The organism is Psychrobacter sp. JB385 (assembly GCF_900163785.1).
Lineage (GTDB): Bacteria > Pseudomonadota > Gammaproteobacteria > Pseudomonadales > Moraxellaceae > Psychrobacter.
Genome location: NZ_FUKN01000011.1, coordinates 57,672 through 113,991 on the forward strand (window position 1 = coordinate 57,672; position 56,320 = coordinate 113,991).

67 protein-coding genes and 1 tRNA gene (2 of these 68 only partly in view) are annotated in these 56,320 nt (G+C 43.4%); 55 read left to right on the forward strand and 13 right to left on the reverse strand.

The window, feature by feature from the left end; genetic code table 11:
* From CZ794_RS05805 to CZ794_RS05825, 5 genes are all read left to right on the forward strand, one after another.
* Positions 1–851, forward strand: partial view of an ABC transporter ATP-binding protein gene (locus CZ794_RS05805; RefSeq protein ID WP_087040734.1) — the 3' portion only. The gene continues 112 nt to the left of window position 1, outside the view; the window shows 851 of its 963 coding nt (coding positions 113–963); the start codon falls outside the window, past its left edge; it ends in the stop codon at positions 849–851.
* Positions 852–880: 29 nt separating this feature from the next.
* On the forward strand, positions 881–1,654 hold the full coding sequence (locus CZ794_RS05810) for an ABC transporter permease (protein WP_087040805.1): 774 nt from the start codon (positions 881–883) through the stop codon (positions 1,652–1,654).
* 332 nt (positions 1,655–1,986) lie between these two features.
* Complete coding sequence (locus CZ794_RS05815; protein WP_087040735.1) at positions 1,987–3,024, forward strand: iron ABC transporter permease; 1,038 nt, start codon at positions 1,987–1,989, stop codon at positions 3,022–3,024.
* Entirely contained in the window at positions 3,021–4,277 is a 1,257-nt protein-coding gene (locus CZ794_RS05820) for an ABC transporter substrate-binding protein (RefSeq protein WP_087040736.1), read from the forward strand. Before CZ794_RS05815 ends, CZ794_RS05820 begins: the two co-directional genes overlap by 4 nt.
* Before the next feature lie 32 nt (positions 4,278–4,309).
* Positions 4,310–5,086, forward strand: coding sequence for an ABC transporter ATP-binding protein (locus CZ794_RS05825; RefSeq protein WP_087040737.1), 777 nt, complete (start codon positions 4,310–4,312; stop codon positions 5,084–5,086).
* On the opposite strand, the gene CZ794_RS05830 is transcribed toward CZ794_RS05825, so the two are convergent.
* Positions 5,076–5,948, reverse strand: a complete 873-nt coding sequence (locus tag CZ794_RS05830) for a DMT family transporter (RefSeq protein WP_087040738.1) — start codon at positions 5,946–5,948, stop codon at positions 5,076–5,078. The two genes, CZ794_RS05825 and CZ794_RS05830, sit on opposite strands and share 11 nt — an antisense overlap.
* Before the next feature lie 255 nt (positions 5,949–6,203).
* On the opposite strand from CZ794_RS05830, the gene queF reads away from it, so the two are divergent.
* Positions 6,204–7,079 carry an NADPH-dependent 7-cyano-7-deazaguanine reductase QueF gene (gene queF, locus CZ794_RS05835; RefSeq protein ID WP_087040739.1) on the forward strand — a complete coding sequence of 292 codons (876 nt, stop codon included), beginning with the start codon at positions 6,204–6,206 and terminating at the stop codon, positions 7,077–7,079.
* A gap of 76 nt (positions 7,080–7,155) precedes the next feature.
* Positions 7,156–7,557: a lysozyme inhibitor LprI family protein gene (locus tag CZ794_RS05840; protein ID WP_087040740.1), complete on the forward strand. Its 402-nt coding sequence runs from the start codon at positions 7,156–7,158 to the stop codon at positions 7,555–7,557.
* A 78-nt stretch (positions 7,558–7,635) separates the two neighbouring features.
* Here CZ794_RS05840 and CZ794_RS05845 read toward each other — a convergent pair whose 3' ends face one another.
* Entirely contained in the window at positions 7,636–9,354 is a 1,719-nt protein-coding gene (locus CZ794_RS05845; RefSeq protein ID WP_087040741.1) for a proline--tRNA ligase, read from the reverse strand.
* 559 nt (positions 9,355–9,913) lie between these two features.
* Between CZ794_RS05845 and CZ794_RS05850 the strand changes: the two genes are divergently transcribed.
* Entirely contained in the window at positions 9,914–10,672 is a 759-nt protein-coding gene (locus CZ794_RS05850; RefSeq protein ID WP_087040742.1) for a DUF4230 domain-containing protein, read from the forward strand.
* A gap of 42 nt (positions 10,673–10,714) precedes the next feature.
* Here CZ794_RS05850 and CZ794_RS05855 read toward each other — a convergent pair whose 3' ends face one another.
* Complete coding sequence (locus tag CZ794_RS05855; RefSeq protein ID WP_087040743.1) at positions 10,715–12,328, reverse strand: deoxyribodipyrimidine photo-lyase; 1,614 nt, start codon at positions 12,326–12,328, stop codon at positions 10,715–10,717.
* A gap of 189 nt (positions 12,329–12,517) precedes the next feature.
* Here CZ794_RS05855 and CZ794_RS05860 point away from each other — a divergent pair, with 189 nt between their 5' ends.
* From CZ794_RS05860 to CZ794_RS05890, 7 genes are all read left to right on the forward strand, one after another.
* Positions 12,518–13,201 (forward strand): phosphoribosylanthranilate isomerase, encoded by a 684-nt coding sequence (locus CZ794_RS05860; RefSeq protein WP_179207256.1) that lies wholly within the window; start codon positions 12,518–12,520, stop codon positions 13,199–13,201.
* Positions 13,202–13,357: 156 nt separating this feature from the next.
* Entirely contained in the window at positions 13,358–14,560 is a 1,203-nt protein-coding gene (gene trpB, locus CZ794_RS05865) for a tryptophan synthase subunit beta (RefSeq protein ID WP_256958892.1), read from the forward strand.
* A gap of 113 nt (positions 14,561–14,673) precedes the next feature.
* Positions 14,674–15,498: a tryptophan synthase subunit alpha gene (gene trpA, locus CZ794_RS05870; RefSeq protein ID WP_087040745.1), complete on the forward strand. Its 825-nt coding sequence runs from the start codon at positions 14,674–14,676 to the stop codon at positions 15,496–15,498.
* Between the two features lie 365 nt (positions 15,499–15,863).
* Positions 15,864–16,817: an acetyl-CoA carboxylase, carboxyltransferase subunit beta gene (gene accD / locus CZ794_RS05875; protein WP_179207259.1), complete on the forward strand. Its 954-nt coding sequence runs from the start codon at positions 15,864–15,866 to the stop codon at positions 16,815–16,817.
* A gap of 186 nt (positions 16,818–17,003) precedes the next feature.
* Complete coding sequence (gene folC, locus CZ794_RS05880; protein WP_087040746.1) at positions 17,004–18,362, forward strand: bifunctional tetrahydrofolate synthase/dihydrofolate synthase; 1,359 nt, start codon at positions 17,004–17,006, stop codon at positions 18,360–18,362.
* A 245-nt stretch (positions 18,363–18,607) separates the two neighbouring features.
* Complete coding sequence (locus CZ794_RS05885) at positions 18,608–19,756, forward strand: LysM peptidoglycan-binding domain-containing protein (protein ID WP_087040747.1); 1,149 nt, start codon at positions 18,608–18,610, stop codon at positions 19,754–19,756.
* Between the two features lie 291 nt (positions 19,757–20,047).
* A complete protein-coding gene (locus CZ794_RS05890) occupies positions 20,048–20,578 on the forward strand; it encodes a DUF2726 domain-containing protein (RefSeq protein ID WP_087040748.1) in 531 nt (176 codons plus the stop codon).
* A gap of 67 nt (positions 20,579–20,645) precedes the next feature.
* Here the strand turns inward: CZ794_RS05890 and CZ794_RS05895 are convergent, their stop codons facing one another.
* The 7 genes from CZ794_RS05895 to gatC form a co-directional block, all read right to left on the reverse strand.
* Positions 20,646–21,608 (reverse strand): DUF1853 family protein, encoded by a 963-nt coding sequence (locus CZ794_RS05895; protein WP_087040749.1) that lies wholly within the window; start codon positions 21,606–21,608, stop codon positions 20,646–20,648.
* Positions 21,609–21,706: 98 nt separating this feature from the next.
* On the reverse strand, positions 21,707–21,880 hold the full coding sequence (locus tag CZ794_RS14070) for a hypothetical protein (protein WP_179207257.1): 174 nt from the start codon (positions 21,878–21,880) through the stop codon (positions 21,707–21,709).
* A 199-nt stretch (positions 21,881–22,079) separates the two neighbouring features.
* Complete coding sequence (locus CZ794_RS05900) at positions 22,080–23,099, reverse strand: hypothetical protein (protein WP_087040750.1); 1,020 nt, start codon at positions 23,097–23,099, stop codon at positions 22,080–22,082.
* Positions 23,100–23,311: 212 nt separating this feature from the next.
* Positions 23,312–23,388 (reverse strand) — tRNA-Pro (locus CZ794_RS05905).
* 114 nt (positions 23,389–23,502) lie between these two features.
* Entirely contained in the window at positions 23,503–25,014 is a 1,512-nt protein-coding gene (gene gatB / locus CZ794_RS05910; protein ID WP_087040751.1) for an Asp-tRNA(Asn)/Glu-tRNA(Gln) amidotransferase subunit GatB, read from the reverse strand.
* Positions 25,014–26,510 (reverse strand): Asp-tRNA(Asn)/Glu-tRNA(Gln) amidotransferase subunit GatA, encoded by a 1,497-nt coding sequence (gene gatA / locus CZ794_RS05915; RefSeq protein ID WP_087040752.1) that lies wholly within the window; start codon positions 26,508–26,510, stop codon positions 25,014–25,016. Before gatA ends, gatB begins: the two co-directional genes overlap by 1 nt.
* Positions 26,511–26,578: 68 nt before the next feature.
* Entirely contained in the window at positions 26,579–26,908 is a 330-nt protein-coding gene (gene gatC / locus CZ794_RS05920) for an Asp-tRNA(Asn)/Glu-tRNA(Gln) amidotransferase subunit GatC (protein ID WP_087040753.1), read from the reverse strand.
* A gap of 649 nt (positions 26,909–27,557) precedes the next feature.
* Between gatC and CZ794_RS05925 the strand changes: the two genes are divergently transcribed.
* From CZ794_RS05925 to rplQ, 33 genes are all read left to right on the forward strand, one after another.
* Positions 27,558–28,586, forward strand: coding sequence for a rod shape-determining protein (locus tag CZ794_RS05925; protein ID WP_084387236.1), 1,029 nt, complete (start codon positions 27,558–27,560; stop codon positions 28,584–28,586).
* 209 nt (positions 28,587–28,795) lie between these two features.
* A complete protein-coding gene (mreC, locus tag CZ794_RS05930) occupies positions 28,796–29,623 on the forward strand; it encodes a rod shape-determining protein MreC (RefSeq protein ID WP_087040754.1) in 828 nt (275 codons plus the stop codon).
* A gap of 141 nt (positions 29,624–29,764) precedes the next feature.
* Positions 29,765–30,250 (forward strand): rod shape-determining protein MreD, encoded by a 486-nt coding sequence (mreD, locus tag CZ794_RS05935; RefSeq protein WP_087040755.1) that lies wholly within the window; start codon positions 29,765–29,767, stop codon positions 30,248–30,250.
* Between the two features lie 115 nt (positions 30,251–30,365).
* Positions 30,366–31,016, forward strand: coding sequence for a nucleoside triphosphate pyrophosphatase (locus CZ794_RS05940; RefSeq protein ID WP_087040756.1), 651 nt, complete (start codon positions 30,366–30,368; stop codon positions 31,014–31,016).
* A gap of 153 nt (positions 31,017–31,169) precedes the next feature.
* Positions 31,170–32,798: an Rne/Rng family ribonuclease gene (locus CZ794_RS05945; RefSeq protein ID WP_087040757.1), complete on the forward strand. Its 1,629-nt coding sequence runs from the start codon at positions 31,170–31,172 to the stop codon at positions 32,796–32,798.
* Between the two features lie 407 nt (positions 32,799–33,205).
* Positions 33,206–33,517 (forward strand): 30S ribosomal protein S10, encoded by a 312-nt coding sequence (rpsJ, locus tag CZ794_RS05950; protein WP_010196670.1) that lies wholly within the window; start codon positions 33,206–33,208, stop codon positions 33,515–33,517.
* Between the two features lie 49 nt (positions 33,518–33,566).
* Positions 33,567–34,205, forward strand: coding sequence for a 50S ribosomal protein L3 (gene rplC, locus CZ794_RS05955; RefSeq protein WP_087040758.1), 639 nt, complete (start codon positions 33,567–33,569; stop codon positions 34,203–34,205).
* 14 nt (positions 34,206–34,219) lie between these two features.
* On the forward strand, positions 34,220–34,822 hold the full coding sequence (gene rplD / locus CZ794_RS05960) for a 50S ribosomal protein L4 (RefSeq protein WP_057758698.1): 603 nt from the start codon (positions 34,220–34,222) through the stop codon (positions 34,820–34,822).
* Positions 34,819–35,169 (forward strand): 50S ribosomal protein L23, encoded by a 351-nt coding sequence (gene rplW / locus CZ794_RS05965; RefSeq protein ID WP_057758700.1) that lies wholly within the window; start codon positions 34,819–34,821, stop codon positions 35,167–35,169. The genes rplD and rplW overlap by 4 nt, the downstream gene beginning before the upstream one ends.
* 11 nt (positions 35,170–35,180) lie before the next feature.
* On the forward strand, positions 35,181–36,008 hold the full coding sequence (gene rplB, locus CZ794_RS05970) for a 50S ribosomal protein L2 (protein WP_087040759.1): 828 nt from the start codon (positions 35,181–35,183) through the stop codon (positions 36,006–36,008).
* A 12-nt stretch (positions 36,009–36,020) separates the two neighbouring features.
* Complete coding sequence (gene rpsS / locus CZ794_RS05975) at positions 36,021–36,296, forward strand: 30S ribosomal protein S19 (protein ID WP_062843938.1); 276 nt, start codon at positions 36,021–36,023, stop codon at positions 36,294–36,296.
* Positions 36,297–36,306: 10 nt separating this feature from the next.
* Entirely contained in the window at positions 36,307–36,636 is a 330-nt protein-coding gene (gene rplV / locus CZ794_RS05980) for a 50S ribosomal protein L22 (protein ID WP_021813373.1), read from the forward strand.
* Between the two features lie 3 nt (positions 36,637–36,639).
* Positions 36,640–37,368 carry a 30S ribosomal protein S3 gene (gene rpsC, locus CZ794_RS05985; RefSeq protein WP_062843939.1) on the forward strand — a complete coding sequence of 243 codons (729 nt, stop codon included), beginning with the start codon at positions 36,640–36,642 and terminating at the stop codon, positions 37,366–37,368.
* A gap of 3 nt (positions 37,369–37,371) precedes the next feature.
* A complete protein-coding gene (gene rplP / locus CZ794_RS05990) occupies positions 37,372–37,785 on the forward strand; it encodes a 50S ribosomal protein L16 (protein WP_010196693.1) in 414 nt (137 codons plus the stop codon).
* The gene (rpmC, locus tag CZ794_RS05995) at positions 37,785–37,982 is read left to right on the forward strand and encodes a 50S ribosomal protein L29 (RefSeq protein WP_010196696.1); all 198 of its coding nucleotides are present in this window, start codon (positions 37,785–37,787) and stop codon (positions 37,980–37,982) included. The genes rplP and rpmC overlap by 1 nt, the downstream gene beginning before the upstream one ends.
* Positions 37,979–38,254 (forward strand): 30S ribosomal protein S17, encoded by a 276-nt coding sequence (gene rpsQ / locus CZ794_RS06000; protein ID WP_021813375.1) that lies wholly within the window; start codon positions 37,979–37,981, stop codon positions 38,252–38,254. The genes rpmC and rpsQ overlap by 4 nt, the downstream gene beginning before the upstream one ends.
* A gap of 183 nt (positions 38,255–38,437) precedes the next feature.
* Positions 38,438–38,806, forward strand: coding sequence for a 50S ribosomal protein L14 (rplN, locus tag CZ794_RS06005; RefSeq protein ID WP_010196702.1), 369 nt, complete (start codon positions 38,438–38,440; stop codon positions 38,804–38,806).
* 8 nt (positions 38,807–38,814) lie between these two features.
* On the forward strand, positions 38,815–39,132 hold the full coding sequence (gene rplX, locus CZ794_RS06010; RefSeq protein ID WP_011279796.1) for a 50S ribosomal protein L24: 318 nt from the start codon (positions 38,815–38,817) through the stop codon (positions 39,130–39,132).
* A gap of 21 nt (positions 39,133–39,153) precedes the next feature.
* Entirely contained in the window at positions 39,154–39,690 is a 537-nt protein-coding gene (gene rplE / locus CZ794_RS06015) for a 50S ribosomal protein L5 (protein ID WP_062843940.1), read from the forward strand.
* A 12-nt stretch (positions 39,691–39,702) separates the two neighbouring features.
* Positions 39,703–40,008, forward strand: a complete 306-nt coding sequence (rpsN, locus tag CZ794_RS06020; protein WP_062843941.1) for a 30S ribosomal protein S14 — start codon at positions 39,703–39,705, stop codon at positions 40,006–40,008.
* Positions 40,009–40,019: 11 nt separating this feature from the next.
* On the forward strand, positions 40,020–40,418 hold the full coding sequence (gene rpsH / locus CZ794_RS06025; protein WP_087040760.1) for a 30S ribosomal protein S8: 399 nt from the start codon (positions 40,020–40,022) through the stop codon (positions 40,416–40,418).
* A 176-nt stretch (positions 40,419–40,594) separates the two neighbouring features.
* Positions 40,595–41,128, forward strand: coding sequence for a 50S ribosomal protein L6 (gene rplF / locus CZ794_RS06030; RefSeq protein WP_062843943.1), 534 nt, complete (start codon positions 40,595–40,597; stop codon positions 41,126–41,128).
* Positions 41,129–41,139: 11 nt separating this feature from the next.
* Complete coding sequence (gene rplR / locus CZ794_RS06035; protein ID WP_087040761.1) at positions 41,140–41,490, forward strand: 50S ribosomal protein L18; 351 nt, start codon at positions 41,140–41,142, stop codon at positions 41,488–41,490.
* 2 nt (positions 41,491–41,492) lie between these two features.
* Entirely contained in the window at positions 41,493–42,008 is a 516-nt protein-coding gene (gene rpsE / locus CZ794_RS06040; RefSeq protein WP_062843945.1) for a 30S ribosomal protein S5, read from the forward strand.
* Positions 42,009–42,028: 20 nt separating this feature from the next.
* Entirely contained in the window at positions 42,029–42,208 is a 180-nt protein-coding gene (rpmD, locus tag CZ794_RS06045) for a 50S ribosomal protein L30 (protein WP_010196714.1), read from the forward strand.
* Complete coding sequence (rplO, locus tag CZ794_RS06050; protein WP_062843946.1) at positions 42,208–42,648, forward strand: 50S ribosomal protein L15; 441 nt, start codon at positions 42,208–42,210, stop codon at positions 42,646–42,648. The genes rpmD and rplO overlap by 1 nt, the downstream gene beginning before the upstream one ends.
* Before the next feature lie 19 nt (positions 42,649–42,667).
* Positions 42,668–43,999: a preprotein translocase subunit SecY gene (gene secY / locus CZ794_RS06055; protein WP_179207260.1), complete on the forward strand. Its 1,332-nt coding sequence runs from the start codon at positions 42,668–42,670 to the stop codon at positions 43,997–43,999.
* A gap of 30 nt (positions 44,000–44,029) precedes the next feature.
* Entirely contained in the window at positions 44,030–44,146 is a 117-nt protein-coding gene (gene rpmJ, locus CZ794_RS06060) for a 50S ribosomal protein L36 (protein WP_010196721.1), read from the forward strand.
* A gap of 252 nt (positions 44,147–44,398) precedes the next feature.
* A complete protein-coding gene (gene rpsM, locus CZ794_RS06065) occupies positions 44,399–44,755 on the forward strand; it encodes a 30S ribosomal protein S13 (RefSeq protein WP_021813384.1) in 357 nt (118 codons plus the stop codon).
* Positions 44,756–44,775: 20 nt separating this feature from the next.
* A complete protein-coding gene (gene rpsK / locus CZ794_RS06070; protein ID WP_045454458.1) occupies positions 44,776–45,165 on the forward strand; it encodes a 30S ribosomal protein S11 in 390 nt (129 codons plus the stop codon).
* Between the two features lie 48 nt (positions 45,166–45,213).
* Positions 45,214–45,855, forward strand: a complete 642-nt coding sequence (rpsD, locus tag CZ794_RS06075) for a 30S ribosomal protein S4 (protein ID WP_058025563.1) — start codon at positions 45,214–45,216, stop codon at positions 45,853–45,855.
* 80 nt (positions 45,856–45,935) lie between these two features.
* The gene (locus tag CZ794_RS06080) at positions 45,936–46,943 is read left to right on the forward strand and encodes a DNA-directed RNA polymerase subunit alpha (RefSeq protein WP_087040762.1); all 1,008 of its coding nucleotides are present in this window, start codon (positions 45,936–45,938) and stop codon (positions 46,941–46,943) included.
* Between the two features lie 19 nt (positions 46,944–46,962).
* Complete coding sequence (rplQ, locus tag CZ794_RS06085) at positions 46,963–47,322, forward strand: 50S ribosomal protein L17 (RefSeq protein WP_021813387.1); 360 nt, start codon at positions 46,963–46,965, stop codon at positions 47,320–47,322.
* Positions 47,323–47,408: 86 nt separating this feature from the next.
* On the opposite strand, the gene CZ794_RS06090 is transcribed toward rplQ, so the two are convergent.
* The gene (locus CZ794_RS06090) at positions 47,409–48,029 is read right to left on the reverse strand and encodes an L-threonylcarbamoyladenylate synthase (RefSeq protein ID WP_087040763.1); all 621 of its coding nucleotides are present in this window, start codon (positions 48,027–48,029) and stop codon (positions 47,409–47,411) included.
* Positions 48,030–48,290: 261 nt separating this feature from the next.
* Positions 48,291–48,980, reverse strand: a complete 690-nt coding sequence (locus CZ794_RS06095) for an elongation factor P hydroxylase (protein WP_087040764.1) — start codon at positions 48,978–48,980, stop codon at positions 48,291–48,293.
* Positions 48,981–49,135: 155 nt separating this feature from the next.
* Here CZ794_RS06095 and CZ794_RS06100 point away from each other — a divergent pair, with 155 nt between their 5' ends.
* From CZ794_RS06100 to lysM, 6 genes are all read left to right on the forward strand, one after another.
* The gene (locus CZ794_RS06100; RefSeq protein ID WP_087040765.1) at positions 49,136–49,729 is read left to right on the forward strand and encodes a DUF177 domain-containing protein; all 594 of its coding nucleotides are present in this window, start codon (positions 49,136–49,138) and stop codon (positions 49,727–49,729) included.
* Positions 49,730–50,046: 317 nt separating this feature from the next.
* Positions 50,047–50,229 (forward strand): 50S ribosomal protein L32, encoded by a 183-nt coding sequence (rpmF, locus tag CZ794_RS06105; RefSeq protein ID WP_010196743.1) that lies wholly within the window; start codon positions 50,047–50,049, stop codon positions 50,227–50,229.
* 435 nt (positions 50,230–50,664) lie between these two features.
* On the forward strand, positions 50,665–51,633 hold the full coding sequence (gene fabD, locus CZ794_RS06110) for an ACP S-malonyltransferase (RefSeq protein ID WP_087040766.1): 969 nt from the start codon (positions 50,665–50,667) through the stop codon (positions 51,631–51,633).
* A complete protein-coding gene (fabG, locus tag CZ794_RS06115; RefSeq protein ID WP_256958894.1) occupies positions 51,624–52,358 on the forward strand; it encodes a 3-oxoacyl-ACP reductase FabG in 735 nt (244 codons plus the stop codon). Before fabD ends, fabG begins: the two co-directional genes overlap by 10 nt.
* 270 nt (positions 52,359–52,628) lie before the next feature.
* Positions 52,629–52,865, forward strand: coding sequence for an acyl carrier protein (gene acpP, locus CZ794_RS06120; RefSeq protein WP_021813394.1), 237 nt, complete (start codon positions 52,629–52,631; stop codon positions 52,863–52,865).
* Between the two features lie 312 nt (positions 52,866–53,177).
* Positions 53,178–53,708 carry a peptidoglycan-binding protein LysM gene (lysM, locus tag CZ794_RS06125; protein WP_087040768.1) on the forward strand — a complete coding sequence of 177 codons (531 nt, stop codon included), beginning with the start codon at positions 53,178–53,180 and terminating at the stop codon, positions 53,706–53,708.
* Positions 53,709–53,850: 142 nt separating this feature from the next.
* Here the strand turns inward: lysM and queG are convergent, their stop codons facing one another.
* Positions 53,851–55,068 carry a tRNA epoxyqueuosine(34) reductase QueG gene (gene queG, locus CZ794_RS06130; protein ID WP_087040769.1) on the reverse strand — a complete coding sequence of 406 codons (1,218 nt, stop codon included), beginning with the start codon at positions 55,066–55,068 and terminating at the stop codon, positions 53,851–53,853.
* Positions 55,069–55,262: 194 nt separating this feature from the next.
* Between queG and CZ794_RS06135 the strand changes: the two genes are divergently transcribed.
* Positions 55,263–56,320, forward strand: partial view of an NAD(P)H-hydrate dehydratase gene (locus CZ794_RS06135; protein WP_087040770.1) — the 5' portion only. The gene runs 727 nt beyond the window's last position; the window shows 1,058 of its 1,785 coding nt (coding positions 1–1,058); it begins with the start codon at positions 55,263–55,265; its stop codon lies beyond the right edge, outside the window.

The following is a 56,320-nucleotide window of genomic DNA, read 5'->3' on the forward strand; positions in this document are numbered from 1 at the left end:
TACTTGGCCCTAATGGGGCCGGTAAATCTACCATGATTGGTATTATCAGTTCACTATTTAAACCCACAACGGGTAGCGTCCATATTTTTGGAACAGATTTATTAGAGAATCCTTCGGTTGCCAAGCAATATCTGGGCATTGTACCGCAAGAATTCAATTTTAATATGTTTGAAAAAGTCGAAGATATCCTGATCACGCAGGCAGGTTACTTTGGTATTTCTGCAAAAGAAGCCAGACCACGAGCCAAAAGATTGCTAACCGCTCTTGGGTTATGGGATAAGCGCAATAGCAAATCACGTGAGTTATCTGGTGGTATGAAACGCCGTTTGATGATTGCGCGCGCCCTTATTCATAAACCCAAACTGTTGATTCTAGATGAACCAACGGCTGGGGTCGATATTGAGCTGCGCCGCTCTATGTGGGAGTTCATGCAGCAGATTAATATTGAAGAAAACACCACAATCATTCTGACCACGCATTATCTCGAAGAAGCCGAGCAGCTTTGTAAACGCATTGCCATTCTAGATCACGGTGAGATTCGCATCAATACAGAGATGAAAGACTTATTGGCACAGCTATCAGTTGAGACATTTGTCTTTGATTTGGATACGCCACTTGTACAGAAATTGGCTTTGTCAGGTGTGACGGATTTCTCTCAACCTGACAGTCAGACGCTGGAAGTGACTTTGACAGAAGGGGAGTCACTGAATGGTGTTTTTGATCAGCTGTCTGAACACGGCATCAGGGTAGCCAGTATGCGTAACAAGGCCAATCGATTAGAAGAGTTGTTCATGCGTTTAGTAGATAAAAATATTCAAAGTACAGACAGTATGAAGGAGGCGGGGTTATGAGTCAGGAAATGGTAGATCATAATAAATCGATGTCGTGGCACAAAAAAGGCGTCGCTTTTCGTACGATTTGTCTAAAAGAAATTCGCAGGATTTTGCGCATTTGGCCACAGACGTTATTACCGCCCGTTATCACCATGAGTCTTTATTTTGTTATCTTCGGTAAGATGATTGGTTCACGTGTGGGCGAGATGGGCGGTGTGCCCTACATGCAGTTTATTGTGCCTGGTTTAATCATGATGTCGATTATTACCAACAGTTATTCTAATGTCGTTTCAAGCTTTTTTAGCGCCAAATTTACGGCCAGTATTGAAGAGCTTTTGGTGTCCCCAGTCTCTAAGCATGCTATTTTGATGGGCTATATTAGCGGCGGTATTTTTCGCGGACTTGCCATTGCTGTCATTGTGTCGATAGTGGCACTATTCTTTACCGACTTGGGTATTGAGCATTTATTTGTGACGATCTTTACTGTCCTTGGCACCTCTATTTTATTCTCATTGGGCGGTTTTATTAATGCGGTATTTGCCCGCTCGTTTGATGATATCTCTATTATTCCAAGCTTTGTATTAACCCCACTGACGTATTTGGGCGGTGTGTTTTATTCAATGGAAAACCTCTCACCATTTTGGCAGAATATATCATTGTTAAATCCTATCGTTTATATGGTCAACGCATTTCGCTATGGTATTTTAGGCTACTCTGATGTAAATGTTTGGTATTCAATGGTCGCGATTTTCATATTTTGTGTGATATTTTATGTGATTGCTTATCGCCTGCTCGATAATGGCTCACGGATTCGTTTGTAGTTCACTTTATCATCTAAGCTGCCGCGTACTGGCAGCTTTGCTTTTTGTATTATTCCATTTGTCTTGACCCGCTTCTGTTCAATGAAGAATAGATGAGTATCGTAGGGCGTTAGCAAGATGCGCGATACTCAGTTATTCACCATATGTCCTTTTCTATGATTCAATTTATTATCTTTCTTACTTCAGAAAAAAATACACTTATTACGTGAATTCAAAGGCTTAATAAGGGGAAAAATAAGACTATCAATTGCGAATAGTCCTCATTAGCATTATACTTCTCACTTTTCGAAATAAAAGGTAACTTCAACTTACCTTTGTAATTGAGACACAAGATGACCCAATCCGTCAGCGAACAAATCATTCGACAACAACGTCGCATAGAGTCAAAACGCCGAGTGGTATTATTGGCATTGGCAGCAGCGTGTGTATTGGGTCTGGTGCTTGATGTAATGACAGGGCCTTCGATGCTACCGATGATGGACGTCGTTAAGTCTTTGCTACAGCTAGGCAGTTTGGATGATACCTCACATACCATCGTTTATGATTTGCGGTTGCCTATTGCATTTATGGCGTTGCTCGTGGGAGCGTCGCTTGGAGCAGGCGGAGCTGAGATGCAGACGTTACTTAACAACCCGATGGCAAGTCCTTATACGCTAGGACTTGCAGCGGCGGCAGGGTTTGGAGCGTCCCTAGTTATTGCGTTCGGTAGCTTTGGTTTGCCACTGCAATATGCGGTGCCTATCGGGGCATTTTCGATGACCATGCTCGCTTCTGCGGTGCTGTTTTTATTTGCCTCATTGCAACAGTTTGCTGCCTCTACGCTCATCTTAGTGGGTATCGCTCTCTTATTTATCTTTCAGTCGTTACTGTCATTGGTACAATTTACCGCTTCCTCTGAAGTCTCGCAGCAAATTTTGTTTTGGCTATTTGGTAGTTTGACTAAATCCACTTGGACGAATGTGACGGTGGTCGCTGTCGTGAGTAGTATTTGTATCTTGCTACTGATTCGAGACAGTTGGAAATTGACAGCGCTACGATTGGGTGAAGAAAGAGCGTCAGCACTTGGCGTCAACCTCACTCATTTGCGTATCAAAACCTTGATTTTGGTAGCGATGATGACGGCAACCGCGATTAGCTTTGTCGGAGTGATTGGCTTTATTGGGTTGGTTGCGCCGCATGTCGCACGGCTGCTCGTTGGTGAGGATCAGCGTTACTTTTTGCCTGCGACCATGCTCGCTGGCGCGGCCTTTTTATCATTCTCATCAGTGTTATCAAAGGTGATTATCCCAGGAGCGCTGTTTCCGGTGGGGATTGTTACGTCGTTTGTGGGTGTGCCTTTTTTATTTTGGATTATTTGGAGTAAGCGGTGAAAAACTGGATTCGTAGAACATTGGCGTTAAGTTTGATATTAACAACATTAACCGCCCAAGCAGAAGTCAAAACCATCAACGATGTGCTAGGACGTGATGTACAAGTCGATGTCCCTGCTAAGCGAGTCGTATTGGGGTTTTATTATCCTGATTATATTGCTGCGACAGGTGCAAAGAACTTTGATCAGGTCGTCGGTATTTCACGAGAGTTTTGGGAAAAATTTAATCCTGGTAGCTGGAACTTATACAATCAAAAACTTCCCAACCTAAACGGCATCGGCGATATCGGTAACGTGAATACTGGTACGTTTTCTTTTGAGAAGACCTTAGCCATGAAGCCTGACGTGGTAGTATTGGCAAAATGGCAGTATGACACGCTAAAGGCTGAAATGCCGCGTTTTGAAGCGGCAAACATCCCAGTGGTAGTGGTCGATTACAATGACCAGACTGTGCAAAATCACACTAAAAGCACCCAAATATTTGGTGAATTGGCGGGTACTGAGCAACGCGCCAACCAAGCCGCTCAAGAATACGCTAATGGCATCGCAGACATCCAAAAACGCGTAAAAGCGGCTCAAATTGCCAAGCCTAAGATCTATATCGAATTTGGTGATAAAGGGCCACAAGAGTACAGCTTTACCTTTGGTAAAAACATGTGGGGCGCGATTGCCGATACGGTAGGCGGCGATAATATCAGTAGACCCTTTGTAGAAGATTGGGGCCCCATTAATCCTGAGCAGGTCTTGGTGAGCAAACCTGAGGTTGTAATGATATCAGGTACCGAGGTAGGCATGAATCAGCCCGATGCCATGGCAATGGGGATTGATATCCCAGCTGATGAAGCCCAACGCCGCTTAAAAGGCTTTACCACCCGCAACGGTTGGGAGAATCTACCAGCAGTAAAAAATAATCGTGTGTATGGTATTTATCATGTTGCCTCTCGCTCGCTATCGGACTTGGCATCAGCGCAATTTATGGCAAAAGCCTTGTATCCTGAGGCCTTTGCTGATGTTGATCCTGACAAAACCTACATGGATTTCCACAAAAAATATTTGCCAGTCAAGCCTAATGGCACATTTTTTATTCAACTAGGCTGTGGCGCAAGTATTTGTGATGGCAACGCTACAGACCAAGCCAATAATAATACTGAATCATCGACAGCTGCGAGCCAAGCCGATCCTGCTGCCAATGCGTCTGAGAACATATCGTGGTTCACAAAGCTAACCAACTGGTTAAAAAGTTTGTTTGCCTAATTGATTTTTAAAAATGGATAGAAGAAGTCGCTATGCTCAAACTCGACCGTTTAACGATCCAATATGGCGCGCTCACCGTTGCTAGAGATATTGATGCCCAGTTTGAAGCGGGCAACATTTATACCATTTTGGGCGCAAATGGGGCAGGTAAGTCCAGTTTGCTCAAAGCGATTTTTGGTGAGCTGCCATTCTCTGGTACAGTTGACTATCAAGGTAGGGTACAGACCAAATCCCAGCTCAACGCATGGCGTAAACCCATCGCATATATGCCGCAAGACAGTCATACCGACGCCGAGCTTACCACCCTTGAAGTGGTCATACTTGGACGAATGGATGCCTTGAGCCGCCATATCAGTGATGAGTTGTTACGAGAAGCAGTTGAGTTATTGGCGGAGCTAAATATCTCCCATTTGGCACATCGCTCAATCCGCTCGTTAAGTGGCGGACAGCGGCAGCTGGCTATGTTTGCACAAGCGTTACTTCGCCGTCCTAAGATTTTACTACTTGATGAACCCGTCTCAGCCCTAGACATGGCCCATCAAATTAACTTGCTGGACAAAGTTCGGCATTATACGCAGCAGCACCAGTTGATTTGTATTATGGTATTGCATGATTTGAGCCTAGCCGCGCAATTTTCGGATGAAGTCATATTATTAGCTGATGGTGATATTCAAGCACAAGGTATGCCTAAAGCGGTATTACAATCCGAGATTTTACGCAAAGTGTATCATGTGGATATTGAGATTTTGACGAGCCATCAAGGCTCACCAGTGGTTCATCCGTATCGCAAGCGGCAAGCTAGCGTTTAACTGTTTTTCGCTCAGGTACACTGCTAACGATGCCTGCCAAAATAACTGCCGTAATACCTAAAATCTCTAACCAGCCAATGCGTTCGCCTGCAAAAATGACCCCATAAATTGCAGAAAACACGACCGTTAAATACGATAGTGCAGCGACCGTGAATTTTTGCCCGACGTGATAGGCATGAGTCATCGCCAGCTGCGCAAGCAGCCCTGCCGCACCAATGCCAATGATGTAAGGTAAGCTTTCGCTCGTCAGATGACTCCAGCCAAACCAAGTGGCTGCTATACCTGAGACAATGGTCGCTACTGCCGAAAAGTAAAACACAATCCGCCACGCAGGTTCTCCCATCAAGGAGAGCTCTCGCACTTGCAGCAACGCAAAAGCTGTAAAAATACCGCCACTTAAGGTAATCAACGTCTCAAGCAATCTATCTGAGGCGAAGGCAGGTTTTAGCATCAGACAGATACCCGCCAATCCCATCAGCAGAGCGACCCACGTTTTGAGTGATGGCTTGTCTTTGAGCCAAAAAATAGATAGCAAAGCTATAAAAACAACAGAGGTATAGTTCAACGTTACAGAGGTTGCTAGAGGCAGATGACCTAAGCCATAGAATGCCAATAGCAATGCCATTGTGCCCGCCATACTACGCTGCATATGACCCCAAAAAAACGGTGTCTTAAGAGTCTTTTTACGTACAAGTGTCGTGCTAAAAATAGCAAGGGCGGGTAATAATGACCGCCAAAACGCCAATTCATACTCATTCATGTGTAAGTGCGTAGACGCGTTTTTGACCAAAATGCTCATTATGGCAAATAAGAATGCCGCAATAATCATCCAGCCCGAACCTAAAGAAGATTTTTTTATCATAGATAGATAGTGTTGAGGAAAAACCGCAATTGTAACACCCTACGCGGTATGCTTTTTTGCTAATTTAAAAATGATACTCGGGAATGGTTTAACAATACCATCTGCGTTTGTATGACATGAAACCAATAGATAGTTATTCTCAGTCGCTAAAACACGATAGGCATCAACACATAAAAGGTGCACACAGATAGGTTGATTGCGGTAAAATAATCACCCATTAATATCATCCATATTATCTAGTAATCAAGGCAGTTTATGAGTATTCACGGTATTTTAGGGGAACAAACCACCGATTATCCCACGCAGTACAGTCCAGAGACACTTTATCCCATCGCGCGTGAGATGGGACGCAATGCCATTGATTGGCATACTGATAAGTTAACGGTCGGTGTCGATTGGTGGCAAGCTTTTGAGATGTCTTGGCTCAATACGCAAGGACTCTCGCAGGTTGCTATCGCGCGCTTTAGTATTCCTGCCAGCTCACCATATATCGTAGAGTCAAAGTCGCTTAAACTGTATTTGAACAGTATCAATTTTACTGAATTTTCCAGCTGGCAAGAGGTAGAGACGCTGATTGCTAAAGACTTATCAACCTGCGTACAAGCGGATGTGACAGTTGAGCTGTTTGGCTTAGAAGAGGACTTAACAAGTTTATTGATTGCCAAGCCTGATGGTGTGTGCATTGACAATGCGCTGGCAGATGCCACAGACAAAGTGACACTATGCGAGCATCCAGATGCGTCATTGTTGCAGGATCAAACGCAGGTAAATGAGGGTCAGTTAGAAAGAGATGAGTCTCAGTCTCAGCCTTATACTTTTTATTCAAACCTACTGCGCAGTAATTGTCCGGTGACCAATCAACCAGATTGGGGTACGCTGGCGGTTTCGATAACGACTGACAAGCCTTTTAATTATGCCAATATGCTGCGTTATATATTGAGTTTCCGCCAGCACAATGGCTTTCATGAGCAATGTGTTGAGCAGATATTTGCTGATTTAAGCGCATACTATGAGCCAAGTGAACTAATGGTACGTGCGTGGTACACACGCCGAGGTGGTATTGATATCAATCCGTGCCGCGTCAGTGATATCAGCCTATTACCGAAGCCAAGTCGCCTTATTCGTCAGTAGATAAATAGAGACTCTATAACGCGCTGTGGTATCTTATAATCAATAGGCTTTATCTATATGAGATCAGGAGGCAGACATGAAGCTAATGACGAACGCTTTAATGGTGGCGGGGACAGTCGCTTTGCTGCTTTCTACTGCAATATCAGCACAAGCAGCATTTGTAGAAAACGAATATATCTGTGAAGATATATATATGGAAAAGGCTTATGATTGCGCTAACAACGCCGTTATAATTGAGAAAAATCGACTTAATAACATCTATAATCGTGCTTATCGTCGTTTGAATAAAGTACAGCGGCAGCAGTTGGATACAGAGCAACTTGCATGGTTAAAAACACGCAATGATAAGTGTTATTTTGAACATGATGGCCCAATGAACAATACCATAGTGTATGCCCAGATTGGAGCGAATGTTTGTACCGCGACTGAGACTCAAAAGCGTAGTAAGGCCATTGCCAAAAGATACAACATTCAATAGAGTGTTCTTACCAATAAAAAAGCGCCTACCTCATTCGATGAGATAGGCGCTTTTTGGTTAAAGGTTTTAGCAAACGAATTATTTACCGCTTACCTTTGCCAGTACTTCTTCACGGCTCAGCATTTGCTTCTCTGTTTCGCGGCGATTGACGTATTCGTACTTATCTTCCGCAAGATTACGATCAGAGACAACGATGCGATGTGGAATGCCGATAAGTTCTAAATCTGCAAACTTGACACCTGGACGCTCATTACGGTCATCAAGCAGCACATTGACACCTTGCGCTTTTAACTCTTCATAAAGCGCCGTTGCTGTTTGCATGACATTTTCTTCTTTTGACTTCATTGGGATGATAGCCACTTCAAAAGGCGCGATAGAGTCATTGACGGTTGGCGTGGTTGGCCACATGATACCGTTTTCATCGTTGTTCTGCTCGATAGCAGCGGCAATGATACGGCTAACACCGATGCCATAACAGCCCATCATAAGCGTTACTGGCTTACCATCTTCACCTGACACGGTACAGTTTAGCGCTTGTGAGTATTTATCACCCAATTGGAAGATATGACCCACTTCGATACCGCGTTTGATTCTTAGGCTGCCTTTGCCGTCAGGAGAAGGGTCACCTTCTTGAACATTGCGGACATCGACAATCCGAGTAATATTGGCATCGCGTTCCCAGTTTAGACCAACAGTGTGCTTATTCACCTCATTAGCACCAGCGACAAAATCAGACAAGGCCGCAGCCGAGCGATCAACGAATACCGGCATATCTAAGTCAACACCGATATATCCTTTGTGCAGACCCGCAACCTTCAATTCTTCATCAGACGCCAAAGTCAGTGGCACGTTGGCCTCTTCGATTTTTTCAGCTTTGATGGTATTGAGCTGATGATCACCGCGTAAGACGATCGCAATCAGTTGTGGCTCGTTGTCTTCTGTATGACCGTGTACGATCAAAGTTTTGACCGTTTGTTCTAAAGGAATGTCTAAATGCTCAGCGACCATCTTACAGGTGGGCATATTCTCTGTTAAGACGTCTTCGTGTTCTCGGCTAGGCGCTTGACGCTCAGCGGTGCTTACTGATTCAGCCAGCTCAACATTGGCTGCGTAGTCAGAAGCGTCTGAGAAAGCGATATCATCTTCACCGCTATCCGCCAATACATGGAACTCATGAGAAGCAAAACCACCGATGGAACCAGTGTCTGCTTGTACGGCACGGAAATCTAAACCCAAACGAGTAAAGATGCGTGTGTACGCTTCATACATGTCGTGATAGGTTTGTGCCAATGATGCTTGATCAACGTGGAATGAATACGCGTCTTTCATGGTAAATTCGCGCGCGCGCATCACACCAAAACGTGGACGAATCTCATCACGGAATTTACTCTGAATTTGAAAGAAACTGATTGGCAGTTGTTTATAGCTGCGCAGCTCGCCTTGAGCAAGATTGGTGATGACTTCTTCATGAGTAGGACCGAGTACAAAATCACGATCATGGCGATCTTTGAACCGTAATAGCTCAGGGCCATAATCATCAAAGCGTCCTGTCATCTGCCAAAGCTCTGCAGGCTGAGTCATCGGCATCAGTACTTCTTGCGCACCCACGTTTTGCATCTCTTCACGAACAATACGTTCAACTTTTTGTAAGACGCGCAGCCCCATGGGCAGCCAAATATATAACCCAGAAGCAATCTTACGAATAAGACCGGCACGTACCATCAATTGGCTTGAGGCGATATCGGCATCACTTGGGGTTTCTTTTAGTGTGGCAAATAAAAATTGACTGGCTTTCATAAATAAAGCGTAACCTTATCAACGATAAAAATAAGAAATAAGAGGATGTTGAGCGTCTGGCTAACTGTTTCGTCGCCGCCGCAAGCTTACCGTCATCACTTAGTAATAATCTGGGATGTGTCTTAGCGACTAAAATGCTTGTAAGAAAAGCATATGAACAAAACCGCTCTAATGAAAGAGTGGCGAACATCTGATTGATGTATCAATATATTGAGCCGTTATAAAAATCATCTGTAGGGCGAATACCTATCAAATAAATCTATACCGACATTTTATCAACGCAATCTGACTATGTTAGGTAAAGTTGCTCTAAGACGCAATGACTTTTTGTTTTTTCAAAGCGAACATGGCTCAGAGACGCTAATAAAGTCCCAATAACTCGATTTTTATCAGTTCTAAATCGATTGATCACATGCTTTAGAGTGAAAATTTGATGAGTAATTATGTAAAGTATTTGTACCTGTTACTTGAAGTTATTGCTCGAACATAGCATTTATTGCTTAGATTGTTACTTATCACGATGTTATAGAAATAAACGCCACATTCTAAGGTAGCTTATATGAACAAGTCTGATAATCGCTCTTCTATCAATAATAATGCCCCTAATACGTCACAAAAAAGACCAATCGCTCTACTGTCATGGATAGTATTGCTGATTGGTTTGGCAGCAATCGTATTTGCTATTTATAGTGTTCAGAATATAACAAAAGAAGAACCGATAGAAACCATCACTCGTGAGGGCGTGGTTACCCAGATACAGCAGCTCAATCGCTTACAAACGGTTGCGTTCAGTGTAGATACCGTCATTACCAGTAAGCGCCCAGGAAGTTGGATGAAGCTGTGGCAAGATGAGCAAAAGGGGCTGTTTATCGCACGTGGTCGCGTACAAGCAGGAATCGACTTGAGTGCCTTGACGCCTGAGATGGTTCAGGTAGTACAGCCTGAGCCCTCTAGCGCTGACCAGAACACACAGACAGACAGTGTAACGAACGCAGCTGCTGTTATGCCAGCAATCAATATTACATTGCCACCGTCAGAGATATTTGCGGTTTATTTGGATGATATCGAAATTTATGATTGGCAAACAGGTGCGTTTGGCATGATGCAAGTCGATCCAAAAATCTTAGCCCAAGCACAGAGCATGGCCAAAGAAGAAGTTTTGGAGCGTGCTTGCCGCGGTGATGTGATGAATATGGCGCTAAAAAATGCACAGACACAGTTACAGCAACTGTTTGCTATGACAGGCGCAGTCGTGACCGTCACGACCCAAGGCGCAGGGGCGTGCCAATTACCAGTAGCTTCATCAGCAAACGGTTAAACCATTTGCTGATGCGATTAAAGGTTTGCTTGGACGAGGTTGTTATTTTTTAAACTCAGCAATGGCAAGCTCGCGCGCTTTTTTGTGTTCAACCATCGGTAGAGGATAATCAAGGCTGGCAAACTTACCCCCTTTACCGAGCGCCTTGCGAAGTTTTTCTTCTGAATGCAGGGTACTATTAGGGACATCTTTTAACTCAGGTAACCAAGTCTTGATAAATATTGCGTCAGCATCATGCGTCTTGCCTTGGCTAAAGGGGTTCATAATACGGAAGTAGGGCGCAGAATCCGTACCCGTCGAAGCGCTCCATTGCCAGCCGCCGTTATTAGAAGCAAAATCACCATCTATAAGCTGCTGCATAAAGTAGCGCTCGCCCCAGCGCCAATCAATCAATAAGTCTTTGGTCAAGAACATAGCCGTCACCATCCGCAAGCGATTGTGCATAAAGCCAGTGGTATTGAGACTTCTCATGGCAGCATCGACCAAGGGCACACCAGTGTTACCTGTACACCACGCCTTAAAATCCTCATCACCATAAGACCAATTGATACGTTTATCCGTGTCATCCTTGTAAGCTTGATGACGGATCAGCTCTGGCTTATCGACCAGTACATGACGATAAAAATCACGCCATGCCAACTCACTTATCCAGCGATTGATGTCTTCATTGTCACCGTCATTGCCGTGCAGTTTTTCTTGCGCTTTATGGGCTTGTAGATAACAAAGTCTTGGACTAATAGTACCAATCGTGAGGTAAGCAGATAACTGACTAGTGGCATGCAAGCTAGGTACATCGCGTCCCACATCATAATCATTAATGTCCTCAGCAATGAAACGTTCCAGTTGCTGGCAAGCCGCTTTTTCACCTGCAGGATAGGCATCGCGAGCGTGTTTAAGCTGCTCCACGCTATCTATGTGCTGTAGTGCTTCTGCGTCTTGCAAGGTTTTTTGATAATCCTTGACCGTATTTTTGCAAAGACGCTCTATCTCTTTCACAGTGTTTGCACTGGTTTTTGATAAATGCACATCAATATCATCATTGTCTTTAACAGCTGGCGCGTCATGTAGCTGTATATCGCCCACATCCACTGTGTGACGCCACTTTTTATAAAATGGCGTGAATACTTGATACATGGTGTCATCATTAGTGGTGATGCTTTGCGGTGGCAAGATACATTGGTCGTGCCAGCGCACAAACTCGATATCGTCTTTTGCCAGTTGTTTGGTTAATTGCTCATCACGGTCGATCTCATTGCCTTCGTATTCATGATTTGCCATGATGCAGCTGATGTGGTTCTTTTGACACAAGGTTGTCAAGACATCGACACAGTCAGCAAAGCTTGGAGCAGGGTGGACGATAAGGGTGATATTTAATTGATCTTGTAGCGTTTTTGCCAGTATTGGCAAGGTGCGGGCAATATGATCGACTTGTGCAAGCGAGGTATCATGTGCTTGCCACTGCTTAGGCGTCAAAAAAAACACAGCACTGACTTGAGCGTTGTCTGTCGCGGCTTTTTCACACAATGCCGTCAAAGCCGTATTGTCATGGAGCCTTAGATCACGGCGGAACCACATCAAGTAATGAGGCGAGGCTGCGCTCGTGTTTTTATCATTATTATGGGTCTTGCTTGCCGCTTTTGATGCTGTCTTAGACATTCAAATAACCTTATGTCAATCATAAACAAAATTAGGAATAAAAGTATGCTAGGATAAGTTTTTGGATGCAATGGATTTGCCATTTGGTTAACAAATCATCATCATACTTAATCTATCGCGCTCACGAGTTATAGTGGTCGTGAGCCAATGGTTAAACGGCATTCTGAGAGTTCTATTTAAGGTCATATCATGCACGTTAAGTTTTGCGGTTTTACCCAGCTTAGTGATATTCAGACTGCGGCACAATTGGGTGCTGATGCAGTCGGTTTGGTGTTTTATCCACCAAGTCCGCGTGCGGTGACGCCTGCACAAGCGAAGCTGCTTAGCGCTTCTGTGCCTGCTTTTATGAGTGTGGTGGCGTTGGTTGTAAACATGCCAAAAGACGAGTTGATAGAGCTGGCAAACACCGTACCTTTTGATATCATTCAGTTTCATGGTGACGAAACGCCTGAGCAATGTGAGCAGCTGGCAAGCAGTGTCAATAAGCGCTGGATGAAAGCCTTACGTATCAATGCTGAGCAGCATACGCCCGATAGCGTTCGCGCCCAGATTGACAAATTTGCAGCAGCAGGTGCCAGTAGTATCTTATTGGATGCTTATCACCTCGCTGCTTACGGTGGAACAGGACAGCGCTTTGATTGGAGTTTGATACCAAAAGACAGCTCGCTGCCAATTATCTTGGCGGGTGGACTGGATGCCGACAATGTCGCTGCGACATTAGATCTGCCTATTTATGCGGTCGATGTCAGTGGCGGTATTGAGCAAAACAAAGGCAAAAAAGACCCTGCCAAAATGCGTGCCTTTATGAAAGCGGTCAAACGTGACCGATGGCAAAACGCGACGCTTAGCGAACCTTCGAACCTGAGTAGCTAGTTCTGTATTATTCAATCATCTACTACTCACCGCATTTACTAATATTTATACTAAAAAATACCACTTATTACAGTAGGAATTATCATGAGTCATGTCGCGAACAAAGAGTTATCTACCACTGCAACGGCCATCAACACCTTTACCAATCCTGACAACGTGCCCGATTTTAACCAGTATCCCGATGCACGCGGACATTTTGGTGTACACGGTGGTCGCTTTGTCTCTGAAACCTTGATGGCCGCGCTAGAGGAGCTAGAGACGCTTTATACAAAAGTCAAAGCCGATCCAGCATTCTGGGAAGAGTATCACAATGATTTGGTCAACTACGTCGGTCGTCCAACACCGCTATATCATGCAAAGCGTTTGAGTGATGAGATTGGCGGCGCGCAAATCTATTTCAAACGTGAAGACTTGAACCATACTGGCGCGCACAAAGTGAACAACACCATCGGACAGGCACTACTTGCCAAGATGTGTGGCAAAAAACGTATCATCGCTGAGACGGGCGCAGGACAGCATGGTGTCGCGACAGCAACGATTGCGGCACGCCTAGGACTAGAATGTATCGTCTATATGGGCGCCGACGATGTTGAGCGTCAAAAGATGAACGTTTATCGTATGCGTCTGCTTGGTGCAACTGTCGTGCCAGTTACGTCAGGTTCTCGTACGCTCAAAGATGCCATGAACGAAGCGATGCGTGATTGGGTCACCAATGTCGATAGTACCTATTATATTATTGGTACGGTGGCAGGCCCGCATCCTTATCCGCTACTGGTGCGTGATTTCCAAGCGATCATCGGTAAAGAAGCGCGTATTCAGCATTTAGAAAAAACAGGCAAGCTCCCTGATGCGCTGGTCGCATGTGTCGGTGGCGGCTCAAACGCCATTGGTTTGTTCTTTGATTTCTTAAACGATCCTGAAGTCAAAATGTATGGCGTCGAGGCGACAGGTGATGGTATTGAGTCAGGTCGCCATTCTGCGCCACTAGCAGCTGGTCGTATTGGTGTGCTGCATGGCAACCGTACGTATCTGATGGCAGATGATGATGGTCAGATTCAAGAAACGCATTCTATCTCAGCCGGTCTTGATTACCCAGGCGTGGGTCCTGAACACAGCTTCCTAAAAGACATGAACCGTGTTGAATACGTGGGTTGTACTGACAAAGAATCTCTAGAAGGATTCCATGCGTCTACGCGCAAAGAAGGCATCATTCCTGCGCTTGAGTCCGCCCATGCGGTTGCTTACGCCTTAAAGCTTGCGAAAACCATGACGCCTGACCAGACCATTATCGTCAACATGTCGGGTCGCGGTGACAAAGACTTGCACTCAGTGATGAAGGCAGAAGGGATTGAGTTGTAATAGTCATTATATTGACAGGCTATGCCGCTATTATTTATAAGAAAAATCGCTTAGCGCCCTTTATGGTTTGATAAAGGGTCAGCTAAGCCACCGATACAACTTAAGAGAACATTATGACCAGAATCGAAAGCACTTTTGACACTTTAAAATCACAAAATAAAAAAGCCCTGATTCCTTATGTGATGGCGGGCGATCCAAACCCTACCATCACTGTAGACTTGCTGCATGACTTGGTTAAGCATGGCGCAGATATGATTGAGCTTGGCTTGCCGTTTTCTGACCCAATGGCAGATGGCCCTGTGGTTGCATTGGCAGGCGAGCGTGCGCTAGCAGCTGGTACAAGTACGCGTGATGCGCTAAAAATGGTCGAGGAGTTCCGTCAGAAAGACACTCAGACTCCAATTATCTTGATGGGTTATCTCAATCCTGTTGAAATCATCGGCTACGATAATTTTGTCGCCTTATGTGAGCAGTCAGGTGTCGATGGCATCTTGATGGTAGATTTGCCACCAGCAGAGGCAGGGAGTTTCACCCAGCATTTGACTGAGCATGCGATGAATGAGATTTTCTTATTATCGCCCACCACATTGCCTGAGCGCCGTGAGCAAGTACTGACTCATTGCGGCGGCTATATCTATTATGTGTCTTTAAAAGGTGTGACTGGCTCAGCCACCCTTGATACGGATGATGTGGCAACGCAAGTTCAAGCGATCAAAGCAGAAACCGATTTGCCAGTATGTGTCGGTTTTGGTATTCGTGATGCCGCGTCAGCCAAAGCGATTGGTGCTCATGCAGATGGCGTCATCGTCGGAAGTGCCTTGGTGCAGAATTTTGCTGATATAGATGGCAGTGATGCCACGGCTGTTGCCAATGCCCAGCAAAAAATCATGATCAAAATGGATGAGCTACGCGCCGCTCTTGATAGCTTAAGCGCTTAGAGTAACCTGAGTGGATTGGAAGATTATATTATAGAGATAAGATACAATTATTCAGGTGAAAAAGTAGCCGTTATTTTTATCACTAACATGTTTAATGTCGATGCCATACGACTATGAGCATTGAAAACCTTAAAGATAAAGTAACTGTGTTAAGCCATGATTAGGGTCTTTGTAAGAATGTTTATACAGACAGTAAGAAATGACTTTGCTAAACTTAGTTTACGTGTGTAAACTAACCTCACATATAAATTGTTACAGTTGCATATAAGTGCGCTTGATAACTGCTCATGTTATGACTATGTGCAACTCTTAAATCTACTCTTAGGGACAAGTAAATGAGCCAACTTGTCGATAAGCCTTTGATAATGGCGAATAATATGACTGATACGATAACAAAACCCAATGCTAGTAACGATGCTGCTCCAAGCCTTCAAACTAGCAATACGGCTGGGCAATCATGGTTTAATCGCGAGATACCAGGTATTAAGCAACAACTGACAGCACCCTTGACCGCAGTTGAGACCGAGCCATCAACAGAGTGCAGTAGCTGCCACTCAATGATTACCAATACAGCGCTGATTTTTAACTGCTATGTGTGCCCGCATTGCGATCATCATTTACCGATGAGCGCTCGTGAGCGTCTGAACTGGTTACTGGATCAAGTTAATGGCGAGCTTGGGCAAGAGTTTACTGCCAAAGATCCACTCAGCTTTGTAGATAGCAAGCCATATCCTGCGCGTATGAGCGAGGCACAGGAAAAAACAGGTGAAAGTGAAGCGCTGATTGTGATGTATGGTAAATTGCGCAATCTTGATGTTGTCACTTGTGCGTTTGATTTCCGCTTCATGGGTGGTTCGATGGGATCGGTAGTTGGTGACCGTTTTGTCCAAGCGGCCGAAAAAGCGCTTGAAGACAAAGTACCTTTGATCTGCTTTGCGGCGTCTGGCGGCGCTCGTATGCAAGAAGGCCTATTGTCTTTAATGCAAATGGCACGAACGGCTGCCGCTATTGAACGTCTCAGAATCGCTGGCATTCCTTATATTGTGGTATTGACCAACCCTGTTTATGGTGGGGTGACAGCCTCTTTAGCCATGCTAGGTGATATTCACTTGGCAGAGCCAAAAGCCATGATTGGTTTTGCTGGTAAGCGCGTGATTGAGCAAACCGTACGTGAGACATTAGAAGAGCCATTCCAACGCGCAGAGTTCCTGCTAGAACATGGTGTGGTCGATGAAGTGGTACATCGTCATCAACTGATTGATACGATTTATCGTTTGCTCGCGAAGTTATGTCATGTACCCAATCTCAATGCTCAGTAAGTAAATGAGCGCATGGCGATATGCATAACGATTGAGCGTTGTGCTACTATCTGCCAGATATATAAAACTCACGAATAGCATTTATCGTCATATTACGGTAAATGCTATTTTTTGTTTTTACCAAGCCAGTTATACTATTTTTTCTTTTTTTAGTAATTATCAAAATTCTTTATATAGGTTTTGTCCATGTCTGATTCTTTAGTTTCTTCGACGCACAATCTCAACGACCAATCTAGCCTAACAGAATGGTTGGACTATATGCAGCAGATACATGTCTCTGCAATAGACATGGGTTTGTCACGAGTGTTGCCAGTCGCTGAGTTGCTTGGTGTCGTACAATCCGCTAAAGATGATGCCTATGTGTTCACTGTGGCAGGTACCAATGGTAAAGGCTCAACCACGGCTGTTATCGCACAAGTTTGCCAAGCCGCAGGGTACAAAACGGCATTGTATCAGTCACCGCATCTGAGCGTGTTTAATGAGCGCGTGCGCATCAATGGCGAGATGGTCAGTGATCAGACATTGATTGATGCCTTTAACAAAGTAGAGGCCGCACGATTAGCGTGTGATTTGACCTTGTCGTTTTTTGAGATGACGACGCTGGCAGCATTATTGATATTCGCTGAAGCAGATTGTGATGTTTGGGTGTTGGAAGTGGGGCTAGGCGGACGTTTAGACGTGGTCAACATTATTGATCCTGACATGGCAGTGATTACCAATATCGGTATCGATCATGTCGATTGGTTGGGTGACAATATCGAAGATATCGGGGCAGAAAAGGCCGGTATTCTACGTAAAGATATTGCTTTAATTTATGGCAGTGACCAGATGCCTACTAGCGTGCAGCAAGCGATTGATAAGCATGATGCCACTTGTTATCAAGTTGGTCAAGATTTTAGTTATCGCGAACTTGACTCAAAAACATGGCAGTATAGTAATGCAGCTATTACGATGCAGCTACCTCGACCAGCATTGTCATTGATGAACACCGCCAATGCTTTGTCAGCGGTATTGGCAAGTCCCTTAAATGTCGATATGGCTGCGCTTGAGCAAGCGTTACAAACGGTCAAGCTAGCGGGCCGCTTCGATTATCGTGAGGTCAAAGCGCGTCATTGGTTGTTTGATGTGGCCCATAATGAGCATGGCGTTACGTTTTTATTAAAACAGCTATTACCACTTTGGCAGCAGCATCTGGCGCAGCAAAAGGTAGATAGTCAAACCCATCACACACCCGCAACGATTAAAATCCTGTTTTCAATGTTAGGGGATAAAGACATCGACAAGGTGGTACAGTGCCTGACTGAATCTGGTTTGCCAATCAGTGATTGGTTTATTGCCGAAATCGATTATCCACGTGCTGCCAGTACCGAGCAGTTACGAGGGATTTTGGCCAGTTATGTCGATGGCGCTCAAATACATGAATTCAATCGGTTATCAGCAGCAACTGATGCGGTGATGGATGCCAGCCAACCACAAGATCTGATTGTCGTGTGCGGCTCTTTTCATACCATTGGAGAGGCATTGTCTGCGCTTAAAATTTCATAATCTTGGTTAAAATATCCGTTAATTAATGTTAATCTTAGTATCAGCAAGATTGCAGACAGCACGAAAAATATGCTTTATAATCAAAGAGGTTTAAAAGACTGGTATGACAAGGTCTACAGAAATCTTGAGAACGGATGAATAGAATTGAGGGCAGGCACTACGAACTAAATCTAGCTACCCTGTAGTTTTGAGACGATAGCTGCGCCGCTCAATCAACCTTATTACCAACTAAGAGACGTAAACGGATGAATTTTTCGAGACAAGCCTTATTGGGCATTGGGATGATTATTGGCGGTAGCGTGATGCTATACGCCATGGCGCAACAGATTAGTGACAGTAACAAACCACATCTACCCTCAGCACTGATAGATCAGCCAAGTAGCGAACAAGAGTCTTCGCAGCCATTAACGACTGATATCGAGACCGAAAAACGTATCTTGGCACAAAAACAAAAAGAACGCGCGGCTCGCGTTGCAGAGCAAGAAATGCGTGCTCAGCAGTTCTTAACCGAACAAGAAGCTGCTGAAGCTGAAGCATTGGCGAAGGCGCGTGCTGAAAGCCAGCAATATGTGGCTAGCAATACGCCTAAGGTAGAAGAGAGTGACTCAAGCGAGTCGTCTGAATCAGCATCAGCACAGTCCACTGATGATAACAGTACCAATACATCAAACGAGGCTGCTACAAGCGCCAGCACGCGCGATCAGCAACAAGCTGCGCAAGCAAAGCAGGACGCTCAAAGACAAGCTGCTTTGAAAGAACAAGCCGCTGCTGAAAAAGTGGCAAGAGAGAAGAAAGAAGCTGAAGCAAAAAAGCAGGCTGAAGCACAAGCTGAAAGGAAGAGAGAAGCTGCGGAAACGGCTAAGGCAGAAGCTGCTAAGAATGAACCGCCAAAATCGCCTTCTGACTATCAGGTCAAAAGAGGGGACGGACTGATTAAGCTTGCACGGCAATACAACATGCCAGTAGAAGCGTTGGCGCAGGCGAATAATCTTTCACCCTCAACATCGCTACAGGTTGGTCAAAACATAACGATTCCATCGCGTAGCCAAGTACAGCGTTTAGAGCGTGAAGCGGCAGCAGCTGAGAAGTCCGCTGAAGCCAAACGTAACGCTCAGCAGAAACTTACCGAGGCTCGTAAAGAAGTAAAAGAAACCGATGCCAAAGGCAGTTTCGGCGTGCAAGTCGCCTTGGCAAACAATCAAGCCAAAGCGGATGAATTGGCAAAAAAACTACAAGCCGCAGGTTATCAGGTTAAAACCAGTCCGACCAGTCGCGGTATTCGAGTGATCGTTGGGCCTGAGCGCGGTAAAGTCGCAGCGTTGGCACTAAAAGATAAAATCAATAGTGACCCTAAACTGAATGCATCGGAAGCTTGGGTTTTATACTGGCGCTAATCTATACGCTGATAGACTCGTTTAAAGCAACAGACAATATTTTGACCATGCTCTTATAGCCGATTATCTTTTATTTTTTATGACTGAACACGACAGCTGCTGTCGTGTTTTTTACGTTAGTGTTTGCTGCTTGGCGTAAGCTTAGCTAGGATAAGCATTAATTTCTTTGTTTTTCTCCGTATCGCTGGTCAGTCTATAAAGGCTGACCAGTTGTGACTGGTTTACTACGAAAGGCCTTTCACAAGGTCATGGTAGATCGTCAGTCACTTTCATATTGTATAAGGTAAAACCATGTCATTTGGCGTTATATTTTTAATATTGGCAGTTGGCTTTTTGGGGCTGATTACATTACCAAAGCTGTTATCAAGACGTCAAAACTTGGAGCCTGATCCAAAGCCTGTACGTGGTGATGAGTTAGAGATTTGGCCATTTGTGCCTATGCCGATTATGACTGACACCGAGGTTATCTTTTTTAACAAGCTAAAAAATGCCTTACCCGAATATCATATCTTTGTCCAAGTGCAGCTATCACGTATCATTGAAGCCAATAGCGATGAAACCTCTGAGCGTAGCTTTTGGTTCAATCGTATCTGTCGTCAAAGCGTTGATTATGTGATTGTCGATGTGGATGCGCAGACGACATTACTGGCGATAGAGCTTGATGACTGGACGCACAGTAGTAAAGCACGTCAAAAGGCTGATGACAAAAAAGATAAGGCGCTTGCTAGTGCAGGTATTGCTATCGTTCGCTTTCATGCTGAACGTATGCCCAGCGCCGATATGCTCAGGTATGAGCTTATGCAAGTGATTGAGACTTATTAAGCCAGTAAGTATTTATTGTTGCATGAATTCTGGTTGAAATTTGCTTACCAACAAGGGCTAACGCTTTTTAAAGCTTATCGTAGGGTTTTTCAGGGTATGCGAAATAAATAACGATGGGTCTATCACCTTCAAAATACAATCCGGTTCTAAGGGTGTCCGTTTCAGACAGGTTAAGCGGTGATAGACGTGCATCATAATTATCATAAAAGTCACGTTTACTAAACCATTCCACATAGTGTGCACGTCGTAAGGTGGTCGTATTAATCGTCGCAAGATTGGTCAGATCATTCTTATCGCACCACTCATGTATGGGAAAACTTGGCTCTAGCCAGCTTGGATGCTTAAATTCAGTGGTGTGAATGGGTAAAAAGAACCGCCCTTTGATAATGCCATAACGCTTATCGATTCTGAGTCGTCCATGATCTTCTGTATCGACCCACACGCTACGGAACTGCTTGGTCTGCATGTGTGTCATCTTACGCTCTAAGTTGTCCCTAGAGTTAATCCCAACCCAGTTCTCAGGTGCAAAAGGCGCTGATCCCATAAAAAACTTAATGGCAAGCTCCCAATGCTCAACGAGACTTTCTTCATGGTTATACAAAATCAAATCCAGCTCGCCCGTGGTTTGCTTACCGCTGTATAACTGTACGTTATTAGCGAGTATCTCATACGGATGTAGCTGATGCGCAAAGCCATCCTCTAACCAAAATGATAACAGCCCCTCAAAATGAAATCCTAGACGACTCGGACTGGGTCTCTTTAGTAAATAGCGTGTTAAGTCTTGATAGGCAGTTGTGGTATCCAGCTCCTCTAAACGCTGCTGGTACGCCTCAAACTGCGCTTGCCAAAAGCTGGTGCTATGTACGTCAACTGTATGGGTGTTTTGATGCGGTGCAAAGTCTAGCCACGTCGTCAAGACATTGGGACATGCCAGTACGTACGCCAAATCACGGACAAAGGGACGCTGATATGCGTTCCAAGGTGCGTTATCTGTCAGGGTGGAAATAGGCTGAGCGATAGTCTCGGACATAGGATAAACCACATAATGGTGAAGCATTTACCCTAACTGGTCACTTACTAAAAGTCTAGTGAGCGTGAGTATCAGCTAGGGCAATGCGTATGCCATCGTTATGAGGGAAGAGCGATAGTAATGTGATAAATATAAATACTGATATCGGGCGGTGATAGTAGATAGGGTAACAGAATACTGAGTGCTGCTTTAAGTAAAAAGCGTTGCCAGCTTTTTAGTTTGCGGGGTTGGGTGTTAGGTGGTTGTTGTGAGTTCTGATTTGGGTGGGTCATTTGTATAGTTCCATGTTGTGTATTTAGCTGTAACAGACGCTACGGCTTACATGGGCTATGTTAGATGATAAGTATGGGTGTCAGAAAAGCGTGTCACCTCAATAAAATGGTGTCGGTAAGAGGTGTCACCTCCAAGCGACAAGGGTTTGAAACCAGTTTTAAATTAGGGTGACATGTTGTCAGTAAGGCAGTCAAGTTACTATTTAAAAAAACCACTCCAGTTATAGTTTTTCTGCTCTCTAGGTGTGGTAATAGCTGTAATTCTATCTATAAACCTTCGGTCTTTAGGTAAGTTTTTAAAATTCTTTAAGACTAGAGGAACTTTTGAGGAATGAGATAGATTTTGGTTTAAATCGTTATCTTCTAAATAAATATAGTTCCAAACATAGTGAGCGACTATTAGTTCGGGTGCTATATTCGCTTGACTAGAATCAAGGAAGGCTAGTTTGTTGTTTCTAAAGCTCAACTCTTTCTGCATTTGATAGAAATCAAAACCTAAATCAACATTAACATCATTAAAGGCTTTTATTTGACCTATAAAAGTATGAGTTAAATCTCTTAGTCTTAAGTACATATCTAAACATCTATTGTCTGCTAAAAACTTATAAAAGGTATTTTGCCACTCAATAGCTTCCTGATAGCTTGTGAACTTGATGTCATAATCAACTTTATGGGCGTAAAATTTGAATGGCAAATGACTCATATATGAAGCGATTATATAAGGTAGTTGACCGTTATTTTCTATCTGCTTGTAAGGATACTTTTCATATTTTGAATTAATATTGAAAGTGCCAAACTCAGCTATAAATTCAAATAGGTACTGAGGATATTCAATCATGCTTACAATACTTTCCATAAAGTAATTGCTATGACCTTCATCTTCATCTTCTTTTTCTTCGTCTGCTAGCAACAAATAACTATTATAAGTAAAAGGTTTTGTTAATCGACTTTGTGATCGTTCGCTCTTGGATTCAATGAATTTTTGAATAAACTTTTTCAACATATAGTGAGCATCAAGGTTAGTAATACTGCTTTCACTTAAAATTTCTCTAATCTCTAAATGGTCTTTATATACAAAATCATAATATGTAAACTCAATTTCATTTTCTGAGTCATGCTCTATCGCATCTATATTAGGATAGTCATTAACCGAAAGTTGAACATTTTCATCAATATTTAAAAAATGCTCATAAACATGAATAGCGGTAGAAAAGTCCATATCATACCTTTACACACCCTTAAGTCAAAGTAGGTGCAAGGCAGTGCCAGCCTAAAGGTGTGTGAACGGCTGGCTTTTGATTACTTATCATGCCTTGCAAGATTTTTATTATTTATTCCTTAAATGTATCATACAATCCCTAGCCAAATTTAGCACAAAAAAAAGCCAACCATTGAAAATCAATGATTGGCTTTTCTTATTACTACTATGTTTGGTCGGAACGGCAGGATTTGAACCTGCGACCACTACACCCCCAGTGTAGTGCGCTACCAGACTGCGCTACGCCCCGAATGACTGACTATTTTACGCAAAATTATGTATATTGCAAGGGCTATTTATAGTAGCCAACATCTACCATCGCATTTTGCCTATCACAGTCAGTCTCACCAATGAGCAGACAACCTTAACCCAACAGCTCTTTTAGGATTTGGTTGACTTGTTGTGGGTTGGCACTACCGCGACTGGCTTTCATGACTTGTCCAACCAGACCGTTAAAGGCTTTTTCTTTACCGCCGCGATACTCTTCGACCATGGCTTCATTTTTAGCGATGACGTCTTCCACAATGGCTTTAATCGCGCCTGTATCGGTCTCTTGCTTGAGGCCTTTTTCTTTAATAATTTTATCTGCGGCGTCATCAGCATCGCCGCCTTCGCGCTCATACAAGGCGCTAAAGACTTTCTTGGCTAATTTACCAGATAGGGTATCATCTTTGATACGCGCCAGCATACCCGCCAATTGCTTGGCGCTGATAGGTGAGTCGATAATGTCTGTGTCATCTTTATTCAGTGCGCCGAGCAAGTCGCCCATGACCCAGTTGGCAGCCATCTTCGCATCTGATTGTCCCACTTCAGCGACGACAGCTTCGAAATAATCGGCCAGCTGACGGCTTCCTGTTAGGATACGCGCATCATATTCTGATAGACCAAGTGCTTCCTCAAAACGTGCACGACGAGCAACAGGCAGCTCAGGCATGGCAGCTTTAATCTCATCAACCGTGTGCTGCTCAATGCGCACAGGCAATAAGTCAGGATCAGGGAAGTAGCGATAGTCGTTGGCGTCTTCCTTGGTACGCATAGTGCGCGTCTCATCACGATCTGGATCATATAACATCGTGGCTTGGATAACTTGACCACCGTCTTCGATGATGTCAATTTGACGTTCGATTTCACGATTGATCGCGCGTTCAATAAAGCGGAACGAGTTTAAGTTTTTCAGCTCAGTACGCGTACCAAGCTCGTCACCCGGTTTACGTACTGAGACGTTACAGTCACAGCGGAACGAGCCTTCTGCCATAATCGCATCGGATATACCAAGCCAAGTCACCAGCTGATGAATGGCTTTGATATAAGCGAGGGCTTCATTGGCTGAGCGCATGTCTGGTTCAGAGACGATCTCAATCAGTGGCGTACCTGCACGGTTCAAATCGACACCCGTCATACCGTCGATGGCATCATGCACAGACTTGCCTGCATCTTCTTCTAAATGCGCGCGGGTGATGCCCATGCGTTTTGGGTATTCGTTCTTTTCCCCTTCATTGACCACCACGTCGATGTATCCTTTACCCACGATAGGGTTTGCCATTTGGGTAATTTGATAGCCTTTTGGCAAGTCAGGATAAAAGTAGTTTTTGCGGTCAAAGGTATTGTACAAGCCCAATTCAGCATTGACACCAATACCGAACTTTAAGGCGCGATCGACCACACCAGCATTCAAAACAGGCAATACGCCAGGTAAGCCTAAATCAACAAGGCTGGCTTGGCTGTTTGGCTCATGCCCAAAAGCTGTGGGCGAGGTTGAAAATATTTTACTTTCTGTATTGAGTTGGCAGTGAATCTCGATGCCGATGACCACTTCGTATCCATCGACGAACAGTTCTTTACGAACGGTAGTATTATCAGTAGTGGCTGTGCTCATTATACCGTCTCCTTCGCGATGGCAGAGTGTTGTAAATGGTAATCGGTGTGTTGCTGGAATAAATGCGCAGTAGACAGCAGCTCACTTTCATGCCAATGTTTACCAATCAATTGCAAGCCAATAGGCAAACCGTCTGACGTTAAGCCAACTGGTTGACTCAGAGCTGGCAAACCTGCCAAGTTAACCGCAATGGTATACACATCCCCTAAGTACATGGTAGCTGGATCAAGGTCTTCAGCAAGTTTGTAGGCAGCCGTTGGTGCGGTTGGACTGGCAATCACATCACAGTTGGCAAATGCATCATCGAAGTCTTTAACGATTAAGCGGCGCACCTTTTGTGCTTTAGTATAGTAAGCGTCGAAATAACCAGCTGATAGGGCATAAGTACCTGTCAAGATACGGCGCTGCACCTCAGGACCAAATCCTTCAGAGCGCGAGCGTGTGTATAGATCAATCAAGTCTTTTGGGTTTTCACAGCGATAACCAAAGCGTACACCATCGAAGCGCGACAAGTTAGAAGAGGCTTCGGCAGGCGCTAGCATATAGTAAGTAGACAAAGTGATGTCAGGGTTGGTGATGTTTACTTCTACAATGGTCGCACCCAGCTCTTCATATTTTTTTAAAGCCGCACGTACCGCTTGCTCGACCTCAGCGTCTAAGCCATTACCGAAGTATTCTTTGGCAACACCAATGCGTAGACCGGCAAATGGCTTATCACCAGCTGCTGCTTCGGCATCTTCGATATCTTGGATATAATCAGGAACATCATGTTTGATTGAGGTGCCATCAAGAGGGTCATGACCGATCATGGGTTGTAATAGATAGGCACAGTCTTTTGCGCTGCGTCCCATGCTACCAGCTTGATCAAGACTTGAGGCATAAGCAATCATACCAAAGCGCGAGACACGACCATAAGTGGGTTTGATACCGGTCAAACCACAGAATGAAGCAGGCTGACGAATAGAGCCACCTGTGTCACTACCCGTTGCGACAGGAACAAAACCTGCTGCGATGGCGGCTGCACTACCACCTGACGAACCACCAGGCACACGCTCTAGGTTCCAAGGGTTTTGTACCGTGCCATAATAAGAGCTGCTATTGTCTGAGCCCATTGCAAACTCATCCATATTGAGCTTACCCAAGCTAATCATGCCAGCCTTATCGATATTAGAGACAATCGTGGCATTATAAGGTGAGACAAAGTTATGTAGCATCTTAGAGCCACATGTCGTCAACACCCCTTGAGTACAAAAAATGTCTTTATGCGCCATTGGTAAGCCTAACAATAGGCGGTTATCACCTTGTGCGCGCATCTCATCTGCTGCTTTCGCCTGTGCGCGCGCTGTCTCAGAGGTGTGAGTGATAAAGCTGTTAATCTTGCTGTCGAGGGCGTCAATGCGCTTAATATAGTGATCAGTTAATTCCGCACTGCTAAATTCTTTGGCTTGCAAGCCAGTGATCAGCTGCTCGGTACTTAATAAATGAAGCTCAGACATAGTTGTCGTCCGTCAAATTGTTAATAACATAAATAAAATAAGATAAAAAACCGAAGAAAGGCAGGCGTTTACTCAATCACTTGTGGTACAAGATATAAGCCTGCTTCAACAGCGGGTGCGACCGACTGATTGCGTTCGCGGTCGATATCGTGATTAGCCACATCAGCGCGCAGTTCTTGACACGCCTCATGGATATTTGCCAATGGCTTGATGTCTGTCGTATCAACGTTGCTAATAGTCTGCATCATCTTCAATATTTTTGTGATGTCATCGGCATAGCTATTGGCAGTACTCTCATCGACACCCAAACGGGCAAGGGTAGCAATTTCTAAGATTTCTTCACGGCTGACTGCGCTGTCAGACGTTGATGGTTGCTGTGACGTTGATGGTTGTGACATGGTTTCTCCAGTTAAGGACAGTTTTGTTAAGTGTGATAATAGGTTACCATTGAGGACAATGAACCTTTAAGCATGCAAATATGGGTATTACAATAGGTCAGGATAAAAATAAGGCTTTAATAAAGATGCTTTATTATAAAGCATCTGACCTAAGTTTACAGAGCAGGACGCTTGATTGATGCACAATATCAACCAAGACCGCAGCAGCCAAGACATAAGTATTTGCAAAATTGACCATATAATTCACGATTGTTGCTCAATTGCTCACCCATTCGATTCTGAAATACGTTACAGTATGCACCTGCTATCAAGCAAAACCATCATCTGCCTGTAGAACTTTGTTAGTTATTGAATTAAATGATGTTTCATTACGCTGAATGGCAACGACTGCTCATTCAAACTTTGTAACATCTTTTAGCGTCTAAGACCAAAATCCTGACTTACTGATGCAAATATCTGTGTTTTTTTTGATCCAAATCGGTATAATTTAGCCCAGTTTTATCATTTCATCATTATTGCTTAGGTTTGACTTGCTGCGATGCTCAAATTTTGCAACAAGTAAGGTCTATCGACGACCTGCTCAACACTGACGAGTAACCCCTCAGTCAATCTCATTCGCCTCATTCGTAAGACGCTGGATATATTAGTCATGAACCTGTTTGGATTTTTATCAAATAATATCGCAATCGACCTCGGTACTGCGAACACCCTCATCTTTATTCCTAATAAAGGCGTCGTACTTGACGAGCCTACGGTGGTTGCGTTACGAAGTAATCGTACTCAAAACCCTACCGTTGCTGCTGTCGGTATTGATGCAAAGCAAATGCTGGGTCGTACGCCTGCCAATATTACGGCGATTCGCCCACTAAAAGACGGTGTGATTGCTGACTTTGAAGTGACACAAAAAATGCTTAAGCATTTTATCGCAAAGGTAAAAGCCAAGCGTTTTATGGCACAGCCGAATGTGGTGGTTTGTGTACCTTGTAAGTCTACGTTGGTTGAGCGTAAAGCGATTCGCGAGGCGGTTTCATCAGCAGGCGCAAGTAAGGTGCTATTGCTGGAGGAGCCGATGGCGGCAGCAATAGGGGCAGGTATGCCAGTCCATGAGGCCAGTGGCTCTATGGTCGTTGATATCGGTGGCGGTACGACTGAGATTGCTGTTATCGCGCTGTCTGGTTGCGTCTATGCTGAATCTATCCGTATTGGTGGCGACATGTTTGATGAGGCGATTATCACGCACGTACGCCGTACCCATGGTTGCGTGATTGGTGAGACAACCGCTGAGCGTATCAAAAAAGAAGTCGGTTCTGCGTTGAATGAAGACAGTCAGTTAGAAGTTGAGGTTCGCGGTCGTAGTATGGCAGAAGGGGTGCCAAAAACCTTTATCGTTAATTCAGAAGAAGTACAAAAAGCCCTGAGCGATCCATTGAGTGGCATCATTAGTGCGGTCAAAGCAGCACTTGAGCAGACACCACCTGAGTTATCATCGGATATCGCTGAGCGCGGCATTGTGTTGACGGGTGGCGGTGCTTTACTCCGTGATTTGGACAAGCTGATTTCAAGAGAGACAGGTCTGCCTGTGACGGTTGCCGAAGACCCATTGACCTGCGTTAGCCGTGGTGGCGGTATCGCGCTTGATTTTATCAATAACAAAAGCTTGAATATGATTTTTGTTTAAGTCATTCGCTTAAACCATTGTCCGATTATCGTGTTCGCTCTGCTGGTTACTCATTGATATAACATCGCAGGTCAAAAAGAGGTAAAAATAAAGGTAGCCAGTTGCGCTACCTTTAATTGCATTAGCAAACGCTAGAACATAGTATTTACAATAAAATCGCCTCCGTAACTGGTCACTGATTACTCTATAACTTCTGAGTTAAAAAGCTTATGATCCCAAGTATTTTTGCGCGCCAGCCGTTATCACTTCGTAAGACTGCTATTGTGTTGATAGCAGCCTTAGTACTGATGTGGTTCGATAGCAAAAACTCAGAATGGTTTAGTCCCGTACGTAGTACGAGTCATGCCGCGATGCAGCCGATTTATGAGCTGTCGTTATTACCCAGTTATGCAGCCCATTGGGCGAGTGGCAGCTTACAATCAAAAGAAACCTTGCGCCGCAAAAACATGCAGCTAGAGTCACAACTTATCCATGCTCAAGCCAAGCTGCAACAGCAGGATTATATCTTGGCACAGAATGCGCGCTTGCAAGGCATCTTATCGACCACAAAACCTGAGCAGTTTGATCTTAATTTGGCTCAGGTTATTGGCACAGATGCCAATTTGCTCAGACAAATTGTGGTGCTCAATAAAGGGGAACAAGATGGAGTGCAAGTTGGGCAGACAGTCATTGATGAAAACGGCATATTAGGACAAATTATCAATGTATACCCGAATACCAGCCGGTTACTGCTGATTACGGATGAGCAGCAATCGGTGGCTGTGACGGTCAAACGTACGGGTCAACGCGCCATCGTGACAGGCAAAGGCATACCAACCTCATTGAGTCTGGATTATGTTTTCAAAACTTCTGATGTGCGAGTGGGCGATGAGCTGATTTCTTCAGGGTTGGGTGGGCGCATACCAGCAGGATACCGTGTGGGTCGTATTTCTCATGTGGAAGATGTACAAGCCGCAAACTTTAGAAGCATCAATGTGACGCCAACCGCGAACTTCATCGATAATGCCTATGTATTAATCCTGCAAGACAAACGCTGACTGATATAAGCACTGATTGAGTGGTCACCTATACATGCTCATTCGATTATGTACCCATACCATTTCAGTAACAGCGTTTTGCTCATTATTGATTCACCACGTTTTAACAGCAGTATCTTCCACTTCTAAGGTAAGTAAATAATGGCGTATCCTGATTCTGAGAATGCAACGGTACTTTTAATTGCTGCCATCATTCTAAGCTTCGTCGCTGCTTCATCACTCAATGTATATCCATTAAACCCTAGTATGGCCACATTGCGTCCTATGGTCATGATCATGGTGCTGATTTTTTGGTTGCTGTTTCAGCCACGCTATGTTGGTATCTTTACCGCATTTACCATAGGCATTATCGCTGACTTGCTAATGGATACGCACTTGGGACAACAAGCTTTTTCTGCGGTAGTGGTCGCTCTTGTCATCAAAATTACCAGTATCTACGTGAGACAATTGAACACTCTCAGTGCATGGTTGATAGCGAGCTTGGGATTGCTCGTCTTTCAAATCAGCTTATGGGTGCTACAGATGTTTATTCAAAACGTCTTTATCGCACAATCTGCCTTATCCTTGTTGATGAGTATCATAAGCTGGCCATTGGTACTTTTGGCATTAAGAAAATTTGTACGTTGATGACTGATAACTTAATGGCAATCATGGTTGCTAGCGTCCTATCCTAATATGCTGACTCACAAACAGTCAGCGGTGATACGATACATTCGTAAATTTATAAATGAAGAGAAGCGCAATGAGCATCGTTTTAGCGTCTGGTTCGCCGCGTCGTCGCGAGCTACTAGCAAGAGCAAAGCTGGATTTTGAGCTTTTGAGCGTAGATATTGATGAGACACCATATGATAATGAGGCACCAAAAGATTACATAGAGCGCATGGTTGCGACCAAGGCACAAGCAGCTATAGAGCAACTGAATTTAAAAATCAAAACCAGTGAAGCGTGTTTTGCTGAGTCCATTATTATTTTGACTTCAGATACGATAGGGGTGCTACCAGATGGTCAGACAGTACTCGTAAAACCAACCGATCGTGAGCATGCTTATCGTATGTGGCAGCAAATGTCGGACAGCATTCACGAAGTATGGACCGCCGTACAAGCCACTCAAGTCTCGTTACCACTTGATATTCCCGAGCCTACAAGTCAAGAGCAAGGCTTTCAAATACTTGACCAAAGACAAATCACTGAGCGTACAGAAGTAAGCTTTATACCATTGACGACGCAGATGATGAGTGACTATTGGGAGAGTGGTGAGCCTGCTGATAAAGCGGGTGGTTATGGCATTCAAGGGTTGGGCGCAGCTTGGGTCAGCCGTATCAATGGTAGCTACACCAATGTCGTTGGATTACCACTGGCTCAAACGCTGGCTTTAATCAAAGAAATGCAATAAATAGAGGTGACTGTAGATGTGTCAAAGGAAAATCTCCAACGGCACATAATGACACCGTAGCTTGATGGGCAGAGCAAAATGCATTTGTTACACTGTAAGACTACTAGGCGATGAACACCTAACAAAGAAGCTAAGAGATAAGAGAATAATACTATGTCCGAAGAGCTGCTGATTAATATCAGTCCAATGGAATCCCGCGTCGCAGTATTGGACAACGGTATTTTGGGCGAAATCTATATTGAGCGTCATCATAAACTTGGTTTGGTTGGCAATATATATCTAGGGACAGTCGTACGTGTGCTGCCTGGTATGCAGGCCGCATTTGTTGATATTGGCCAATCGCGGACAGCATTCTTACATGTCAATGATATGCAACGTGAGCCTCGGCCAGTGGTCGACAATAAAGACAAAGCAAGCGCAAACAGTCTTCAAGGTAGCGATGCTCAAAACAACAATACAGAGAGCGATAAAGACAAAACAATTCTTGAAACCTCTGATGGTGTCGATTTTACCGCGCCTATGGTCACGACCCAAACGACTGAGGTGGTGCCTGTCTCCAAAACACTTATCCAACATCGCTTGTATGAAAGCCAGCGTATTTTGGTACAAGTCACCAAAGATCAATTAGGAAGTAAAGGCGCGCGCCTGACAACCAATATATCATTACCATCACGCTACTTGGTTTATTTGCCGTCAAGTGATCATATTGGTATATCACAGCGTATTGATGGCGAAGAGGAGCGTACCCGCCTAAAGACTGAGCTTAGCAACTTGATGCAAACCGTCAATCTAAAAGGCGGTCTCATCGCTCGTACCGCTGCTGAACGCGTGCCTGTCGATAAGCTAGAAGAAGATATTTATTATCTGTTGCAATTGTGGCGTACCATTTGCGCTCGCCGCCAAGAGATCAATCATCATCAAAGCTCAGAGCTTATTTATCAAGAGTTGTCGTTGCCTCTACGTTCTATTCGGGATCTGGTTCATGCAGATACCGAAAAAGTTATTATTGATAATACAGAGGTTTATGAGCAAGTCCGGTATTTTGCCAAAGAGTTTGTACCTTTTGTCTATGATCGAATCGTGCACTACACCGCGGAGCAGTCATTATTTGATGTGAGCCGTGTGGAAGATGATTTGCGCGACGCCCTAAAACGCCGTGTTGATCTAAAGTCTGGCGGCTACTTGATCATTGATCAAACGGAAGCCATGACAACTATTGATGTCAATACAGGCTCCTTTGTAGGCGGGCGCTCACTAGAAGACACGGTCTATAAAACCAATCTAGAAGCGACCCATGCCATTGCTCGTCAATTACGTCTGCGTAATCTGGGCGGCATTATTATTCTAGATTTTATCGACATGCTTGAGCAACAGCACAAGGACGATGTATTAGAAAGTTTGCAAGCACAGCTCACACAAGACTATGCCAAAACCAAAATTACTCAAGTGAGTGAGCTTGGCTTGATAGAGATGACACGCAAACGTACTCGTGAATCCTTGGGACAGCAGTTGTGTGAGCCTTGCTCGACCTGCCAAGGCCGCGGATTTGTCAAAACCGCAGAGACGGTTTGCTTTGAGATATTTCGCGAGATCATGCGCTGCGCTCGTACTTATAACTCTCCCAAAAAATTCACCGTTGTTGCTCATGCTGCAGTCATTGATTTATTACTGACTTCTGAATCAGATACGGTGGCAGACTTAGAGTATCTATTGGGTAGAGTCATCACTTTTGATGTAGAAAACCTGTATACCCAAGAGCAATATGATATCGTTTTAGACTGATATTTTAGGTTTTATGAAAAGATTTAGGGAAAGTCAATAGGGGTGAGAAGAGCGCTACATAACGGTTAATATCTGAAATCATTGTATATATTGCCCTTGCAATGATAAAAATACTATGTATAATACGTACCACTGAATTATATATGCGCAGCGAATAAAAAAGCTGGCGCTATGACAGCTAGAGCATCGTTTCTAGCACTATTTCATTATGCCTTTGCTGATTTCCAATGTATGGAGGGTCGGCGGGGCTTTAAACTATTTTGCTTTTGGCACGCTATAAGTTCGGATAAAGAACTCATTCTGGTTAAGAACAGAAGGCCGCTTTAAGTGAATATTTAACCAAACTGCTTTTGGTCATAATCTTGCGAAGCAAGGATGACAAAGGCACATATTAGGAGCTTGCTGGCATGGCTAACCAGAGAATCCGTATCCGTCTTAAGTCTTTTGATCATCGTCTGATCGATCAATCTGCACAAGAGATTGTTGATACTGCAAAGCGCACCGGTGCGCAAGTTTGTGGTCCTGTACCGTTGCCGACTCGCATTGAGCGCTTCAACGTTCTAACCTCACCACACGTTAACAAAGACGCTCGTGACCAGTACGAAATTCGTACTCATAAGCGTATGGTTGATATCGTTCAGCCTACTGATAAAACGGTGGATGCGCTAATGAAGTTAGATTTAGCGGCGGGTGTTGACGTTCAAATTGCTTTGGGTTAATGCACATTACACACCCAACCCATTAATATAAGATATAAAGAGGTCTAAAATGGCGATCGGTTTAGTCGGTAAAAAATGCGGCATGACTCGTATCTTCACTGAAACAGGCGCATCTATCCCTGTAACAGTGGTTGAGGTCGATGCAAACCGCATTACTCAAGTAAAAAATACTGATGTAGATGGCTATCAAGCTATCCAAATTACCACAGGCACCCGTCGTGACAGCCGCGTAACAGCCGCACAAAAAGGTCACTTCGCGAAAGCAGGCGTTAAAGCTGGCCGTGGTGTTTGGGAATTTCGTGTCAACGATAGCGATCTTGAAGGTCGTGAGATTGGTGGCGAGATTCTAGCTGACTTGTTCGAACAAGGTCAGATGGTTGATGTGACAGGACAAAGCAAAGGTAAAGGCTTCCAAGGTCCTATCAAGCGTCACAACTTCAGCATGCAAGATGCGACTCATGGTAACTCAGTATCTCATCGTGCACATGGTTCAACTGGTCAAAACCAGTCACCAGGTAAAGTATTCAAAGGCAAAAAGATGGCGGGTCAGATGGGTAACAAACGTGTTACCGTTCAAGGCCTAGAAGTAATTTCGGTTGATGCCGAAAAAGGGTTACTTGTCATTAAGGGTGCTATCCCAGGCGCCACCGGTGGCGATGTCATCGTACGTCCGTCAGTCAAAGCCTAAGCAAGGGGATTAACGTGGATTTAAAAACAGTTACAGGTGCGGCGGTTGAGCTTTCTGATACGGCTTTTGGTCGTGAATTCAACGAAGCATTAGTGCATCAAGTCGTCACCGCATATCTTGCTGGTGCTCGTCAAGGTACACGTGCGCAAAAAACCCGTGCCGAAGTTTCTGGCGGTGGCATTAAGCCATGGCGCCAAAAAGGTACTGGTCGCGCTCGTGCAGGCTCTATTCGTAGCCCTATCTGGCGTTCAGGTGGTCGTGCATTCGCTGCAAAACCACAAGATTGGTCACAGAAAGTAAACCGTAAAATGTATCGCGGTGCGATGCAGTGCATCCTAGCAGAATTGATTCGCCAAGAGCGTTTGATTTTGGTAGAAGAGTTGAGCGTTTCTGGACCTAAGACCAAAGAGCTGATTGCAAAGTTGAATGATCTTAATGCACCTCGTGCATTAATCGTCACCAAAGAAGTTGACGAGAATTTATACTTAGCTGCTCGCAACATCCCACACGTCAATGTACTTGGTACAAACGAAGTGGATCCAGTGAGCTTGATTGCTTTTGATAAAGTAATCATGTCAGTTGAAGCTGCGAAACAATTTGAGGAAGCACTAGCATGAATAACGCAAGACTTTATCAGGTCTTAAGAGGACCTGTATTCTCAGAAAAATCTCAAATGCTTGGCGACTCACTTGGTGTGCAGGTATTTAAAATTGATTCTAATGCTACTAAGCTTGAAGTCAAGAAAGCAGTTGAGTTGATGTTTGAAGGTGTTGAAGTTACTAAAGTGAACACTTTGAATGTTAAAGGTAAGACAAAGCGTTTTGGTAAAAGCATTGGCCGTCGTAACGACTATAAAAAAGCCTATGTTACCTTAAAAGCTGGTCAAGATGTACAAATGGCTGATGCTGGTGAAGAAGTAGCGAACACTACTGATTCTACTAGTGAAACAGCGAATAACGAATAAGGATTACACTCATGCCTATCGTAAGAGCAAAGCCAACATCACCAGGCCGTCGTTTTGTTGAAAAAGTGGTGCATCCACACCTTTACAAAGGTCGTCCTTATGCAGCGCTTCTCGAATCAAAAAGTAAGTCAGGTGGTCGTAACAATAATGGTCGCATAACGACTCGTCATATCGGCGGTGGTCATAAGCAACATTATCGTATTATCGATTTCAAACGTACTAAAGACAATATCCCAGCTGTGGTTGAACGTATTGAATACGATCCTAACCGTACTGCACATATTGCATTACTTAAGTATGCTGATGGCGAACGTCGTTACATCATCGCTGCTAAAAAACAAGCAGTTGGTGATACCGTAATGTCAGGTGAAACTTCTCCAATCCGTCCAGGTAACTGCTTACCGCTAAAAAACATCCCATTGGGTACTGTGATTCACAATATCGAGCTTAAAATCGGTAAAGGTGCACAGATGGCTCGTTCTGCGGGTGCTAGCGTTCAGTTATTGGGTCGTGACGGTATCTATGCGATTCTTCGTATGCGCTCTGGCGAAACACGCCGTGTCCATGTGAACTGCCGCGCAGTTATTGGTGAAGTTTCTAACACTGAAAACAACTTGAAATCACTTGGTAAAGCTGGTGCTTCACGTTGGCGTGGTGTTCGTCCTTCAGTTCGTGGTGTCGCTATGAACCCGGTTGATCACCCACATGGTGGTGGTGAAGGTCGTAACAAAGGTCGCCATCCAACTAGCCCTTGGGGTCAGAAGTCTAAAGGACTTAAAACGCGTCACAATAAGCGTACTGACAATATGATCATCCGCCGCCGCGCCAAGAAGAAATAAAGGAAGAATTTCATGCCTCGTTCATTGAAAAAAGGTCCATTCATAGACGCGCACCTATTTGCTAAAGTTGAGAATGCATTAGACACCAACTCACGCAAGCCAATTAAGACTTGGTCGCGCCGCTCAATGATTCTGCCACAAATGGTTGGCCTAACTTTATCTGTTCACAACGGCCGTACTCATGTACCGGTTATCGTGAGCGAGCAGATGGTTGGTCATAAACTAGGTGAATTTGCCCCGACTCGTACGTATCGTGGTCACGGCATTGACAAAAAAGCTAAGAAATAAGGTGCTTACCATGGAAGTAACTGCAAAATTACGCGGTGCCGCCATTTCGGCACAAAAAGTTAGACTCGTTGCTGATGAAGTTCGTGGCAAATCAATCGAGCGTGCTTTGGATATCCTAACGTATAGTAATAAAAAAGGCGCTGTGTTTGTTAAGAAATGCCTTAACTCAGCCATCGCCAATGCCGAACACAATCACGGTTTAGATATTGATGACCTAAAAGTCGCTACTATCTATGTTGATGAAGGCATTACGCTAAAACGTATCCTACCACGTGCTAAAGGTCGCGCTGATCGTATCAGTAAGCGTACTTGTCACATCACTATAAAGGTAGGAGAATAAGTTATGGGTCAAAAAGTACATCCAATCGGAATTCGTCTTGGTGTTGTAAAAAAGCATAATGCAAATTGGTATGCTAACCCTAAACAATACTCAGAATACCTCATCAATGACATTCAAGTTCGTGAATATCTACGCAAAAAGCTAGATAATGCGATGATCAGTAATATCATGATTGAGCGTCCTACTGGTGCTGCTAAGATTACCATCGCCACTGCGCGTCCTGGTATTGTTATCGGTAAGAAAGGCGAAGATATTGAAAGACTTCAAAAAGAATTGACCAAAATTATGGGCGTACCTGCTCAGGTCAATATTGAAGAAATTACTTCACCTGATCTTGATGCTCGTTTGGTAGCAGACGGTATCGCAAGCCAGCTTGAGCGCCGTGTTATGTTCCGTCGTGCGATGAAGCGCGCTGTACAGAACAGCATGCGTTCTGGTGCTAAAGGTATTAAAGTTGAGTTGTCTGGCCGTCTTGGCGGTGCTGAGATTGCTCGTAGCGAATGGTATCGTGAAGGTCGTGTGCCATTGCATACACTCCGCGCTGATATTGATTATTCGTCAGTACGTGCAGAGACAACTTACGGCACTATCGGTGTGAAAGTTTGGATTTTCCGTGGCGAAATCCTTGACGGTATGAACAGTGTTTATAATCCCGTCAATGAAGAGAAGCCTCGTGCGCCAAAACGCCGTGGTCGTGGAAACGGAAACCGTCGAAACTCAGACAGAGGTTAAACTATGTTACAGCCAAAACGTACCAAGTTTCGTAAAATGCATAAAGGTCGTAACACTGGGCTAGCTCATCGTGGAAGCACCGTTGCATTCGGACAAATTGGTCTAAAATCGTTGACTCGTGGTCGTATGACTGCCCGTCAAATTGAAGCAGCACGTCGTACCATCACTCGTAAAATTAAGCGTGGCGGTAAGATTTGGATTCGTGTATTCCCAGACAAACCAATTACCAATAAGCCATTAGAAGTACGTATGGGTAAAGGTAAAGGTCCAGTTGAATATTGGGTATGCGAAATCAAACCTGGTAAAGTGCTATATGAAATTGAAGGGGTGCCAGAAGAGCTTGCACGTGAAGCTTTCACGCTTGCTGCAGCAAAACTGCCCTTTAAAACTACCATTGTTAAGCGGACGATAATGTAATGAAGATCAGTGAATTACGTGATAAATCATTAGAAGAACTGACCCAGTTACTTGATGAAAAGCAACTTGATGCTTTCCGTATTCGTATGGCTAAAGCAACTGGTCAGTTGGGTAATACCCATGAAGTCAGAGGCAATCGTCGTACGATTGCTCAGATTCAGACTTTGATTAACGAGAAACAACGAGGCGACTCATGAGCGATAACAATCAAACAGCTACCAATGCTAGCGTATTGACAGGACGAGTTGTCAGCGACAAGATGGACAAGTCCATCACAGTTTTGATTGAGCGCTTGGTTCGTCATCCTTTGTATGGCAAACAGCTTCGTCGTTCTACGAAAATCAAAGCACATGATGAGAATAACGTTTGCCAACAAGGCGATCTTGTCCGCATCAAAGAAACGCGTCCAATCTCTAAAACCAAGTCTTGGACTTTGGTCGATGTGGTTGAAAAAGTAGAAAAAATCTAAGTAAATTGCATTAAAAGCCAGAAGCTGTTAAAATAGCCGCCTTTTTAAGGATGCTGATTGCGCCGAGCGTATATCACTCACATTAAGAGTAAGTCGCGGTTATTAATATTAAAATGCCGTCCTACTCATTCTGTGCTAGCGGCAGCAACTGGTTTTTATTGCTCATACGTGTGGAGTAACGCTATGATTCAGGTTGAGTCAATGCTGGAAGTTGCAGACAATAGCGGTGCAAGGCGAGTTCAGTGCATTAAAGTACTGGGTGGTTCTCATCGTCGTTATGCATCAGTTGGCGACATTATTAAAGTAACGGTTAAAGAAGCCATTCCGCGTGGTCGTGTTAAGAAAGGCGACGTGATGAATGCTGTAGTTGTTCGTACCAAAAAAGGCGTTCGTCGTCCTGATGGTTCTGTGTTGCGTTTTGACGATAATGCTGCGGTATTGTTGAACCAAAATAAAGCACCTATTGCAACTCGTATTTTTGGACCGGTAACTCGTGAACTACGTGGTGATCAGTTTATGAAAATTGTATCACTAGCACCAGAAGTATTGTGAGGTAATCCATGTCAAAATTACGTAAAGGCGATACAGTTATCGTGATTGCTGGTAAAGATAAAGGCAAACAAGGTACTGTGCAAGCTGTAAAAAATGATCGTATTAAAGTTGAAGGCATTAATATTGTCACTAAGCATCAGAAGCCAAATCAGGCAACTGGCGTTGAAGGTGGCATTCTTAAGCAAGAAGCTTTTCTGCATATCTCAAATGTCGCAATCTTAAATGCGCAAACCCAAAAAGCTGATCGTATTACTTATCAGTTTGGCGAAGACGGCAAGAAACAACGCGTCTATCGTTCAAACGGTGAAGTAGTGGCGACTGCGTAAGACACTAAGGGTGTAATGGTAATGGCAAGATTAAAATCTTTATATAACGATAAACTAAAGCAGCAAATCAAAGAAGAGCTTGGTGTTGCAAACGTGATGCAAGTGCCTAAAATCACTAAAATCACACTAAACATGGGTGTAGGCGGCGCGTCTCAAGACAAGAAATTGCTTGAAGGTGCAGTGGCTGATATGACTGCAATTGCTGGTCAAAAGCCTGTTGTCACCAAAGCACGTAAATCAGTTGCTGGCTTTAAAATTCGTGAAGAATGGCCAATTGGCTGTAAAGTAACGCTACGCGGTGAGCAAATGTACGAATTTTTAGATCGTCTCATTGCCATTGCAATTCCTCGTATTCGTGATTTCCGTGGTTTTTCACCTAAAGCCTTTGACGGACGTGGCAACTACTCATTGGGTATCAAAGAACAGATCGTATTCCCAGAAGTAGATTTTGACAAGATTGATCGTATCCGCGGTATGGATGTGACGATCACCACGTCAGCTCAGTCTGATGAAGAAGGTCGTGCGTTGCTTAAAGCATTCGGCTTCCCATTTAAATAAGGTAAAGACGTTATGGCAAAGAAGAGCATGATTAACCGCGAATTAAAGCGCGAAAAAATGGTTGCTAAGTATGCTGAAAAGCGTATCAAGCTAAAAGAAACTATCAGTGATATGAATGCAAGTGACGAAACTCGTATGGAAGCGATGCTAGAGCTACAAGCTCTTCCACGCAATTCATCACCAGTACGTCTACGCAATCGTTGTGCTATCACCGGTCGTCCTCATGGTTACTTCCGCAAGTTTGGCTTATCACGCAATATGCTGCGTGAGCGTGTCATGCAAGGCGATGTGCCTGGTGTTCGTAAAGCAAGCTGGTAAGGAGTAACTATATGAGTATGCAAGATACCGTTGGGGATATGCTAACCCGTATTCGTAACGCACAAATGGCTAACAAAGTATCGGTAGCAATGCCGAACTCTAAATTACGTAAATCAATTGCTGATTTACTAGTTAGCGAAGGTTATGTGGCAAGCGCTGTTGTTACCGAAGAAGAAAACAACAAAGCAACCCTATCTATTGAGTTAAAATACTTCGAAGGCCGTGCTGTCATCGAAACTATCCAACGTTTTAGTCGTCCTGGTTTACGCCAGTTCCGCGGTAAAGACGAAATCCCTACTGTTAAGCAAGGTATGGGTGTTGCTATCGTATCTACCAGCCAAGGTATCATGAGCGATCGTGCTGCACGCGCTGCTGGTATCGGTGGTGAAATCGTCGCATTTGTAGCGTAAGCTATACGACGATAAAGTCTATTTGATGATTGTTGGACTTCTATTGATTGAGTAATGTTAAATTATTTAAAATTGATAGGTGTCTAACACAGTCAACTATGCTAAACTAACACGCTTTTTAGCCTGTTAGTTTTTTCGCTAATATAAAGAAGTTAAATTTTTTAAGGAATATTCCTATGTCTCGTGTGGCTAAAGCCCCAGTGACGCTACCAAGTGGTGTAAGCGTTACTTTGAACGATCGGCAGGTCGAAGTTAAAGGCAAGAACGGCAATTTGTCTTTACGCCTGCATGAATTGGTCGAGCTGAAACAGGAAGATGATGCTATCATTTTCTCACCTACAGTCGATTCAAAAGAAGCTATGATGCACACTGGCACCATGCGCGCTCTGCTTAACAACTATGTTACAGGCGTAAACGAAGGCTTTGAAAGACGTCTTCAGTTAATTGGTGTTGGTTATCGCGCTCAAGTTGCTGGTAATAAAGTAACTTTGAACGTTGGTTACTCTCATCCAGTAGAGTATACGTTGCCTGAAGGTGTGTCAGCTGAAACCCCAACGCAAACTGAAATTGTTTTAAAATCAAACAATAAACAGCAGCTTGGTCAAGCAGCGGCTAATATTCGCGGTTTCCGTCCACCTGAGCCTTATAAAGGTAAAGGTATTCGTTACAGTGATGAACATGTGATTCGCAAAGAAGCTAAGAAAAAATAAGGTGAGTTGAAATGTTTGATAAAAAAGCAGCTCGTCTGCGTCGAGCTAAGAAAACCCGCGCGCATATCCGTGTCTTAGGCGCTCATCGCTTAACGGTTAATCGCACGCCGAAACATATTTATGCCCAGATTATCTCTCCGAACGGTGGTGAAGTGATTGCTCAGGCATCTACCTTGGACGGCAGTTTGCGTTCAGGCGCGACAGGCAATACTGATGCCGCAACGTCTGTGGGTCAATTGATCGCAGAACGTGCAAAAGCAGCTGGTATTACTAAAGTTGCCTTTGACCGTAGTGGTTTTAAATATCATGGTCGAGTGAAAGCTTTAGCGGAAGCTGCTCGCGAAAATGGATTGGAGTTTTAATCATGGCTAGAAATGATAAAAATGATAAGAACGAACAAACTGACGGCTTAGTTGAACGCTTGGTTACTGTTGATCGCGTTGCAAAGGTTGTAAAAGGTGGTCGTATTTTCTCTTTCACTGCGTTGACCGTAGTGGGCGATGGCAATGGCCGTGTTGGTTTTGGTCGCGGTAAAGCACGTGAAGTGCCAGCTGCTATTCAAAAAGCATTAGAAGCTGCTAAACGCAATATGATCACTGTTGATCTTAATGATGCAACTTTGTATCATCCAATCAAAGCACGTCATGGTGCAAGTAAAATCTACATGCAACCTGCATCTGAAGGTACTGGCGTAATCGCTGGTGGCGCAATGCGTGCTGTATTAGAAGTTGCTGGTGTCAAAGATGTTTTGACTAAATGTTATGGTTCTACCAATACTGCTAACGTTGTTCGCGCAACGTTTAACGGTTTACGTGATATGTCAACTCCAGAGAAGATGGCAGCTAAACGTGGTAAATCTGTAGACGAAATCTTGGGTTAACTTAGACTAGGTGAGTTACGATGAAAAAAATGAAAGTCACTCAATTTAAATCGGGTGCCCATCGCCTAAAGAGCCACAAAGCGAGCTTGAAAGGATTGGGTTTACGCCGTATTAATCATACTGTTGAAGTAGAAGATACTCCTTCAACCCGTGGTATGGTCAATCGCGTCAACTACATGGTAAAAGTGGAGGAAGCGTAATGGGACTTAGATTAAATGAATTATCACCAGGTGTTGGCGCAAAGAAAACTGCCCAACGTCGTGGTCGTGGTATCGGTTCAGGTCTTGGTAAGACTGGTGGTCGTGGTGTAAAAGGTCAGAAATCTCGTTCAGGTTCTAGCATTCGCTCAGGATTTGAAGGTGGTCAGATGCCTTTATATCGTCGTCTACCAAAATTTGGTTTTACCAGTAAATTAGCAATGAAGACGGCTGAAGTACGTTTGTCTGAATTGAACAAAATTGAAGGCGATGTAGTTAGCATTGAGACACTTAAAGCTGCTAACTTAATCCGTCACGATATGAAGCGTGCACGTGTTATGTTGTCAGGCGAAGTTACTAAAGCTTATACTTTCAAAGGTATCAAAGTAACTAAAGGCGCTAAGCAAGCAATCGAAGCTGCTGGTGGTAGCATCGAGGAGTAGTAACGTGTCAAAACAATCAATGTCATCGACTGGTATACCGCTTAATCCGTTTGCTTTCATACGTAAGTATGATGAGTTATGGACGCGCTTATTATTCTTAATCGGCGCATTGATTGTTTATCGTTTAGGGTCACATATTCCTGTACCAGGTATTAACCCAGTCAATCTAGCAGATCTGTTTTCGCGCAACGAAAATACCATTTTGAGTATGTTTAACATGTTCTCAGGTGGTGCGCTAGAGCGTATGTCTATCATGGCACTTGGTATCATGCCATATATTTCAGCATCAATTATAGTACAGATGATGTCTGCGGTATTGCCATCGCTTGAAGCCCTCAAAAAAGAAGGTGAAGCGGGACGACGTAAGCTAAATAAGTATACCCGTCAAGGGACACTTGGTTTGGCGCTGGTACAATCGTTAGGGATGTGTGCTGGTTTAATCAGTCAAAATCTTACCTTATCATCTGGTCTTACTTTCTATATTCCAGCAGTTACGTCTTTAGTAGCAGGCGCAATGTTCTTAATGTGGCTCGGTGAGCAAATTACAGAACGCGGCGTTGGTAATGGTATTTCGATGCTCATTTTTGCGAGTATTGTGGCTGGTACACCAGGTATGATTTCGCAATCTATTGAACAAGTCAATCAGGGTCAAATGAACCTAATTGTACTATTTATTTTTGTGTTATTAGGCATCGCGGTTACCGCTGGGATTGTTTATATTGAACGTGCTCAGCGCCGTGTTCCCGTAAACTATGCACAAAAGCAACAACAAGGTCGCAAGATTTATGCTCAGCAGCAGTCACATTTGCCGTTGAAGCTTAATATGGCAGGGGTTATTCCAGCTATTTTTGCAAGTTCGTTGTTATTGTTTCCAGCAAGTTTAGGGCAATGGGTTGGTCAATCAACTGATCCTACTTTCACTCAAAAAATATTACAAAATATGGCATTGGTATTGTCTCCAGGACAACCGCTATATTTAGTCTTGTTCGGTGCGATGATTATTTTCTTCTGTTATTTCTATACGGCACTAGTATTTAGTCCACGTGAAGTAGCGGAGAACCTTAAACGTAGTGGTGCGTATATTCCAGGTATTCGCCCAGGCCAACAAACTCAGCGTTATCTCGATCATGTATTAAACCGACTGACCTTTATTGGCGCGATGTATATGACGGTTATTTGTTTAATGCCAATGGTCGTCCAGTCATCGTTTGGTGTACCGTTCCAACTTGGTGGTACGTCTTTACTGATTATGGTGGTTGTGGTAATGGATTTCATTTCGCAGATCCAAGCGCATTTGATGACCCATCAATATCATGATCAGACGTTAATTCAATCGCCCACTCAATCTTAATGAGCGGTACGATATTTCAAGGAGTATGCTATGAAAGTTCAAGCATCAGTTAAGAAGATTTGTGGTAGCTGTAAAGTTGTGCGCCGTAAAGGCCGTGTACATATTATTTGTACAGCAGAACCGCGCCACAAGCAACGTCAAGGTTAATATTTGATAGCATAAGTTTTTTAACTTTTGTTACCGGATAAATTAATACTTGAAAAATAACGGCGGATAGGATATTATCCGCCACTTGCCGTGTTTATGCAGAATGTTTTATAATGTTTTCAATCGATAGGCTTTTAATTAAGTTAAAAGAGCGACTATCATTATAAAAAATCTAGTATTAACAGCAACAAATCTGAAGAATAATGCCTTATTGATAAATAACGCTTATTTTTCTTTAATGGAGAGAAATCAATGGCTCGTATTGCCGGCGTAAACATCCCGGATAATAAGCATGCTGTTATTTCACTAACTTACATCTTTGGTGTAGGTCGTACCACTGCTCAGAAAATCTTAGAAGCAGTTGGCATTGCCCCTACTACTAAAGTCAGTCAGTTAGATGATACACAGTTAGATGCTATCCGTGCACAAGTTGCAAATTACATGACTGAGGGTGACCTTCGTCGTGAAGTTTCAATGAATATTAAGCGTTTAGTTGATCTTGGTTGTTACCGTGGCATCCGCCATCGTCGTAACCTACCAGTTAGAGGTCAGAACACCAAGAACAACGCTCGTACTCGTAAGGGTCCGACACGTCCTCTCAAAAGATAATTAACTTAGGAAGCTAAAAGATGGCAAAAGACACTCGCAGTCGCAAAAAGGTGACTCGTCGTTCAGTATCGGAGGGCATCGCCCATATCCATGCGTCTTTTAATAACACCATTGTTACGATTACCGATCGTCAAGGTAATGCATTGGCTTGGGCCACTTCAGGTGGACAAGGCTTCCGTGGTTCACGTAAATCTACACCATTTGCAGCTCAGGTTGCAGCTGAAGTCGCTGGTAAAGCGGCTCAAGAATATGGTGTTAAGAATATCGACGTTTTGGTCAAAGGACCAGGACCGGGTCGTGAGTCTGCGGTAAGAGCACTAGGTGCATTGGGTTATAAAGTTAACAGCATCTCTGATGTAACCCCAATCCCACACAATGGTTGCCGTGCGCCGAAAAAGCGCCGCGTCTAATATTAAAGACGAAGCTTTTTATCCCAAAAGCTTATAGGAGACATAACAATGGCCCGTTATATTGGACCAAAACTAAAATTATCACGTCGTGAAGGCACTGACTTAGGTCTTAAGTCTGGCGTTAAACCATACGACGTAAAAACGAAAAAAGCTGGTCGTCCACCAGGTCAACACGGTGTAAGCCGTAACAAGACTTCAGAATATGCTTTACAGCTGCGTGAAAAGCAGAAAGTTAAGCGTATCTATGGTGTATTGGAGCGTCAGTTCGCTAATTACTATAAAGAAGCTGCTCGTAAGCGTGGCGCTACTGGTGAAAACCTACTAGCAATGCTTGAGAGCCGTCTAGACAACGTGGTGTATCGCATGGGCTTTGGCTCAACTCGCGCTGAAGCACGTCAGCTAGTCAGTCATCGCACTGTTATGGTAAAGAAAGCTGGTCGTGATGAGTTTGTTCGTGTGAACATTCCATCAATTCAGCTTCAAGATGGTGATGTCATCGCTATCCAAGAGAAGTCTCGCGAACAGCTACGTATTAAAAACGCTATCGAACTAGCGACCCAACGTGGTATTCCAGAATGGCTTGATGTTGATCACAGCAAACTACAAGGTACTTTTAAGAAAGCACCTGATCGTATTGATCTACCTGCTGAAATCAACGAAAGCTTGATCGTTGAGCTATACTCTAAGTAATAACGTGATGCTCAATGTTATGAAAATGGCATTGAGCAATTAACGTTAATTAAACCAGTTTAATAAATCGAGGTGACATCATGATGCTAAATGCAACTGAGTTTCTAACGCCTAATGCCATTAATGTGGACACGGTTAACGAAACGATTGCGAAAGTCACGCTCGAACCGTTAGAACGCGGCTTTGGGCATACCCTAGGTAATGCTTTACGCCGCATCTTGTTATCTTCATTACCTGGTGCTGCAGTCATTGAAGCTGAGATTGATGGTGTTGACCATGAATACTCAACGCTTGAAGGGCTACAAGAAGATGTACTTGACTTGCTTTTGAACCTAAAAGGCTTGGCAATCACACTTCATGACCAAAATGAAGTATTCTTGACCTTGGATAAACAAGGTCCAGGCACTATTACTGCTGCAGATATCGCGTTACCGCATAATGTAGACATTATCAATCCAGAATTGGTATTGGGTACATTGAGCGATCGTGGTCATCTTAAGATGCGTTTGCGTGTAGTAATGGGTCGTGGATATGAGCCAGCAAACCAGCGCCGTGAAGATGGCGATACCAAAGCTATTGGACGTTTGAAACTTGATGCAAGTTTTAGTCCTGTGCTTCGTGTTGCTTATCAAGTTGAGAACGCTCGCGTTGAGCAGCGTACTGATCTTGATCGTCTTATCGTTGAGCTTGAAACTAATGGCACTATAGATCCAGAAGAAGCAATTCGTAAAGCAGCCACTATTTTACAACAACAGATTTCTATCTTTGTTGACCTAGAAGCTGAAGAAGCGCCTGAGCCTGTGAAAGAAAAAGAAGAGGTTGATCCGGTGCTATTACGCCCTGTGGACGATCTTGAACTAACGGTTCGCTCAGCCAACTGCTTGAAAGCTGAAAACATTTACTATATCGGTGATTTGGTACAACGTTCAGAGACTGAACTATTAAAAACCCCAAATCTTGGTAAGAAGTCATTAACGGAAATCAAAGACGTTTTAGCGTCTAAAGATTTAGAGCTCGGTATGCGCCTAGATAACTGGCCACCAGCTGATTTACGTGTTGATGATCGCTTTTCTTATCGTAGCCGTTAAACTTTAAGGATTTTTGACTATGCGCCATCGTAAGAGTGGAGTCAAGCTGGGTCGTACCGGCAGTCATCGTAAGGCAATGTTTCAGAACATGACTAACTCATTATTTGAGCATGAACTGATCAAAACAACTTTACCAAAAGCTAAAGAACTGCGTCGCGTTGCCGAGCCATTAATCACTATGGCTAAAGAAGACAGCGTTGCTAACCGTCGTTTAGCATTCAGCCGTATGCGTAGCAAAGCTATGGTAGGCAAATTATTTGGCACGTTAGGTCCTCGTTACCAGACGCGTCCAGGTGGTTATTTGCGTATCGTAAAATGTGGTTACCGTGACGGTGACAACGCGCCAATGGCTTATGTAGAATTGGTCGATCGTGACTAGTTTTACATTAATAGTATAAGTTATAAAAAAGCTCCAATTTAATTGGAGCTTTTTTTGGTCTGTGATTTAATACTGTGGTTCATTGGTTACAACAATAACGATTCCACGTCAGCAGCCCCTTGTCTGATGACTTCAGGTTGACCACTAGTCATATCTACGATTGTGGTTAGTTTGGTGGTTTTGACACCAGCATTGATCAAACCATCTATCTGATTCCCCAAAAGATCTTCGATCTCAAACGGATCATCAAGTATCTCATCTCTATTAGGTAGTATTAAGGAGCTGGTCAAGATTGGTTCGTCCATAGCTTCCAAGAGTGCTTGAGCAATAGGATTGCTAGGTACTCTAATACCAATGGTTTTTTTCTTGGCATGCGCCAGTTTTTTTGGTACATCTTTTGTGGCATTCAAAATGAAGGTGATAGGCGCTGGTGTATGAGCCTTAAGCTGTTTAAATTGTACATTATCTACGGTTGCATAGTTCGCAATTTCACTTAAGTCTCGACATAGGAGGGTAAATTGATGCTTGTCGTCAAGCTCACGAATTTGTTTGAGCTTTTCTAGGGCATCTTTTGCTCCCAAACGACAGCCAAAAGCATAGCTCGTATCAGTAGGATAAATGATCAATTGATCTTTACGTAGTAAGTCAGCAGCTTGCTCTATAAGACGAGGCTGCGGGTTTTCTGGGTGGATATAAAGTACTTGCATGGTAACTCCTTATTTATAGTTATTAGTTAGACAAAGATATTATTCTTTAATATTTTCAGATGAACAATGCATTTGCTGAATGAAAAAAAATACAGATAGTATGTTTTATAAGATCCGAGCGCTTTAAAATCTGCTGCATAGATAAGTATAGTCTGATGTAGACGGAAGTTTATTGGTAAGGCGTTACCGTCCGTAGAAAATCGTTAACGAAAAATTGATAAAGAGTGATCTATTATAATCAATAAATCATACAGATCAGGATTAAGTACAAACACTAAGAAAAGTGCGTAATAACACTTTGGCATCACGTGGTAGGGTATGCGGTTTTTCAATATACTCTATGACTTGCATATAGACATCGTTGGCGAAAGTGCTGCCACTGGTATCAAACGTTGCAAACAAATTGTCTTGTGAGACTTGAAAGGAGTTTTTACAGGCGAGCGTAAACAAGCATTCTAATGCTTGAGGCTTAATCTCTACATGCTCGAATGCCTGTTGCTGAGCCGCTGAGCGTCCGTCTGGTGCGTACCAATAACCAAAGTCACTCAGCGTCCTACGAGTTCTTCCAGCCATACACCAGTGGCTGATTTCGTGTAATGCGCTAGCAAAAAAGCCATGAGCAAATTCGATTCTGGCTGGTTGGTTTCCATGGGCAGGAAAATACTCAGGTTCTCCTGAGCTGCGAACCAGTATTACTTGCTGGTGTGCAAATAAGGTATTAAACAGTTGAATCAGCCAATCTGTTGCGACTTGTTCGCCATCAACTGCCTTGTTAACATAAATTTTTTGCCATTCTTTTTTCCACTTGTTTAAGTATTCTTTATTCTCATGTTTTTCATATCGAAAACTCACGATAGGGTCTGTCAGGTCGATTAAGTGTTGTAGTAACGCTTTGTCTTCGATATAAGACAGCAGATCAGAGAAGTCAGGTTTAGTGTTACATGAGCTCATAAATAAAACGATAACCAAATGAAAATAAGAGGGAAAATAGTAAAACAATATAAATCAGATAAAAAAAATTTAACATACTAGCGCTAGCGCCGCTTACCGCTTTCCTTTAGTATGGCAGGCAATATTATACACCGTTTTGATGAATGAGGCCTCGCATGTCAAGCACTCCAGAAAGTAAATCGTCAGCCCTTCAATCTGATAATAAAAAAGCGCCTGTCTCTGCCAGCATGCCTGAGCATATTTCTTTAGACAAATGGGCAGACAGTGGATATGAGTGGGCAGGAGAAGTGTCACCCAATTCTTTTAAACGCCTAAACGCTACGTTAACAACGGAACATGAGCAATCAAACACTCAGATTAGCGCCAATTTATATCGTCGCAACAACGTTTTACACTTGGCGTTTACGTTAGATGGTCAAGTCTGGCTTACTTGCCAACGTTGTTTGCAGCCCATCGATATTGATTTGTCGGATGATTATGATATTGCTTTGCTCGAAAATGACAGTCAAGTACGCTTGGTAAATGAAGAACAGGACTACCTGATACTTGATGAAGTCATTACTGAACAATCGCCAGAGACATTATTGCCATTCAAAAAGCTGGTAGAAGATGAGATTTTATTAAAGATTCCAATGGCGCCAAAGCATGATGATTGCGAAATGACGGTTGAGCAATTTGGTGACATTCCAGAAGAGGAAGAAACAGAAAATCCTTTTGCTGCGTTGGCATCACTCAAAGGTAAGCTATGATAATCTTAATATGTTAGCAGTAATGTTATCATCACTTTTTGCGACTTTGTGCAGAAGAGTGAAAAGCAGGGCTTTATTAATCTAATAAACATGCGTATAATGTCCGGTTTATTGCATTCTAGCAACAAGTTACTTGCTAATAGACACTGACTAGGCAAATTCTATAGATTTTAGACGTAGTCAGTACTTTTATGTAGGTGGCAATCTATTTAATTAATGATGCTTAAGACTTAGATTGTTGTGATTATATAATCTCTGTCAGTATCAACTGAAGCTGAATTTTCAAGCTTATCCCTTTTAAGTATAGGAGCTATATCATGGCTGTTCAAAAAAGTCGTAAAAGCCGTTCTCGTCGTGACATGCGCCGTTCACACCATCGTATGGAAGTGGCTGAGCTAAGCGTAGATGCTACTACTGGTGAAAAGCATCGTCGTCATCACATGACTAAAGATGGTTTTTACCGTGGTCGTCAGTTATTCAAAGTAAGCCAAGACGCTTAAGTCCTTGGCTACACAATAGATAATATAAAAGTTGTGATGATACTGGTGATTGTCATTGTCTTTTTGCAATTATTATCAAGTAGTATGCTATAAGTTAAAAGAGCCAAGTTATTTCGCTATCATATATTATGTGGCTGGATAACTTGGCTTTTTGCTATACATTTTTTATTATCGGCATTTCAAAGTCTTGAATCTTTAGCCGCCTTTAGCGACTATTATGAATGAATGGATAAGATGGCTTTTATAAGGCGTGTTATATTTTTTATGGTTTGTCTCAAAGGCTGATTCATTAGGATAATACTGTGTGTCAGTGTATAGTTTGCTAATAGTTGATTCTTTGGATAAGTAAAGAAAATACTGGCTTGATATAGTATCTAATCATATAACGACCCCATTGTTTTAGGGATGTTTCCAATTAAATAAGGAATATTGGTTATGGCTTCTGTACCTGATATGGTAAAAAAGCAACCCACACGTATTGCGGTAGTTTTTCCTGGGCAAGGCTCACAAGTCGTTGGAATGACCAACGAGCTCGCTGAAATTTATCCAGAGATTCGTGATACTTTTGCTGAGGCGAGTGAAGCGCTTGGCGAAGATTTATGGGCTATTTGTCAGGATGAAGAAAAGCTCAATCAGACTCAATATACCCAACCTGCTTTATTGACTGCTAGTATAGCAATCTGGCGTATCTTGAAACAGAAAATAGCCACCAAACCTTCTTATTTAGCTGGGCATTCTTTGGGTGAGTATAGTGCCTTGTGTGCAGCTGACGTCATCTCATTGGCAGATGCAGTTACTTTGGTGCATAAGCGCGGTCAGTTGATGCAAGAAGCGGTTGTCGGTATTGATACGGCTATGGCAGCCGTATTGGGCTTAGAAGACAATCGGGTTGAAAATCTATGTGAGCAAGCGACTGAGCATGTCGAGGATGCCGTGGTTGGTGCTGCAAACTTTAATAGCCCAGGTCAGGTAGTCATCTCGGGTAATGCAGTAGGCGTTAACGCTGTGATCGACAAGGTACAAAACACTGGTAAGAAAGCCATTCCTTTGAAGGTAAGTGTACCATCGCATTGTGCACTGATGGAGCCAGCCAGCAGCGCTTTGGCTGAGATATTGGCCGGTATTAAATTTGACCAAGCCACTATTCCTGTTATTCAGAATCGCTACGCGCGTATCGAAAATAATGCCATAGGCATTAAACAGGCATTGACAGAACAGTTGAGTCAACCTGTACTATGGTCAAAAACCATGCAAGAGCTTACGGACAAACAAATCAATGTTTTAATCGAATGTGGTAGTGGCAACGTATTGAGCAACCTAGCCAAGCGTCAAGCACAACCAATCACCAGCTATCCTACTGACAAGCCTGCCCGTATTGATAAATTAATGGAGATATTATCATGAGTCGTACAATTACATTAGTCACTGGTGCCAGTCGCGGTATTGGTAAAGCCGTCGCTAAACGTTTTGCTAAAGAAGGTCATTTTGTTATTGGAACAGCGACTAGTGAAAAAGGGGCTGAACTTATCAATGATTATCTTCATGATACTGGTGGCATTGGTCGTGTCTTAGACGTGCGAGACAGTGCGCAGATTGATAAGTTGTTTGAAGAAATTGAAAGTGTTTATGGTGCAGTACAAGTATTGGTAAACAATGCAGGTATCACTCAAGATGGCTTGTTAATGCGTATGAAAGATGAAGATTGGAGCAATGTGATTGATACCAATTTGACCTCTATTTATCGTATGAGCAAACGTGCGGTGCGTGGCATGATGAAAGCACGCCGTGGACGTATTATCAATATTACTTCTGTCGTCGCGCAGATGGGTAATGCTGGTCAGTCTAACTATGCAGCAACCAAAGCTGGAGTTGAAGGTTTTAGCCGTACTTTGGCACGTGAGATTGGTTCAAGACAAGTCACTATCAACTGTGTAGCACCAGGTTTGATTGAAACTGATATGACTGATGAGCTTGATGAGCGCTTACTAAACTCTATGTTGGATGCAGTGCCTATTAGCCGTCTTGGTCAGCCAGAAGATATCGCTGCAGCAGTATATTTTTTAGCAAGCGATGAAGCCAGTTATATCACAGGTGCTGTCATTCCTGTGAACGGTGGCATGTATATGTAAGTCAGAAATAAGTGTTACATACCGATAATAAAAAACTGTGTGAACGAGTGTAAACTCTAATAAAGAGTGCTATAATGACGGACACTTTTATATCGAAGTCCTGTATTATAGCAAGGCTTTATCAGACATTAGTCAAATCGTATAACTGGTAATAAATCACTTAAACGACCTACTAATTTAAAAATATCATTTTGTATACAATGTCATAGAACCTAATGATAGGACTATGAACCGTTTGTAAAAATAATAGATCAAAAAGGAGAAATCTACATGAGTAATGATACAGAGTTAAGAGTTAAAGCAGCAGTAGCCGAGCAACTAGGTATGAATGTTGAAGATATCAGCAACGATGCTTCATTCATGGAAGACCTAGGCGCTGATTCACTAGATCTAGTTGAATTGGTTATGTCATTTGAGAGTGATTTTGGTATCACTATTCCTGATGAAGATTCAGCAGAATTGACAACTGTACAAAAAGCAATTGATTATGTACAGGCTCAGCTATAATCAGTAATTAGCTCAGCAAGTTTTATATGGCCGCTTATCTTTTAGGTAAGCGGTTTTTTTATGTTCAGGTTTTCCCTACGTAACTTATCTGTTTCGAATGTATAACTGCTTTAACATAAGCTACGCCAAATCAACATTACTCAACATTCTATTACTATCATCCTGAGCTGCCTTTGCTTATACTCAAAATGGTGAACAGAAAGCAAATACGATTATAGTATTTTGATGGTACTTTATTTTCATGCTTATAAAGCATTACTATCAACATAATAAACACGAATAAATAATAATGATATTTTAAGGAGCAATAAGATGGGTGTATTCAGTTTTGCAAAAGACATTGGTGAAAAGATATTCAACCGAGACGATGCCAAGCATGATGCTAAAACAGAAACAAAAGCAGCAGCCACGCCTGCCGCAAAAACTACCAGCACATCTGCTGCCAGCAACGAGCCTTCAGCACAGTCAGTAGCAAACCTTTTACTTCGCCGCATTCAACAGCAAAATTTAAACATTAGCGACCTACAAATAAAATATAACGGTACTACAGATACAGCAGAAATCAGCGGTAAAGCGAAGACGCAAGCGGATCGTGAGAAAGCGATTATTGCTATTGGTAACGTGCAAAATGTTGCTAAAGTTATCGACAGCATCGATATTGAAGAAGATGCCCCTGAGTCTACTATGTATACCGTAAAATCTGGTGATAGTTTGTCTAAAATCGCAAAAGATGTATATGGTTCAACATCGGACTATATGAAGATTTTTGAAGCCAATAAACCAATGTTATCTGATCCAGACAAAATTTATCCAGGTCAAGTACTACGTATCCCTAAGCCGTAATAGAGATACAATTATTGTATCGAGTACGATTTGAAACTTGATATTTGAAAAACGCCTCTTTTTAAGAGGCGTTTTTTGGTCTATTACTTGTATTATTTACAATGGATTAAGGACAAATTAATGTATGGCGGTACAAAACTCATCATTGAGCGGCGTTTAGTTTTTCATACTGTTCATTGATTGCCCATGTTATGTGTTCATCAAGGACATCATTATGTTTGCCGAGTTTCGATTGCAAATGTGTGATGACGGCTTCGCTACCATTCGCATTACCAAGCCCAACCGCAATATTACGTAAAAAATTGACATAGCCTGTACGTCTGAGTGGACTACCTTCAGTCTTTTTCATAAAGTCAGCTTCTTGCCATTGCCATAATTCCAATAAACTGCTGTTATCAAGATTATGTCGCGGTGCAAAGTCATCTACAGGCGTGAGGTTGGCGTAACGATTCCATGGGCAAATAAGCTGGCAATCATCACAACCGAAAATACGATTGCCAATGGCACGGCGGTATTTGTGATCAATGATACCGTCATGTTCGATAGTGAGATATGAGATACAGGCAGAAGCATTAAGCTCATAGGGTGCGACGATGGCTTGGGTAGGGCAGATGTCGATGCAAGCACTACAACTCCCACAGTGGGCCTTAACAGGTTGGTCATCGGGCAATTCAAGACTGACAAACAACTCGCCCAGCACAAAAAATGAACCTGCTTGCTTGTTGAGCAATAAGGTATGCTTTCCTGTCCAGCCAAGCCCTGCTGCTTCTGCGATAGGACGCTCGAAAATAGGCGCCGAATCACTAAAGGGTCTAAAAATAAAATCTTGGTCTGAGCCAATATTGAGGTGTTGCCATTCAGGAAGCATGGTTTCGATATTCAATGCGAGCTGCTTTAAACGACTGCGCATGGTTTTATGGTAATCCCGCCCTCTAGCATACCGTGCAATAATACCCTGATTAGGATGGTCATTATCACTGACCGTGCGAGATTTTGGCGTTTGGGTCAGATAGTCCATACGCACACTGATGATGGTCTTTGCTCCTTCTACCAATTGGTCAGGATTTGCGCGCAGATGATGATTGTTATGCATGAATTGCAACTGACCTTCATAGCCTTTTTCTAACCATTGCTGCAATTGCAAGATTTGCTGAGCAAATAGAGGGTGATGAACCGATAAGAAACCGCAGTCAGCGAATCCCAGCGCCTGAGCTTGAGTCTTAATCCAGTGTTTGACATCCGTAGTAGTGACAAACGCTGGCGTATTGCTCACGGCAATCTTCTTTTTAGGGATGGAGCTATTAGCTGATACCTGTTTAAGGGCAGTATCTGATAAGTTCGGTTTAGATGAGTGATTCATGTAGGGCAATAGGCAGTAATGTGAATACCGCTATGATAATCCAGTGAGCGACGAGCGCAAGTATAAAAGCCAAATAAACGCACATTCATATTAATACACACGGCAGAATTAGATTTGCTAAGCTAATGCCATTGAGAAATAAGAATACTTACATTACTAAAAAATACGTCTATAAAAATAATCGAGGACAAGTCATGCCAAAATCTTCTAACTTACTAAACAAAAAAACGAACATACCTGTAGCACTTTATAGTAGTGAGCAAGTTTATGCGATGGAGCAAGCATGGTTTGGCCAAGGTTATGACAGTTTTGGATTGATGAAACAAGCAGCTTGGCAAATGTCGCAACAGATCGAACAGCTTTATGCAAAAAAGTATTTGCATGCTGACGAGTCAGATAATAATCAAGGTACTTATATCGAGACTCGAGAGCGCCGAGCTACTGTTTGGGTTGGGAGGGGCAACAATGGCGGTGATGGTTGGCTTATTGCTTATTATTTGCAACAGGTAGGCTGGCGCGTACAAGTGATAACAGTCGGTTTTGAGGATTGTGATTTTGAGATAAGTGATGAGACCGACGTTTCTGATGCATCAAACGTACTAACCGATGCGGTAAAAGCATTAAAAATAGCGGTATCGGCTGGCTGTGATTATCAGCGCTTTGACGAGCAGAGTGCGGCCAGAAATATAGAGTTGCAATCAGATATTTATATTGATGCCTTATTTGGCATCGGATTAGATCGTGCACCTGAAGGTATTTATCAGCAAGCCATTGATACCTTTAATCAGTTGGTGCAACAAACGCATGCGTTGGCTGTAGCAGTGGATATTCCAAGTGGATTGGTGGCGTCCACTGGCGAAGTATTTGATCGAATCGCCATACAGGCAGATGTGACCTTATGCCTGATTGCTAGAAAATTTGGTTTACACACCAAGGATGGGGCTGATTATAGTGGAGAAGTACTGGATATACCGCTGATACCTTATGAGACCGTATCTGATCGACACAGTCGTCAGTCTCAAGGTATGAATAAGCTTGCCCCTGCTGCGATGCTGCTAACGGCCGCGCATCGTTTTAATACTCGTCGCCAAAATAGTTACAAAGGTAGTTACGGTCATGTTTTGGTCATCGGGGGCAATCGTGTCAATGGTTCACAAGGTATGGGCGGCGCAGCGATATTGTCAGCTTCTAGCGCCATGGCAACAGGCACTGGAAAAATTACCGTTGCTTGTCACGAAGCTTTTCATGGTGC

Bases quoted from the DNA above. Each gene is read 5' to 3' on its own strand.
- CZ794_RS05810 (WP_087040805.1), top strand. From the start codon at position 881: ATGTCGTGGCACAAAAAAGGCGTCGCTTTTCGTACGATTTGTCTAAAA.
- CZ794_RS05815 (WP_087040735.1), top strand. From the start codon at position 1,987: ATGACCCAATCCGTCAGCGAACAAATCATTCGACAACAACGTCGCATA.
- CZ794_RS05825 (WP_087040737.1), top strand. From the start codon at position 4,310: ATGCTCAAACTCGACCGTTTAACGATCCAATATGGCGCGCTCACCGTT.
- CZ794_RS05830 (WP_087040738.1), bottom strand. From the start codon at position 5,948: ATGATAAAAAAATCTTCTTTAGGTTCGGGCTGGATGATTATTGCGGCA.
- queF (WP_087040739.1), top strand. From the start codon at position 6,204: ATGAGTATTCACGGTATTTTAGGGGAACAAACCACCGATTATCCCACG.
- CZ794_RS05840 (WP_087040740.1), top strand. From the start codon at position 7,156: ATGAAGCTAATGACGAACGCTTTAATGGTGGCGGGGACAGTCGCTTTG.
- CZ794_RS05845 (WP_087040741.1), bottom strand. From the start codon at position 9,354: ATGAAAGCCAGTCAATTTTTATTTGCCACACTAAAAGAAACCCCAAGT.
- CZ794_RS05850 (WP_087040742.1), top strand. From the start codon at position 9,914: ATGAACAAGTCTGATAATCGCTCTTCTATCAATAATAATGCCCCTAAT.
- CZ794_RS05855 (WP_087040743.1), bottom strand. From the start codon at position 12,328: ATGTCTAAGACAGCATCAAAAGCGGCAAGCAAGACCCATAATAATGAT.
- CZ794_RS05860 (WP_179207256.1), top strand. From the start codon at position 12,518: ATGCACGTTAAGTTTTGCGGTTTTACCCAGCTTAGTGATATTCAGACT.
- trpA (WP_087040745.1), top strand. From the start codon at position 14,674: ATGACCAGAATCGAAAGCACTTTTGACACTTTAAAATCACAAAATAAA.
- accD (WP_179207259.1), top strand. From the start codon at position 15,864: ATGGCGAATAATATGACTGATACGATAACAAAACCCAATGCTAGTAAC.
- folC (WP_087040746.1), top strand. From the start codon at position 17,004: ATGTCTGATTCTTTAGTTTCTTCGACGCACAATCTCAACGACCAATCT.
- CZ794_RS05885 (WP_087040747.1), top strand. From the start codon at position 18,608: ATGAATTTTTCGAGACAAGCCTTATTGGGCATTGGGATGATTATTGGC.
- CZ794_RS05890 (WP_087040748.1), top strand. From the start codon at position 20,048: ATGTCATTTGGCGTTATATTTTTAATATTGGCAGTTGGCTTTTTGGGG.
- CZ794_RS05895 (WP_087040749.1), bottom strand. From the start codon at position 21,608: ATGTCCGAGACTATCGCTCAGCCTATTTCCACCCTGACAGATAACGCA.
- CZ794_RS14070 (WP_179207257.1), bottom strand. From the start codon at position 21,880: ATGACCCACCCAAATCAGAACTCACAACAACCACCTAACACCCAACCC.
- CZ794_RS05900 (WP_087040750.1), bottom strand. From the start codon at position 23,099: ATGGACTTTTCTACCGCTATTCATGTTTATGAGCATTTTTTAAATATT.
- gatB (WP_087040751.1), bottom strand. From the start codon at position 25,014: ATGAGCACAGCCACTACTGATAATACTACCGTTCGTAAAGAACTGTTC.
- gatA (WP_087040752.1), bottom strand. From the start codon at position 26,510: ATGTCTGAGCTTCATTTATTAAGTACCGAGCAGCTGATCACTGGCTTG.
- gatC (WP_087040753.1), bottom strand. From the start codon at position 26,908: ATGTCACAACCATCAACGTCACAGCAACCATCAACGTCTGACAGCGCA.
- CZ794_RS05925 (WP_084387236.1), top strand. From the start codon at position 27,558: ATGAACCTGTTTGGATTTTTATCAAATAATATCGCAATCGACCTCGGT.
- mreC (WP_087040754.1), top strand. From the start codon at position 28,796: ATGATCCCAAGTATTTTTGCGCGCCAGCCGTTATCACTTCGTAAGACT.
- mreD (WP_087040755.1), top strand. From the start codon at position 29,765: ATGGCGTATCCTGATTCTGAGAATGCAACGGTACTTTTAATTGCTGCC.
- CZ794_RS05940 (WP_087040756.1), top strand. From the start codon at position 30,366: ATGAGCATCGTTTTAGCGTCTGGTTCGCCGCGTCGTCGCGAGCTACTA.
- CZ794_RS05945 (WP_087040757.1), top strand. From the start codon at position 31,170: ATGTCCGAAGAGCTGCTGATTAATATCAGTCCAATGGAATCCCGCGTC.
- rpsJ (WP_010196670.1), top strand. From the start codon at position 33,206: ATGGCTAACCAGAGAATCCGTATCCGTCTTAAGTCTTTTGATCATCGT.
- rplC (WP_087040758.1), top strand. From the start codon at position 33,567: ATGGCGATCGGTTTAGTCGGTAAAAAATGCGGCATGACTCGTATCTTC.
- rplW (WP_057758700.1), top strand. From the start codon at position 34,819: ATGAATAACGCAAGACTTTATCAGGTCTTAAGAGGACCTGTATTCTCA.
- rplB (WP_087040759.1), top strand. From the start codon at position 35,181: ATGCCTATCGTAAGAGCAAAGCCAACATCACCAGGCCGTCGTTTTGTT.
- rpsS (WP_062843938.1), top strand. From the start codon at position 36,021: ATGCCTCGTTCATTGAAAAAAGGTCCATTCATAGACGCGCACCTATTT.
- rplV (WP_021813373.1), top strand. From the start codon at position 36,307: ATGGAAGTAACTGCAAAATTACGCGGTGCCGCCATTTCGGCACAAAAA.
- rpsC (WP_062843939.1), top strand. From the start codon at position 36,640: ATGGGTCAAAAAGTACATCCAATCGGAATTCGTCTTGGTGTTGTAAAA.
- rplP (WP_010196693.1), top strand. From the start codon at position 37,372: ATGTTACAGCCAAAACGTACCAAGTTTCGTAAAATGCATAAAGGTCGT.
- rpmC (WP_010196696.1), top strand. From the start codon at position 37,785: ATGAAGATCAGTGAATTACGTGATAAATCATTAGAAGAACTGACCCAG.
- rpsQ (WP_021813375.1), top strand. From the start codon at position 37,979: ATGAGCGATAACAATCAAACAGCTACCAATGCTAGCGTATTGACAGGA.
- rplN (WP_010196702.1), top strand. From the start codon at position 38,438: ATGATTCAGGTTGAGTCAATGCTGGAAGTTGCAGACAATAGCGGTGCA.
- rplX (WP_011279796.1), top strand. From the start codon at position 38,815: ATGTCAAAATTACGTAAAGGCGATACAGTTATCGTGATTGCTGGTAAA.
- rplE (WP_062843940.1), top strand. From the start codon at position 39,154: ATGGCAAGATTAAAATCTTTATATAACGATAAACTAAAGCAGCAAATC.
- rpsN (WP_062843941.1), top strand. From the start codon at position 39,703: ATGGCAAAGAAGAGCATGATTAACCGCGAATTAAAGCGCGAAAAAATG.
- rpsH (WP_087040760.1), top strand. From the start codon at position 40,020: ATGAGTATGCAAGATACCGTTGGGGATATGCTAACCCGTATTCGTAAC.
- rplF (WP_062843943.1), top strand. From the start codon at position 40,595: ATGTCTCGTGTGGCTAAAGCCCCAGTGACGCTACCAAGTGGTGTAAGC.
- rplR (WP_087040761.1), top strand. From the start codon at position 41,140: ATGTTTGATAAAAAAGCAGCTCGTCTGCGTCGAGCTAAGAAAACCCGC.
- rpsE (WP_062843945.1), top strand. From the start codon at position 41,493: ATGGCTAGAAATGATAAAAATGATAAGAACGAACAAACTGACGGCTTA.
- rpmD (WP_010196714.1), top strand. From the start codon at position 42,029: ATGAAAAAAATGAAAGTCACTCAATTTAAATCGGGTGCCCATCGCCTA.
- rplO (WP_062843946.1), top strand. From the start codon at position 42,208: ATGGGACTTAGATTAAATGAATTATCACCAGGTGTTGGCGCAAAGAAA.
- secY (WP_179207260.1), top strand. From the start codon at position 42,668: ATGTCATCGACTGGTATACCGCTTAATCCGTTTGCTTTCATACGTAAG.
- rpmJ (WP_010196721.1), top strand. From the start codon at position 44,030: ATGAAAGTTCAAGCATCAGTTAAGAAGATTTGTGGTAGCTGTAAAGTT.
- rpsM (WP_021813384.1), top strand. From the start codon at position 44,399: ATGGCTCGTATTGCCGGCGTAAACATCCCGGATAATAAGCATGCTGTT.
- rpsK (WP_045454458.1), top strand. From the start codon at position 44,776: ATGGCAAAAGACACTCGCAGTCGCAAAAAGGTGACTCGTCGTTCAGTA.
- rpsD (WP_058025563.1), top strand. From the start codon at position 45,214: ATGGCCCGTTATATTGGACCAAAACTAAAATTATCACGTCGTGAAGGC.
- CZ794_RS06080 (WP_087040762.1), top strand. From the start codon at position 45,936: ATGATGCTAAATGCAACTGAGTTTCTAACGCCTAATGCCATTAATGTG.
- rplQ (WP_021813387.1), top strand. From the start codon at position 46,963: ATGCGCCATCGTAAGAGTGGAGTCAAGCTGGGTCGTACCGGCAGTCAT.
- CZ794_RS06090 (WP_087040763.1), bottom strand. From the start codon at position 48,029: ATGCAAGTACTTTATATCCACCCAGAAAACCCGCAGCCTCGTCTTATA.
- CZ794_RS06095 (WP_087040764.1), bottom strand. From the start codon at position 48,980: ATGAGCTCATGTAACACTAAACCTGACTTCTCTGATCTGCTGTCTTAT.
- CZ794_RS06100 (WP_087040765.1), top strand. From the start codon at position 49,136: ATGTCAAGCACTCCAGAAAGTAAATCGTCAGCCCTTCAATCTGATAAT.
- rpmF (WP_010196743.1), top strand. From the start codon at position 50,047: ATGGCTGTTCAAAAAAGTCGTAAAAGCCGTTCTCGTCGTGACATGCGC.
- fabD (WP_087040766.1), top strand. From the start codon at position 50,665: ATGGCTTCTGTACCTGATATGGTAAAAAAGCAACCCACACGTATTGCG.
- acpP (WP_021813394.1), top strand. From the start codon at position 52,629: ATGAGTAATGATACAGAGTTAAGAGTTAAAGCAGCAGTAGCCGAGCAA.
- lysM (WP_087040768.1), top strand. From the start codon at position 53,178: ATGGGTGTATTCAGTTTTGCAAAAGACATTGGTGAAAAGATATTCAAC.
- queG (WP_087040769.1), bottom strand. From the start codon at position 55,068: ATGAATCACTCATCTAAACCGAACTTATCAGATACTGCCCTTAAACAG.